Annotated in this window: 47 protein-coding genes and 1 pseudogene; 30 read left to right on the top strand and 18 right to left on the bottom strand. The window is 56.1% G+C overall.

The window, feature by feature from the left end; genetic code table 11:
- Positions 1-258: 258 nt before the first annotated feature.
- Together ENGE1_RS20765 and mdtD are read left to right on the top strand one after the other, a co-directional pair.
- Positions 259-963, top strand: coding sequence for a FadR/GntR family transcriptional regulator (locus ENGE1_RS20765; RefSeq protein WP_048253536.1), 705 nt, complete (start codon positions 259-261; stop codon positions 961-963).
- A complete protein-coding gene (mdtD, locus tag ENGE1_RS20760) occupies positions 964-2,361 on the top strand; it encodes a multidrug transporter subunit MdtD (protein WP_043081465.1) in 1,398 nt (465 codons plus the stop codon).
- Here the strand turns inward: mdtD and rbsR are convergent.
- The 7 genes from rbsR to kup form a co-directional block, all read right to left on the bottom strand.
- Entirely contained in the window at positions 2,358-3,341 is a 984-nt protein-coding gene (gene rbsR, locus ENGE1_RS20755; RefSeq protein WP_043081463.1) for a ribose operon transcriptional repressor RbsR, read from the bottom strand. The two genes, mdtD and rbsR, sit on opposite strands and share 4 nt — an antisense overlap.
- A gap of 12 nt (positions 3,342-3,353) precedes the next feature.
- Positions 3,354-4,283, bottom strand: a complete 930-nt coding sequence (rbsK, locus tag ENGE1_RS20750) for a ribokinase (RefSeq protein WP_045289092.1) — start codon at positions 4,281-4,283, stop codon at positions 3,354-3,356.
- A 106-nt stretch (positions 4,284-4,389) separates the two neighbouring features.
- On the bottom strand, positions 4,390-5,280 hold the full coding sequence (gene rbsB, locus ENGE1_RS20745; protein WP_043081460.1) for a ribose ABC transporter substrate-binding protein RbsB: 891 nt from the start codon (positions 5,278-5,280) through the stop codon (positions 4,390-4,392).
- 28 nt (positions 5,281-5,308) lie between these two features.
- Positions 5,309-6,274: a ribose ABC transporter permease gene (gene rbsC, locus ENGE1_RS20740; RefSeq protein ID WP_043081458.1), complete on the bottom strand. Its 966-nt coding sequence runs from the start codon at positions 6,272-6,274 to the stop codon at positions 5,309-5,311.
- Positions 6,275-6,279: 5 nt separating this feature from the next.
- Complete coding sequence (rbsA, locus tag ENGE1_RS20735) at positions 6,280-7,785, bottom strand: ribose ABC transporter ATP-binding protein RbsA (protein WP_045289093.1); 1,506 nt, start codon at positions 7,783-7,785, stop codon at positions 6,280-6,282.
- A 7-nt stretch (positions 7,786-7,792) separates the two neighbouring features.
- Positions 7,793-8,212 carry a D-ribose pyranase gene (gene rbsD, locus ENGE1_RS20730; RefSeq protein ID WP_043081455.1) on the bottom strand — a complete coding sequence of 140 codons (420 nt, stop codon included), beginning with the start codon at positions 8,210-8,212 and terminating at the stop codon, positions 7,793-7,795.
- 194 nt (positions 8,213-8,406) lie between these two features.
- Complete coding sequence (gene kup, locus ENGE1_RS20725; RefSeq protein WP_048253537.1) at positions 8,407-10,278, bottom strand: low affinity potassium transporter Kup; 1,872 nt, start codon at positions 10,276-10,278, stop codon at positions 8,407-8,409.
- 219 nt (positions 10,279-10,497) lie between these two features.
- Here kup and ravA point away from each other — a divergent pair, with 219 nt between their 5' ends.
- Positions 10,498-11,994 (top strand): ATPase RavA, encoded by a 1,497-nt coding sequence (gene ravA / locus ENGE1_RS20720; RefSeq protein WP_048253538.1) that lies wholly within the window; start codon positions 10,498-10,500, stop codon positions 11,992-11,994.
- Positions 11,994-13,445 carry an ATPase RavA stimulator ViaA gene (viaA, locus tag ENGE1_RS20715; RefSeq protein ID WP_048253539.1) on the top strand — a complete coding sequence of 484 codons (1,452 nt, stop codon included), beginning with the start codon at positions 11,994-11,996 and terminating at the stop codon, positions 13,443-13,445. Before ravA ends, viaA begins: the two co-directional genes overlap by 1 nt.
- Here viaA and asnA read toward each other — a convergent pair whose 3' ends face one another.
- A complete protein-coding gene (gene asnA / locus ENGE1_RS20710; protein ID WP_045289097.1) occupies positions 13,446-14,438 on the bottom strand; it encodes an aspartate--ammonia ligase in 993 nt (330 codons plus the stop codon).
- 149 nt (positions 14,439-14,587) lie between these two features.
- Between asnA and asnC the strand changes: the two genes are divergently transcribed.
- From asnC to glmS, 15 genes are all read left to right on the top strand, one after another.
- Positions 14,588-15,046, top strand: coding sequence for a transcriptional regulator AsnC (gene asnC, locus ENGE1_RS20705; RefSeq protein WP_013368348.1), 459 nt, complete (start codon positions 14,588-14,590; stop codon positions 15,044-15,046).
- Positions 15,047-15,136: 90 nt separating this feature from the next.
- Positions 15,137-15,577 carry an FMN-binding protein MioC gene (gene mioC, locus ENGE1_RS20700; protein ID WP_043081447.1) on the top strand — a complete coding sequence of 147 codons (441 nt, stop codon included), beginning with the start codon at positions 15,137-15,139 and terminating at the stop codon, positions 15,575-15,577.
- 383 nt (positions 15,578-15,960) lie between these two features.
- Positions 15,961-17,850 carry a tRNA uridine-5-carboxymethylaminomethyl(34) synthesis enzyme MnmG gene (mnmG, locus tag ENGE1_RS20695; RefSeq protein ID WP_043081445.1) on the top strand — a complete coding sequence of 630 codons (1,890 nt, stop codon included), beginning with the start codon at positions 15,961-15,963 and terminating at the stop codon, positions 17,848-17,850.
- 76 nt (positions 17,851-17,926) lie between these two features.
- Positions 17,927-18,550 (top strand): 16S rRNA (guanine(527)-N(7))-methyltransferase RsmG, encoded by a 624-nt coding sequence (rsmG, locus tag ENGE1_RS20690; protein ID WP_043081444.1) that lies wholly within the window; start codon positions 17,927-17,929, stop codon positions 18,548-18,550.
- A gap of 615 nt (positions 18,551-19,165) precedes the next feature.
- Complete coding sequence (gene atpI, locus ENGE1_RS20685; RefSeq protein WP_043081443.1) at positions 19,166-19,546, top strand: F0F1 ATP synthase subunit I; 381 nt, start codon at positions 19,166-19,168, stop codon at positions 19,544-19,546.
- A 7-nt stretch (positions 19,547-19,553) separates the two neighbouring features.
- Positions 19,554-20,372, top strand: a complete 819-nt coding sequence (atpB, locus tag ENGE1_RS20680) for a F0F1 ATP synthase subunit A (protein WP_043081442.1) — start codon at positions 19,554-19,556, stop codon at positions 20,370-20,372.
- 47 nt (positions 20,373-20,419) lie between these two features.
- The gene (atpE, locus tag ENGE1_RS20675) at positions 20,420-20,659 is read left to right on the top strand and encodes a F0F1 ATP synthase subunit C (protein ID WP_000429386.1); all 240 of its coding nucleotides are present in this window, start codon (positions 20,420-20,422) and stop codon (positions 20,657-20,659) included.
- 35 nt (positions 20,660-20,694) lie between these two features.
- Entirely contained in the window at positions 20,695-21,165 is a 471-nt protein-coding gene (gene atpF / locus ENGE1_RS20670) for a F0F1 ATP synthase subunit B (protein WP_043081440.1), read from the top strand.
- Positions 21,166-21,179: 14 nt separating this feature from the next.
- Positions 21,180-21,713 (top strand): F0F1 ATP synthase subunit delta, encoded by a 534-nt coding sequence (gene atpH, locus ENGE1_RS20665; RefSeq protein ID WP_043081438.1) that lies wholly within the window; start codon positions 21,180-21,182, stop codon positions 21,711-21,713.
- A 12-nt stretch (positions 21,714-21,725) separates the two neighbouring features.
- The gene (gene atpA, locus ENGE1_RS20660; protein ID WP_043081436.1) at positions 21,726-23,267 is read left to right on the top strand and encodes a F0F1 ATP synthase subunit alpha; all 1,542 of its coding nucleotides are present in this window, start codon (positions 21,726-21,728) and stop codon (positions 23,265-23,267) included.
- 50 nt (positions 23,268-23,317) lie between these two features.
- Positions 23,318-24,181 (top strand): F0F1 ATP synthase subunit gamma, encoded by an 864-nt coding sequence (gene atpG / locus ENGE1_RS20655; RefSeq protein ID WP_043081435.1) that lies wholly within the window; start codon positions 23,318-23,320, stop codon positions 24,179-24,181.
- Positions 24,182-24,212: 31 nt separating this feature from the next.
- Complete coding sequence (atpD, locus tag ENGE1_RS20650; protein ID WP_043081434.1) at positions 24,213-25,595, top strand: F0F1 ATP synthase subunit beta; 1,383 nt, start codon at positions 24,213-24,215, stop codon at positions 25,593-25,595.
- 20 nt (positions 25,596-25,615) lie between these two features.
- On the top strand, positions 25,616-26,035 hold the full coding sequence (locus tag ENGE1_RS20645; protein ID WP_043081433.1) for a F0F1 ATP synthase subunit epsilon: 420 nt from the start codon (positions 25,616-25,618) through the stop codon (positions 26,033-26,035).
- A 538-nt stretch (positions 26,036-26,573) separates the two neighbouring features.
- Positions 26,574-27,944 (top strand): bifunctional UDP-N-acetylglucosamine diphosphorylase/glucosamine-1-phosphate N-acetyltransferase GlmU, encoded by a 1,371-nt coding sequence (gene glmU, locus ENGE1_RS20640; RefSeq protein ID WP_048253541.1) that lies wholly within the window; start codon positions 26,574-26,576, stop codon positions 27,942-27,944.
- Positions 27,945-28,118: 174 nt separating this feature from the next.
- Complete coding sequence (glmS, locus tag ENGE1_RS20635; RefSeq protein ID WP_048253542.1) at positions 28,119-29,948, top strand: glutamine--fructose-6-phosphate transaminase (isomerizing); 1,830 nt, start codon at positions 28,119-28,121, stop codon at positions 29,946-29,948.
- Positions 29,949-30,444: 496 nt separating this feature from the next.
- On the opposite strand, the gene ENGE1_RS20630 is transcribed toward glmS, so the two are convergent.
- Entirely contained in the window at positions 30,445-31,608 is a 1,164-nt protein-coding gene (locus tag ENGE1_RS20630; RefSeq protein ID WP_048273163.1) for a YncE family protein, read from the bottom strand.
- A gap of 390 nt (positions 31,609-31,998) precedes the next feature.
- Here ENGE1_RS20630 and pstS point away from each other — a divergent pair, with 390 nt between their 5' ends.
- From pstS to phoU, 5 genes are all read left to right on the top strand, one after another.
- A complete protein-coding gene (gene pstS / locus ENGE1_RS20625; RefSeq protein ID WP_043081429.1) occupies positions 31,999-33,039 on the top strand; it encodes a phosphate ABC transporter substrate-binding protein PstS in 1,041 nt (346 codons plus the stop codon).
- A gap of 68 nt (positions 33,040-33,107) precedes the next feature.
- The gene (pstC, locus tag ENGE1_RS20620; RefSeq protein WP_043081428.1) at positions 33,108-34,067 is read left to right on the top strand and encodes a phosphate ABC transporter permease PstC; all 960 of its coding nucleotides are present in this window, start codon (positions 33,108-33,110) and stop codon (positions 34,065-34,067) included.
- Positions 34,067-34,957: a phosphate ABC transporter permease PstA gene (pstA, locus tag ENGE1_RS20615; RefSeq protein WP_043081427.1), complete on the top strand. Its 891-nt coding sequence runs from the start codon at positions 34,067-34,069 to the stop codon at positions 34,955-34,957. The genes pstC and pstA overlap by 1 nt, the downstream gene beginning before the upstream one ends.
- Positions 34,958-35,002: 45 nt before the next feature.
- Positions 35,003-35,776, top strand: a complete 774-nt coding sequence (gene pstB, locus ENGE1_RS20610) for a phosphate ABC transporter ATP-binding protein PstB (protein ID WP_043081426.1) — start codon at positions 35,003-35,005, stop codon at positions 35,774-35,776.
- Between the two features lie 12 nt (positions 35,777-35,788).
- Positions 35,789-36,514 (top strand): phosphate signaling complex protein PhoU, encoded by a 726-nt coding sequence (phoU, locus tag ENGE1_RS20605; protein ID WP_043081425.1) that lies wholly within the window; start codon positions 35,789-35,791, stop codon positions 36,512-36,514.
- A 46-nt stretch (positions 36,515-36,560) separates the two neighbouring features.
- On the opposite strand, the gene ENGE1_RS20600 is transcribed toward phoU, so the two are convergent.
- The 5 genes and pseudogenes from ENGE1_RS20600 to ecpA all read right to left on the bottom strand — a co-directional run bounded on the left by ENGE1_RS20600 (position 36,561) and on the right by ecpA (position 42,757).
- Complete coding sequence (locus ENGE1_RS20600; protein WP_048253545.1) at positions 36,561-37,265, bottom strand: fimbria/pilus periplasmic chaperone; 705 nt, start codon at positions 37,263-37,265, stop codon at positions 36,561-36,563.
- Positions 37,234-38,832 (bottom strand): annotated as a pseudogene (gene ecpD, locus ENGE1_RS20595) (fimbrial adhesin EcpD). The gene ENGE1_RS20600 and the pseudogene ecpD overlap by 32 nt, the downstream one beginning before the upstream one ends.
- A gap of 34 nt (positions 38,833-38,866) precedes the next feature.
- Positions 38,867-41,380, bottom strand: coding sequence for a CS1-pili formation C-terminal domain-containing protein (locus ENGE1_RS20590; protein WP_064360679.1), 2,514 nt, complete (start codon positions 41,378-41,380; stop codon positions 38,867-38,869).
- Between the two features lie 25 nt (positions 41,381-41,405).
- Positions 41,406-42,083: an EcpB family pilus assembly chaperone gene (locus ENGE1_RS20585; protein ID WP_048253548.1), complete on the bottom strand. Its 678-nt coding sequence runs from the start codon at positions 42,081-42,083 to the stop codon at positions 41,406-41,408.
- A 59-nt stretch (positions 42,084-42,142) separates the two neighbouring features.
- Positions 42,143-42,757: a common pilus major fimbrillin subunit EcpA gene (gene ecpA, locus ENGE1_RS20580; protein ID WP_048253549.1), complete on the bottom strand. Its 615-nt coding sequence runs from the start codon at positions 42,755-42,757 to the stop codon at positions 42,143-42,145.
- Between the two features lie 670 nt (positions 42,758-43,427).
- Here ecpA and ptsJ point away from each other — a divergent pair.
- The gene (ptsJ, locus tag ENGE1_RS20575) at positions 43,428-44,723 is read left to right on the top strand and encodes a MocR-like B6 salvage transcription factor PtsJ (protein WP_048253550.1); all 1,296 of its coding nucleotides are present in this window, start codon (positions 43,428-43,430) and stop codon (positions 44,721-44,723) included.
- A 53-nt stretch (positions 44,724-44,776) separates the two neighbouring features.
- On the opposite strand, the gene yieH is transcribed toward ptsJ, so the two are convergent.
- Complete coding sequence (gene yieH / locus ENGE1_RS20570; protein ID WP_048253551.1) at positions 44,777-45,442, bottom strand: 6-phosphogluconate phosphatase; 666 nt, start codon at positions 45,440-45,442, stop codon at positions 44,777-44,779.
- A gap of 170 nt (positions 45,443-45,612) precedes the next feature.
- On the opposite strand from yieH, the gene ENGE1_RS20565 reads away from it, so the two are divergent.
- Complete coding sequence (locus tag ENGE1_RS20565; RefSeq protein WP_043081423.1) at positions 45,613-46,947, top strand: NCS2 family permease; 1,335 nt, start codon at positions 45,613-45,615, stop codon at positions 46,945-46,947.
- 47 nt (positions 46,948-46,994) lie between these two features.
- Here the strand turns inward: ENGE1_RS20565 and ENGE1_RS20560 are convergent, their stop codons facing one another.
- Together ENGE1_RS20560 and ENGE1_RS20555 are read right to left on the bottom strand one after the other, a co-directional pair.
- On the bottom strand, positions 46,995-47,561 hold the full coding sequence (locus tag ENGE1_RS20560; protein ID WP_043081422.1) for an NADPH-dependent FMN reductase: 567 nt from the start codon (positions 47,559-47,561) through the stop codon (positions 46,995-46,997).
- 25 nt (positions 47,562-47,586) lie between these two features.
- Positions 47,587-48,330 carry a 4'-phosphopantetheinyl transferase family protein gene (locus tag ENGE1_RS20555; RefSeq protein ID WP_043081421.1) on the bottom strand — a complete coding sequence of 248 codons (744 nt, stop codon included), beginning with the start codon at positions 48,328-48,330 and terminating at the stop codon, positions 47,587-47,589.
- Between the two features lie 315 nt (positions 48,331-48,645).
- On the opposite strand from ENGE1_RS20555, the gene ENGE1_RS20550 reads away from it, so the two are divergent.
- The 4 genes from ENGE1_RS20550 to ENGE1_RS20535 are packed head-to-tail and all read left to right on the top strand — an operon-like array spanning position 48,646 to position 52,071.
- Positions 48,646-49,563 (top strand): metal ABC transporter substrate-binding protein, encoded by a 918-nt coding sequence (locus ENGE1_RS20550; RefSeq protein WP_043081420.1) that lies wholly within the window; start codon positions 48,646-48,648, stop codon positions 49,561-49,563.
- Complete coding sequence (locus tag ENGE1_RS20545; RefSeq protein ID WP_048253552.1) at positions 49,560-50,375, top strand: manganese/iron ABC transporter ATP-binding protein; 816 nt, start codon at positions 49,560-49,562, stop codon at positions 50,373-50,375. The genes ENGE1_RS20550 and ENGE1_RS20545 overlap by 4 nt, the downstream gene beginning before the upstream one ends.
- A complete protein-coding gene (gene sitC / locus ENGE1_RS20540) occupies positions 50,372-51,229 on the top strand; it encodes an iron/manganese ABC transporter permease subunit SitC (protein ID WP_048253553.1) in 858 nt (285 codons plus the stop codon). The genes ENGE1_RS20545 and sitC overlap by 4 nt, the downstream gene beginning before the upstream one ends.
- Positions 51,226-52,071 carry a metal ABC transporter permease gene (locus tag ENGE1_RS20535; protein ID WP_048253554.1) on the top strand — a complete coding sequence of 282 codons (846 nt, stop codon included), beginning with the start codon at positions 51,226-51,228 and terminating at the stop codon, positions 52,069-52,071. The genes sitC and ENGE1_RS20535 overlap by 4 nt, the downstream gene beginning before the upstream one ends.
- Before the next feature lie 27 nt (positions 52,072-52,098).
- Here the strand turns inward: ENGE1_RS20535 and ENGE1_RS20530 are convergent.
- The coding region (locus ENGE1_RS20530) for a Fic family protein (RefSeq protein ID WP_064360678.1) at positions 52,099-53,434 on the bottom strand (1,336 nt) is incomplete at its 5' end.

The raw sequence follows: 53,434 nt of genomic DNA, 5'->3' as shown, positions 1-53,434 counted from the left end.
TTTCAGAGTCAACCCTTTTTTCAGGGCTTTCTCTTTCAACCCGGCGGCTTGTTTGCCGTTGCTCCGTGTCGATGGAGGCGCATTATAGGGAGTTCTCCGGACCTGACAAGGGGAAATTTAAAATAATTTACTGTTCGCACTTTTTTTCACCAAAGCGGCTGTAAATGTGCCATTTATTGCGCTATCTGCCGTTTTAACCACCGGATCTTATCCCTGGATGGCATACTAGGCCGGTAAAGAGAAGACAGGAAATCGACTATGCCTTTAAGCGCACAACAGCTGGCCGCACAAAAGAATATCTCCTGGGTGCTTGCCGGGAAACTCGCGCAGAAAATTCTCGCGGGAGATTACCCGCCGGAAAGCATCCTTCCCGGTGAGATAGAGCTTGGCGAACAGTTCGGGGTGAGCCGCACCGCCGTTCGCGAAGCCGTAAAGACCCTCACAGCCAAAGGTATGGTACTGCCAAGGCCACGCATTGGTACCCGGGTCATGCCCAGAAGCAGCTGGAACTTTCTCGATAAGGAGCTCCTCGCCTGGTGGATGACGGAAAGTAACTTTAATGAGGTCGTCGATCACTTCCTTATTATGCGCAGCAGCCTAGAACCGCAGGCCTGCATGCTGGCGGCGGTAAACGGCAGCGTCGAACAGAAGACGCGCCTCAATACGCTCATGGAAGAGATGGTTCTGTTGAAGAGTGATTTCGATCGCCAGCGCTGGATTGAGGTCGACATGGCCTGGCATGAACACATCTATATCATGAGCGGCAATCCTTTTCTCAGCGCCTTCGCCGCCCTGTTTAACTCGGTCTATCAATCCTACTTTTCAGCAATCACCAATAATGAAGTGATAAAGCTGGATCTGCACCAGGCCATCGTGGATGCCATCCGGCAGGGTGACGGCGAGCAGGCCCGTCAGGCCAGCCGGACGTTGCTGGATGCGCCCAATGCCCAGGCGATGAAATAGATGAGTAAGAAAGCGCACAGTATGGCGGGCCTGCCGTGGATCGCCGCCATGGCCTTCTTTATGCAGGCGCTTGACGCCACCATCCTCAATACCGCGCTCCCGGCGATTGCCACCAGCCTTAACCGCTCGCCGCTGGCCATGCAGTCGGCGATTATCAGCTACACGCTAACGGTGGCGATGCTGATCCCGGTAAGCGGCTGGCTGGCGGACCGCTTCGGCACCCGTCGGGTGTTTATGACTGCCGTCAGCCTGTTTACCTTAGGCTCGCTGGCCTGCGCCCTCTCCACTTCGCTGCCGGAACTGGTGATATTCCGCATTATTCAGGGGATCGGCGGGGCAATGATGATGCCCGTCGCCCGCCTGGCGCTGCTGCGCGCCTATCCGCGCAGCGAACTGCTGCCGGTACTTAACTTCGTCACCATGCCCGGCCTGGTTGGCCCGATTCTGGGGCCGGTGCTCGGCGGGGTTCTGGTGACCTGGGCCAGCTGGCACTGGATTTTCCTGATTAATATTCCGATAGGCGTCGCCGGCCTGCTTTACGCCCGCAAATATATGCCCAACTTCACCACGCCACGGCGCGGCTTCGATATGACGGGATTTCTGCTGTTCGGCCTGAGTCTGGTGCTGTTCTCCAGCGGCATGGAGCTGTTTGGCGAGAAGATAGTCTCAACCTGGCTGGCGATAGGCATCATCGTCATCAGCCTGATCCTGCTGATGGCCTACATTCGCCACGCCCGCAGGCACCCCACGCCACTGATTGCCCTGCCGCTGTTTAAGACCCGCACCTTCTCCGTCGGCATCGCCGGCAACCTGGCGACGCGCCTCGGCACCGGCTGTGTGCCGTTTCTGATGCCGCTGATGCTGCAGGTAGGATTCGGCTATCCGGCGCTGATCGCCGGCTGCATGATGGCGCCGACGGCGGTGGGCTCGATTATTGCGAAATCGACGGTAACGCAGGTGCTGCGCTGGTTCGGCTACCGCCGGACGCTGGTCGGGGTCACAATCTTTATCGGTCTGATGATTGCCCAGTTTTCACTGCAGTCGCCGTCGATGCCGGTATGGATGCTGATCCTGCCCCTGTTTGTGCTGGGCATGGCGATGTCTACCCAGTTCACGGCAATGAACACCATAACGCTTGCCGACCTGACGGATGAAACCGCCAGCAGCGGCAACAGTATGCTGGCCGTTACCCAGCAGCTCTCCATCAGCTTAGGCGTCGCGGTCAGCGCTGCCGTCCTGCGCGTTTATGAGGGCATTGAGGGCAGCACTACCGTCGAACAGTTCCACTACACCTTTATTACGATGGGTGCGATAACCGTGGTGTCCGCGCTGATGTTTATGCTGCTCAGACATAAAGATGGCCGCAACCTGATCAAGGAGCGGCATAAGAAAGGTTAAGCGGAGCCGCGGATCACCAGCTCAGGCGTCAGTTGCACCCGCTGCTGAGCCTGCCCGGGCTGGGCCATACGGTGGATCAGCACATCGATGGCCAGCTCGCCCAGCTCGTCCTTCGGCTGATGCACGGTGGTCAGCGGCGGCGTCATATAGCGCGCCAGCTCAATATCGTCATAGCCAACCACCGCCACATCTTCGGGAATGCGTAATCCGGCCTGATAGAGCGCCTGATAGGCGCCGACCGCCATCGCGTCGTTGCCGATAAAAACCGCCTGCGGCCGCTCGGGATGCGCCAGCAGCGCCTGCATCGCCCGCAGCCCGCCGCCGAACTCAAAGTCGCTGATGACGGTATAGCCTTCATCCACAACAATCCCCGCCCGCGCCATTGCCCGCTGATAGCCTTCCAGACGCAGCCGGGCAGGTGTCTTATCCAGCGGTCCCGCGATACAGGCAATGCGGGTGTAGCCTTTATCAAGCAGGTACTGCGTCGCCATATCGCCCCCGAGCAGGGAGTTATCCTGGATAATGTCGCTGTCGCCGTCGAACGGCGCCCAGTCCATCATCACCGTCGGAATGGAGGGATAGCGCTGGACGATTTCCGCCGACGGCTGGTGCGTTTCGGTACACAGCAGCAGCAGGCCGTCGACGCGCTTTTGCATCAGGGTCTCAAGATTGCGATTCATCCGCTGCTCGTCGCCCTCGGTATTGCACAGCACCAGGCTATAGCCGCGCTCAAAGCAGCTGCGCTCGACGCCGCGCACCAGCTCCGAATAAAACGGGTTGGTACTGGCGGTGATCAGCATCCCGATGGTGCGGGTCTGATTGAGCTTGAGGCTGCGCGCCAGCGCGGAGGGCGCGTAGTTGAGGCTTTTTATCGCCGCATCCACCTTTTCGGTGATGGCTTCGCTGACGAACCGGTCTTTATTAATGACGTGTGAGACCGTTGAGGTGGAAACGCCCGCCAGGCGGGCAACATCCTTCATGGTAGCCAAGCATTACCCCTGCTGAGCGAGAAAATCGTCAATCTCGTTGCGCCACGGTACGGAAGGCTGGGCGCCCTTGCGGGTAACCGCAATGGCCGCCGCCGCGTGCGCGAAGCGAATAGCCTGCGCCAGCGGGTTACCTTCCAGCAGGGCGGTCATCAGCGCGCCGTTGAAGGTATCGCCGGCGGCAATGGTATCTACGGCCTGCACTTTAAAGCCGGGCACGCGCTGGCCTTTGCCCTGCTCGCTCGCCCAGACGCCGCGGCTGCCGAGGGTGACGATTACCGTAGCGATGCCCTTATCGTGCAGCGCCTGTGCCGCCTTCGCCGCATCCTCATCGCTCTCAATGTGGATCCCGGTCAGCTTTTCGGCCTCGGTTTCATTCGGCGTAATAATATCCACCAGCGACAGCAGTTCATCCGGAAGTTCGCGGGCCGGCGCCGGGTTCAGCGCAACCCGCGTATTATTGTCGTGGGCAATTTTTGCCGCCGCCAGCACGCTCTCCAGCGGCGATTCCAACTGCATCAGCAAAGCATCGGCATCGGCAATGCGCGCCGCCTGGTCATTGACCAGCGCGGTAGAGAGCGCCGCGTTTGCGCCAGCGTGAATACCGATAACATTCTCCCCTTCGCCGTTAACGAAGATCAGCGCCACGCCGGTCGACTCGCCGGCAATTTCGCTGACCGGCGCAATATCAATATTGTCGCTCGCCAGCTGCCTGCGCACCCGCTCGCCGGTATCGTCATCGCCGGTGCAGGCGATAAAAGCAATATTGGCTCCGCTGCGCCCGGCGGCCACCGCCTGATTCGCGCCTTTACCGCCAAAGGCCACCTGATACTGGCTGCCGGTAACGGTTTCGCCCGGACGCGGGAAATCTTCAAGGTTGAGAATGTGATCGGCATTGATGCTGCCAAGGACGACGAGTTTTTTTGTGCTTTTCATAACATGCCTATTCGGTAAAGAGCGCCACCGGGAACCCGGTGGCGCGTGCCACACTTTTCTTTTACGTTGTCCCCTCAGGCTCTTGCTGGCCTGAATCGGTGATGACTTATTGCTTGATGACCAGCTTCAGGTCAACGGGGTATTTGGCCTGAACCTTCTCACCTTTCAGCAGCTTATCGGCAACCTCAACGCCCTGGATGCCAATTTGTTCCGGCAGCTGTGCAACAGTCGCTGCCAGTTTGCCATCATTTACTGCCTTTTCGCCATCCGGCGTGCCGTCAAAACCAACCACCATCACGTCAGATTTGCCTGCGGTCTGCAGCGCGCGCAGGGCGCCGAGCGCCATTTCATCATTTTGTGCGAATACGGCCTGCACATCCGGATGGGCGGTCAGCAGGTTCTGCATGACGTTCAGGCCCTTGGTACGGTCAAAGTCGGCCGGCTGGCTGGCGAGGACGTTAAATTTATGCGCCGCCACGGCCTGCTGGAAGCCCTCGCCGCGCTCGCGGGCGGCGGAGGTACCGGCAATGCCCTGCAGCTCAATCACCTTCGCGCCTTCGCCGGCTTTCTTGGCGATGTAGTCGCCGGCGATTTTGCCGCCCAGCACGTTATCAGAGGCGATGTGGCTCACCACCTCGCCTTTAGAGGCCTGGCGGTCGAGGGTAATAACCGGGATTTTGGCCTGGTTAGCCATTTTCACCGCATTGCCCACCGCGTCGGAGTCGGTCGGGTTGATCAGCATCACCTTGGTGCCGCGCACGGTCAGATCCTGCACGTTCGCCAGCTCTTTCGCCGGGTTGTTCTGCGAGTCCAGCACCACCAGGTTGTAGCCCAGCTTATTGGCTTCTTTCTGCGCGCCGTCCTTCAGGGAAACGAAGAACGGGTTATTGAGGGTGGAGACGACCAGCGCAATGGTGTCTTTCGCCATCGCGTTTGCACTTACGGTGGCGCTCAGTGCCACGGCGGAAACCAGGGTAGCCAGTTTTTTCATGTTCATATCGGAGAGATCCTGTTTGTGTCAGTTATTACTGCTTTTTGTTGTCCACCAGCACCGCCAGCAATATCACCACCGCTTTAACGATCATCTGGTAGTAGGAAGAAACACCTAACAAATTCAAACCATTATTAAGGAATCCGAGAATTAATGCGCCGATCAGGGTCCCAACAATGCGACCTTTACCGCCCGCCAGGCTGGTGCCGCCGAGCACCACCGCCGCGATAGCGTCCAGCTCGTAGCCGGTACCGGCGGTCGGCTGGGCAGAAGAGAGGCGCGCCACTTCGATGATGCCCGCCAGCGCTGACAGCAGACCGCACAGAGAGTAGACGATGACTTTGACTTTATCGACGCTGATGCCGGAGAGGCGGGTCGCCGCTTCGTTACCGCCCAGGGCGTAGATGTAGCGGCCCAGGCGGGTGTGGTGCAGCATGTACCACGCTGCGAGGAAGACAATCGCCATCAGCCACACCGGCGTCGGAATACCCAGCGGGCGGCCGATGCCGAACCAGCCGAACAGATCGGCGTTGTCGGTAAAGCCGGTGCTCATCGGGCTGCCGTTGGTGTAGACCATGGTGACGCCGCGCAACAGCAGCATCATCACCAGGGTGGCGATAAAGGCCTGTACCCGGCCCTTAGCGACAATCACGCCGGTCACGGCACCAATGGCCGCACCTAAAGCAAGTGCGGCGGCGACGGCGACGAGGGCATTAACCTCAATGCCGACCAGCGACGCGGCGACCGCGCCGGTCAGGGCCAGCAGGGAACCGACGGACAGATCGATTCCCGAGGTCAGAATAACCAGCGTCATCCCCACCGCCATAATGGCGTTTACCGAGGTCTGCTGCAGGATGTTGAACAGGTTATTGACGGTAAAAAAGTTGGGGCTAAGGGTAGAGACGATGGCGATCAGCACCAGCAGCGCAATCAGCGATTTTTGCTCCATCAGCCACGCTTTGGTGAAGTAGCGGCGCCCGGAAACGGCCTGGGTAGTCATCTTTTTTACTCCTGATTCACGCGATTAAGCTTGCCTACGGCGGCAGCCATCAAGACTTCCTGAGTGGCCTGCTCGCGGGTGAACTCTCCGCCGAGATGCCCTTCGTGCATCACCATGATGCGATCGCTCATGCCCAGCACTTCCGGCATCTCAGAAGAGACGAGAATGATGCTCAGGCCGTCGGCTTTAAATTTGTTGATCAGCTGATAAATCTCTTTCTTGGCGCCCACGTCCACGCCGCGGGTCGGTTCATCGAGGATCAGCACTTTTGGCCGGGTCATCAGACCGCGGGCGATAGCCACCTTCTGCTGGTTACCGCCGGAGAGCAGGCCGATAGCCTGATCCATCGACGGCGTTTTGACATTGAACAGGCGAATAAAGTCGCCCACCGCCTCCTGCTCTTCGCCGTGCTTCACGCTGCCATCGGCGCGGCTGAAGTAGCGCAGCGCGGTCAGGGACATGTTTTCTTTCACCGACATGCCGAGCACCAGCCCGTCGCGCTTGCGGTCTTCCGAGATATAAACGATGCCGTTGGCCAGCCCGTCCTGCGGTGATTTAGCGACAACTTCGTGGCCGTCGAGGGTCACGTAACCGCTGCTGCGCGGCAGCGCGCCGTACAGCACCTTCATTAATTCAGTACGCCCGGCGCCCATCAGCCCGGCGACGCCGAGGATCTCGCCTTTGCGCAGGGTAAAGCTGATGTTTTCGACGCCGGAGCCGCAGAGGTTATCGACCTTCAGGCGGATCTCGCCCGGCGCTTTATCCAGGTGCGGGTACTGGTCTTCGAGCTTACGCCCGACCATCATCTCAATCAGCGAATCTTCGGTGAGGGTGGCGACTTCGCGCTCGGCGATAAACTGGCCGTCGCGAAAGACCGTAACGTCATCGCAGATCTCAAAAATCTCTTTCATGCGGTGGGAGATATAGACGATGCCGCGGCCCTGGGACTTCAGTTCGCGGATCACCCGGAACAGGGACTCGGTTTCGGTATCGGTCAGAGCGTCCGTCGGCTCATCCATAATGATGACCTTCGACTCAAAGCTCAGGACTTTGGCAATTTCCACCATTTGCTGATCGCCGATGGAGAGCTCGCCCACCAGCCGGTCGCTCTTAAAGCGCAGGTTCAGCTTCGCCAGCAGCCGGTCGGCCTCGGCGTACATGGTTTTCCAGTCGATTTTGCCAAAGCGGTTGACGAACTCGCGGCCGAGAAAGATGTTTTCGGCGATGGAGAGCTGCGGAATAAGGTTCAGCTCCTGGTGGATGATGCCGATGCCGGCCTCCTGGGAGGATTTGGGGCCGCTAAAGGCGGTCTCCTTGCCGAGCCACAGCAGAGAACCGGCGTCCTTACTGTAGATGCCGGTCAGCACTTTCATCATCGTCGATTTACCGGCGCCGTTCTCGCCGACCAGCGCCATTACGCGCCCGCCGTAGACGTTCAGCGACGCGCCGGAGAGGGCCTTTACGCCCGGGAACGATTTATCGATCCCCTTAAGTTGCAGTAGTGCGTCCATATCGGCCTCAGAAGGTCACGCCGGCGCAGAGGATAATGTTCGCATACGCAGAGCACTCTCCGCTGCGGATCACCGCCCGGCTGTCTGCGGTTTGCTGTTTGAACTGCTCGTGGGTGGTGTAATGGATCTCAATGGTGTTTCCCTGGCGCTGCTGCAATTGTTCAAGATGGGTAAGCAACGCGGCGTGAAGCTGCGGATTATGAATTTCGATTTCCGCGGCGAGAATAGCCGATTCAACCTGCATTTCCGCGGTGACCACCTCCAGCACCTGCATAAAGGAGGGCACTCCCTGGGTCAGCGCCATATCAATGCGCTGCGTGCTGTCAGGGATCGGCAGACCCGCATCACAGACCACCAGCGTATCGGTATGCCCGAGTCTGGAAATGACCGAGGAAATATCAGCGTTAAGAACCGTACCTTTCTTCATCTTCTGCTCCACTGGCGAAACGTTTCGCTTGCTGCAGATTATGGCGAATAGCGGCAAGAAAACCATCACGGCATTGCAGAATTGTGATCGCGGTAGAAACGTTTCGATATCAAGACAAAACGGTACCAAAAGTACCGTTTTTAGCCCCTGCGCCCTCTCCCTGTGGGAGAGGGCCGGGGTGAGGGCAGCAGACCTTAAATCTCGACCTGGGTCCCCAGCTCAATCACCCGGTTAGGCGGGATTTCAAACTGATCCGGGGCGCGCAGGGCGTTGCGCTGCAGCAGCAGAAAGAGCTTGCCGCGCAGGCGCAGATACCAGGGCCGCCCTTCGCCAATAATCAGCGACTCGTGGGACATGAAGAACGAAGTTTCCATCATCCGGCAGCTCAGGCCCTCAAGCCCGCAGCGGTGGAACACCTCTTCCACGTTCGGCGTTTCGCGCCAGCCGTAGCTGGCGACAACCCGCCAGAACGACGGCGACAGCTGCTCAATCTGCACCCGGCGGACGTTGTGCACATAGGGCGCGTCCTCGGTGCGCAGGGTCAGCAGAATAACGCGCTCGTGCAGCACCTTGTTGTGCTTGAGGTTATGCAGCATGGCAAACGGAATGACGTTCAGTGCCCGGGACATAAAGACCGCCGTACCCGGCACGCGCACCGGCGGCGACTTCTCCAGCGAAGCAATCATCGCCTCCAGCGAATTGCCGTGCTCGTGCATCCGGCGCAGCAGGCGGAAGCGCTCGCTCTTCCAGGTGGTCATGATCATAAACATCACGAACCCAAGGCTCAGCGGCAGCCAGCCGCCGGAGAGCAGCTTGTCGAGGTTAGCCGAAAACAGCGGCACGTCCACGCAGAGGAAGGCAATCAGCAGCAGGCCGACGACATACTTACTCCAGTGCCAGTTTTTGCGCGCCACGGTCGAGAACAGAATGGTGGTCAGCACCATGGTGCCGGTCACCGCAATACCGTAGGCCGCCGCCAGATTGCTGGAGTGTTCGAAGCTGACAATCACGATCACCACCGCCACGTACAGCAGCCAGTTAATGAACGGGATGTAGATCTGCCCGGACTCCATCTCCGAGGTGTGAATAATGCGCATCGGCGACAGATAGCCCAGGCGCACGGCCTGGCGGGTCAGCGAGAAGACGCCGGAGATAACCGCCTGCGAAGCGATAACCGTCGCCAGCGCGGCGAGGATCAGCAGCGGGATCAGCGCCCAGTCCGGCGCCAGCAGGAAGAACGGGTTCTTAATCGCCTCCGGATGCTTGAGCAGCAGCGCCCCCTGGCCGAAGTAGTTCAGCACCAGCGACGGCAGCACCACGAAGAACCACGCCACGCGAATCGGCAGCTTGCCGAAGTGGCCCATATCTGCATACAGCGCCTCAACGCCGGTGATGGAGAGCACGACGGCCCCCAGCGCCACGAAGGAGACGGCCTTATATTCGAGGAAGAAGTTCATCGCCCAGTACGGGTTAAGCGCCTGCAGCACTTCCGGGTTGGCGATAATGCTGCGCAGCCCAAGACCGGCCAGCAGCAGGAACCAGATGAGCATGATCGGCGCAAACAGTTTGCCGACCATTCCGGTGCCGTGCTTCTGGATCATAAACAGCAGGGTGAGGACGACGATGGATATCGGTACTATCCACGAATCGAGCTGGGGCGCGACTATTTCAAGTCCCTCAATGGCCGACATCACCGAAATGGCCGGCGTAATGACCACTTCGCCATAAAAGAAGCTGCCGCCTATCAGCCCGAGGATCACCAGCGTCGAGGTGACCCGCGCCGAGGTGTTGCGCCCGGCCAGCGACATCAGCGTCAAAATCCCGCCCTCGCCGGCGTTGTCCGCGCGCATCACGAAGGTGATGTACTTAAGAGAAACGGTAAATATCAGCAGCCACAGTATCAGCGACAGAAAGCCAAACACGGCATCTCTTTCCACGCCAAAGCCAAACTGTCCCGACAGACACTCGCGAAGCGTATAGAGGGGACTGGTCCCGATATCACCATACACCACGCCAATTGCCGCAAGGGTAACTGCCGGTAATGATTGCTTATTATCAGTGCTCATAGACTCGTCTTTCGTTTAATAAGACAAATGTGACCCTGATCCCTGGACCCACAAAAAGCGCACAGTATGCACGATTCATCACAAAATCGTACTCTAAAATGAAGAGGGATTAACCTTGCTCAAAGAAAGTAGTATCGCTTATCGCGCTGTTATCCTCTAATAGCAAACGGCTATAATCCGTTGAAAGCCGGACAGATAGCGAAAGGACACCCCTCAATTATGGCCCAATCACACTTATTAGCAGAAAGAATTTCCCGTCTGAGCGCCGCGCTGGAGAAGGGGCTTTTTGAGCGCAGCCACGCCATTCGCCTCTGCCTGCTGGCGGCGCTGAGCGGCGAGAGCGTGTTTCTGCTCGGCCCTCCGGGCATTGCTAAAAGCCTGATCGCCCGCCGCATCAAATTCGCCTTCCGCAGCGCCCGCGCCTTTGAGTACCTGATGACCCGTTTCTCAACGCCGGAAGAGGTGTTCGGTCCGCTCTCAATTCAGGCGCTCAAGGATGAAGGCCGCTACGAGCGCCTTACCGCCGGCTATCTGCCGGAAGCAGAAATCGTCTTTCTCGACGAGATCTGGAAAGCGGGGCCGGCCATTCTGAATACTCTGTTAACGGCCATTAACGAACGCAGCTTCCGCAACGGCGCAAGCGAAGAGAAAATCCCGATGCGCCTGCTGGTCACCGCCTCCAACGAACTGCCGGAAGCGGACAGCAGCCTGGAGGCGCTGTATGACCGGATGCTGATCCGCCTGTGGCTGGATAAAGTGCAGGAGAAGGGCAATTTTCGCTCCCTGCTGGTCAGCCAGCAGGACGAGAACGCCAACCCGGTGCAGGAAAGTCTGCAGGTCAGCGACGAAGAGTTTACCCAGTGGCAGACGGCGATTGGCGCCGTCACTCTATCGGACAGCGTCTTTGAGCTTATCTACCAGCTGCGCCAGCAGCTGGAAGCGCTGCCGGATGCGCCCTACGTATCGGACAGGCGCTGGAAAAAGGCCGTCCGCCTGCTGCAGGCCTGCGCCTTCTTCAGCGGTCGCGATGCGATCGCGCCCATCGATCTGATCCTGCTGAAAGACTGCCTGTGGCACGATGCTAAGAGCCTGAATCTGATGCACAACCAGCTCGAAATATTGATGACCGGTCACGCATGGCAGCAGCAGGCGATGTTAACCCGGCTTGGCAATATTACCCAGCACCGCCTGCAGCTTCAGCAGCAGCAAAGCGATAAAACCGCGCTGAAGGTCACCCGCCTCGGCGGCATGTTCAGCCGCCGCCCGCACTATCAGCTTCCGGAAGAGGTGCAGGAGCCGGTGCTGACGTTACTCTTGCAGCAGCCGCTGAAGCTCCACGATATGAACGTCGTTCACGTTGCGATTGAGCGCCCGGCGCTGGCGCAGTGGCTGGAGAAAGGCGGTGAAATACGCGGCAAGCTCAACGGCATCGGCTTTGCCCAGGTGCTGAATATGGAGGTCGATCAGGCCCAGCACCTGGTGGTGCGCGACGTCAGCCTGCAGGGATCCCGGCTGGCGCTGCCCGGCACCGAAGCGCCGGAAAATATGCCCGACGAAGTGAAGCAGCAGCTCGACGCCCTGCTGGAAGAGTGGCACCAGCAGCACAACCGCTTTAGCGAACAGCAGAAGTGCCTGTTTATTCACAGCGACTGGCTGGGGCGAATTGAAGCCAGCCTGCAGGACGTCGGCGCCCAGATCAAACAGGCGCGCCAGTAATGCTGACCCTCGACACGCTGAACGTGATGCTGGCCGTCAGCGAAGAGGGCCTGATCGAAGAGACGATCGTTACCCTGCTGGCTTCCCCCCAGCTGGTCGGCTTTTTTAAAAAATTCCCGCGGCTGAAAAACGCGCTGGCGGAAGATCTTCCCCGCTGGCGCAGCGCGCTGAAGGCCCGCTTCCGGGAAACCCACGTCCCGCAGGCGCTAAGCGATGAGGTTGCCTGCTACCAGAAGAACCTCACGCTCTCAACCTCGCAGTTTATTATTCAGCTGCCGCAGATCCTCGCCCAGCTTGACCGCGTCCGCTCGCCGTTTGCCGCGCAGGCGCAGCAGCTGGTCAGCAGCAATCCCCGCTTTACCGCCTCCCTGCACACGCTCTTTCTGCAGCGCTGGCGCCTGAGCCTGGTGGTGCAGGCCACCAGCCTCAACCAGCAGCTTCTGGACGACGAGCGCGAGCAGCTGCTGAGCGAAGTGCAGGAGCGCCTGACCCTCAGCGGCCACCTGGAGCCGCTGCTGGTGGAGAATGATACCGCCGCCGGACGGCTGTGGGACATGAGCGAGGGCCAGCTCAGGCGTGGCGACTGGCGGCTTATCGTTAAATACGGCGATTTTCTCAGCGATCAGCCGGAGCTTATCCAGCTGGCTGAGCAGCTTGGCCGATCCCGGGAGGCAAAGTCGGTGCCGAAAAAAGACATGCCGATGGAGACCTTCCGCGCGCTGGTGCGCGAGCCCTCCACCGTGCCGGAGCAGGTCGACGGCCTGCAGCAGAGCGATGATATTCTGCGCCTGCTGCCGGCGGAGCTGGCGACGCTCGGCATCAGCGAGCTGGAGTATGAGTTCTACCGCCGGCTTGTGGAGAAGCAGCTGCTGACCTACCGCCTGCACGGCGACGCCTGGCGGGAAAAAATCAGCGAGCGTCCGGTAGTGCATCAGGACGTCGATGAACAGCCGCGCGGGCCGTTCGTGGTCTGCGTGGATACCTCCGGTTCAATGGGCGGCTTTAACGAGCAGTGCGCCAAGGCCTTCTGCCTGGCGCTGATGCGGGTGGCGCTGGCGGACAACCGCCGCTGCTTTATTATGCTCTTCGCCAGCGAGGTGGTGAGCTATGAGCTGACCGGGGCGCAGGGGCTTGAGCAGGCGATCCGATTTCTCAGCCAGCGCTTTCGCGGCGGCACCGATATGGCGAAATGCCTGCGGGCGGTGCTCGAAAAGCTGCAGGAGCCGACGTGGGCCGATGCCGACGCGGTGGTGATCTCGGACTTTATCGCCCAGCGGCTGCCGGACGAGGTGGTCAGTAAAGTGGGAGAACTACAGCGCAGACACCAGCACCGCTTTCACGCCGTGGCGATGTCAAAGCACGGTAAGCCCGGGATCATGCGCATCTTCGATCATATCTGGCGCTTCGATACCGGGCTGCGCAGCAGACTGCTGCGCCGCTGGAAGCGCTAATTAAAGCAGGGCGCTGACGCTGTCGCGCACCTGCTGCGGCCACACGCCGCACTGCACCTGGCCGATATGCGGCAGCTGCAGCAGCAGCATAGTCAGGCGCGACTGGCCGATACCGCCGCCGATGGTCTGCGGCATTTCGCCGGCCAGCAGGGCCTGGTGCCACGTCAGCGCGAGGCGGTCTTCATCGCCGGTCAGCGCCAGCTGACGCTTCAGGGTTTCAGCATCCACGCGGATCCCCATCGAAGAGAGCTCGATGGCATCATCCAGCGTCGGGTTCCACACCAGAATATCGCCGTTCAGACCGGCCAGCCCGGCTTCGCCCTGCGAACTCCAGTCGTCGTAGTCCGGGGCGCGCACATCGTGGCGCTGGCCGTCGGAGAGTTTGCCGCCGATGCCGATCAGGAAGACGGCGCCGAGCGCTTTGGCAATCGCCCGCTCGCGACCTTTGGCATCCAGATCCGGATAGCGGCTCAGCAGCTCCTGGCTATGAATAAAGTGGATCTTCTCCGGCAGGAACGGCGTCAGGCCGAACTCCCGGCTGACCGCCGCCTCGGTGGCTTTGATCCCGGCGTAGATCGCCTCCACGGTGGCTTTCAGGGTGCCGGTATGGCGCTCGCCGTCGCCCATCACCCGCTCCCAGTCCCACTGATCGACGTAGACTGAATGGATCGGGGAAAGTCTGTCTTCATCGGGGCGAAGGGCCTTCATGTGCGTGTACAGCCCTTCGCCCGCGCTGAAGTCGTGCTGGCCCAGCGTCTGACGCTTCCACTTCGCGAGAGAGTGAACCACCTCGAAGCTGGCGTCAGGCAGGGTTTTCACTTTCACCTGCACCGCCTTCTCGCTGCCGGAAAGGTTATCCTGAGTACCGTCGCCCACGCGGCTTAAGATCGGCGCCTGGACTTCAATGAGTCCAAGTCTGTCTTCGAGCTCGCGGGAGAAATGGGACTTCACGAAACTGATCTGGCGTTGTTTTGCGATATAAGCGGTTTTCATGGTGTTACTCCTCTGTCCTGTGCCATTGATTAAGCAACAGAAGGGCAGTGAAATTCAATAATCAACAACTAAAAAGGCCTCTCTACTTTTAAATCATTAAAATAAGGCGCTAATATAGAGTGATTGTTCAAAAGACATAAGAAAAACCTATGGAAAATTATCAGATCGACAATCTGGACCGCGGCATCCTCGAGGCGCTAATGGCCAACGCGCGCACCGCCTACGCCGAACTGGCCAAACAGTTTGGCGTCAGCCCCGGCACGATCCACGTCCGGGTCGAGAAGATGAAGCAGGCCGGGATCATCACCGGCGCCCGCATCGACGTCAGCCCGAAGCAGCTCGGCTACGATGTCTGCTGCTTTATCGGCATCATTCTCAAGAGCGCCAAGGACTATCCCTCCGCGCTGGCGAAGCTGGAAAGCCTTGATGAGGTCACCGAGGCCTACTACACCACCGGCCACTACAGCATCTTTATTAAGGTGATGTGCCGTTCGATCGACGCCCTGCAGCAGGTACTTATCAACAAGATCCAAACAATCGATGAAATTCAGTCCACCGAGACGCTGATCTCCCTGCAGAATCCGATTATGCGCACCATCCGGCCATGATCCCTCTTTTTAATCCCACATCTTTCCACAGGTAGATCCCAGCTCGCGCACAGCGTACAATGCCACCCTCAGTAATAAAGGGTGGCAGTGATGGCAGACATTACACTTATCAGTGGCAGTACGCTTGGCGGCGCTGAGTATGTGGCGGAGCATCTGGCAGAGAAGCTGGAAGAGGCCGGTTTTTCAACCGATGTCCAGCACGGTCCGCTGCTGGAGGATCTGACCGCGTCCGGGATCTGGCTGCTGGTCAGCTCAACCCACGGTGCTGGCGATATTCCGGAAAACCTTCTTCCTTTATATGAAGCCCTGCAGGAACAGAAGCCGGATCTTTCCGCCGTGCGCTTTGGCTCTGTCGGCATCGGCAGCCGGGAATACGACACCTTCTGCGGCGCAATCGACAAAATCGATGCCGAACTGCTCGCCTGCGGCGCGAAGCAGGTTGGCGAGACGCTGAAGATCAACGTCCTCGAACATGACATTCCGGAAGATCCGGCCGAGATTTGGCTGGGATCCTGGAAAAATTTACTCTGAGAAGTGTAAAGATCGTGCGATCAACTGTGGATAACTCTGGTTAAAAGCTTGGATCAACCGGTAGTTATCCAAAGTATAAGGTTTGGCTAGTTTTCGTCCTGTGCATAACTCCGCATTCTGATCCCAGCTTATACGGTGCGGGATCACCGATCATTCACAGCATACGATCCTGGATAAGCATTTGATCCAAAACGCAGGATCCGGCTTATCCACAAGAGAAGGCGATCCTAATAAGAGATCACAGTAAAACAGATCTCTCTTTAAAAGATCTTCTTTTTAATACTCAGGATCGCAGGTGCTTTCTCCCTGGACTAAAGTTGAGTAGAATCCACGGCCCGGGCTTCACTCCATCATTCACACCGCTTTCATGCGAGGCAGAAACCATGTTTTATCAGGATCCTTTTGACGTCATCATCATTGGCGGGGGTCATGCAGGTACCGAGGCCGCGATGGCCGCGGCGCGCATGGGTCAACAGACCCTGCTGTTAACCCACAATATCGACACCCTGGGGCAGATGAGCTGCAACCCGGCGATCGGCGGTATCGGGAAGGGACACCTGGTAAAAGAAGTGGATGCGCTCGGCGGGCTGATGGCGACGGCAATTGACCAGGCCGGCATTCAGTTCAGGATACTAAACGCCAGCAAGGGGCCGGCGGTACGCGCCACTCGCGCTCAGGCAGATCGCGTGCTCTATCGCCAGGCGGTGCGCACCGCGCTGGAGAACCAGCCAAATTTAATGATCTTCCAGCAGGCGGTTGAGGATCTGATCGTCGAAAACGATCGGGTAGTCGGCGCCGTGACCCAGATGGGCCTGAAGTTCCGCGCTAAAGCCGTGGTGCTCACCGTCGGGACTTTCCTCGACGGCAAAATTCATATCGGGCTGGACAACTACAGCGGCGGCCGCGCCGGCGATCCGCCGTCGATCCCGCTCTCCCGCCGCCTGCGCGAACTGCCGCTGCGCGTCAGCCGTCTGAAAACCGGTACGCCGCCGCGCATCGACGCCCGCACCATCAATTTCAGCGTGCTTGCTCAGCAGCACGGCGACAATCCGATGCCGGTGTTCTCGTTCATGGGCAGCGCCAGCCAGCATCCGCAGCAGGTGCCGTGCTACATCACCCATACCAACGAGAAAACCCACGACGTTATTCGCAACAACCTCGATCGCAGCCCGATGTACGCCGGGGTGATTGAGGGTATCGGCCCGCGCTACTGCCCCTCTATCGAAGATAAGGTGATGCGCTTTGCCGACCGCAATCAGCACCAGATCTTCCTCGAACCCGAAGGGCTGACCTCCAACGAGATTTACCCCAACGGGATCTCCACCAGCCTGCCGTTCGACGTGCAGATGCAGATCGTCCGCTCGATGGAGGGGATGGAAAACGCGAAGATCGTCCGCCCGGGCTACGCTATCGAGTACGACTTCTTCGATCCGCGCGATCTGAAGCCGACGCTGGAGAGCAAATACATTCACGGCCTGTTCTTTGCCGGACAGATCAACGGCACCACCGGCTATGAAGAGGCCGCCGCCCAGGGGCTGCTGGCGGGGCTTAACGCCGCGCGCTTCTCTGCCGAAAAAGAGGGCTGGGCGCCGCGCCGCGATCAGGCCTACCTCGGCGTGCTGGTGGACGACCTCTGCACGCTCGGCACTAAAGAGCCGTACCGCATGTTTACCTCCCGGGCGGAGTACCGCCTGATGCTGCGCGAAGATAACGCCGATCTGCGCCTCACCGAGCAGGGCCGCGAGCTGGGCCTGGTGGACGACGCGCGCTGGGCGCGCTTCAACCAGAAGCTTGAGAGCATCGAACAGGAGCGCCAGCGCCTGAAAGCAAGCTGGGTTGCGCCGGCTCACGAGGCGGCTGCCGAAGTCAACGGCCATCTGACCGCGCCGCTCTCCCGCGAGGCGAGCGGTGAGGATCTGCTCCGCCGCCCGGAGATGACCTACGCGCAGCTGGTCCAGCTGTCGCCGTTCGCGCCGGGCCTTGACGATCCGCAGGCGGCCGAGCAGGTCGAGATCCAGGTGAAGTACGAAGGCTATATCGCACGCCAGCAGGACGAGATCGAGAAACAGCAGCGCAATGAGAATACGCTGCTGCCCGCCACCCTCGACTATCGCCAGGTGAGCGGCCTGTCCAACGAAGTGATTGCCAAGCTGAACGATCATAAGCCTTCGTCTATCGGCCAGGCCTCGCGCATCTCCGGCGTCACGCCGGCGGCCATCTCCATTCTGCTGGTGTGGCTGAAAAAACAGGGTATGCTGCGCCGCAGCGCCTGACGCTATGATTTTTCCCGGCGGCGCACAACGGCCGCCGGGCTAACCTCTTAATCTACGCATCTCTACAGGTAACAACGTGCTCAATAAACTCGCTCGCCTGCTCGCCGCAGCAGGCATTTCGTTGTCCGGGGAACAGCAGCAGCAGCTGGTGGCCTATGTCGAACTGCTCCACAAGTGGAACAAAGCCTATAACCTGACGTCGGTGCGCGACCCGAACGAGATGCTGGTGCGCCACATTCTCGACAGCATCGTGGTGGCGCCCTACCTTGCGGGCAGCCGCTTTATCGACGTCGGCACCGGCCCTGGCCTGCCGGGCATCCCGCTGGCGATTGTGCTGCCGCAGGCGCAGTTCACGCTGCTGGATAGCCTCGGCAAGCGCGTGCGCTTCCTGCGCCAGGTACAGCACGAGCTGAAGCTTGAGAACGTTACCCCGGTGCAGAGCAGGGTGGAGGCGTTCCCCGCCGAACCGCCGTTTGACGGCGTTATCAGCCGCGCTTTTGCCTCTCTGACCGATATGGTGAGCTGGTGCCATCATCTTCCGGGAGAAGAGGGACGCTTCTATGCGCTCAAGGGCGTTCTGCCTGAGGATGAAATTGCGCAATTGCCGGCAAATTTTTCCGTAGAAAACATCACGAAACTTCAGGTTCCGCAGCTGGAAGGTGAGCGTCATTTGGTCACGATTAAGCCAAATAAAATTTAATTTTTATCAAAAAATGTGAAGTTTAAATGTACAGCATTGTGTTAAAAATGAACGTCCGGCAGCAGGATACTTTCGGTTACATTTAACCCTATCGTTACTGATGATTTTCCTGCTGTTAACGTCGCTTTTTTTGCTTAACCATGAAAATAGTCAGGCATGAAAATATCAGCAGGCTATAACTTCTCTGGCTGAACCGCTGGCAGATGTTAAATGTTTGCTATGAATGTCAATTAAAGGTTTTTATCAAGTATAGGGACTTTTTAAAATTTATCTGATAATAATGTTAACTATTTCATGATGATACGTTAATAGAGATCCTTATGTGCGTAATTCGAGAAACGGCGAAAATGTTTTTTTTGTGATCGAATTCACGCTTTAAATGGCGGGTTTTCGCGCTATTTGCAGTTTTGCATGAAGGTTCACAGTTTCTCAAAAAGTAGAAAAACAGGGCCAACGAAAAATATTTAAACATTTATTCACCTTTTAGCTACTTATTGTTTGAAATCGCGGGGCGTGCCCGTATAATTTGTCCGCTTTTTGATGCTTGACTCCGGGCCTTAAAGAACGTTTTATACGACACGCGGCGTACCTCGAAGGGAGCAGGAGTAATACAAAATGACCGTGTCGCTCTTGAGTGGAAATGTAGCTCGCAAGCTTCTGTTCATTCAGCTCCTGGCGGTAATAGCAAGCGGACTGCTGTTTAGCCTCAAAGACCCCTTCTGGGGCATCTCCGCAGTATGCGGAGGCGTGGCGGTGATACTGCCGAATGCGTTGTTTATGATTTTTGCCTGGCGTCATCAGGCGCATACACCTGCTAAAGGCCGCGTGGCCTGGTCTTTCGCCCTTGGTGAAGTCGTTAAGGTGGTGCTGACCTTCACCCTACTGGTGATGGCGCTGGCGGTGTTTAAAGTGGTATTTCTGCCGCTGATAGTGACATGGGTTTTGGTGCTGGTGGTACACGTTCTGGCGCCAGCTGTAATCAACAAAAAAGGGTAAAGGCATCATGTCTGCAGGAGAAATCTCAACACCGCAGGATTACATAGGTCACCATCTGAATAACCTTCAGATTGACCTGCGTACATTCTCGCTGGTGGATCCGCATCATCCCCCGGCCACCTTCTGGACGCTCAACATCGACTCCATGTTCTTCTCGGTGGTACTGGGTCTGCTGTTTCTTGCCATGTTCCGCAGCGTTGCGAAGAAAGCGACCAGCGGCGTTCCTGGGAAATTCCAGACGGCGATTGAAATGGTCGTTGGTTTCGTCAATGGCAGCGTGAAGGAGATGTATCACGGCAAGAGCAAGCTGATTGCTCCGCTGGCGCTGACCGTCTTCGTCTGGGTATTCCTGATGAACCTGATGGACCTGCTGCCAATCGACCTGCTCCCATACATTGGTGAGCACTATCTGGGTCTGCCAGCACTGCGCGTAGTACCGTCTGCCGATGCCAGCGTGACCATGTCGATGGCGCTGGGCGTATTTATCCTGATTCTTTTCTACAGTATCAAAATGAAAGGCGTAGGCGGCTTTGTTAAAGAGCTCACCCTGCAGCCGTTCAATCACTGGGCGTTCATTCCAATCAACCTGATTCTGGAAGGCGTCAGCCTGCTGTCCAAACCGATCTCTCTCGGTCTGCGACTGTTCGGCAACATGTACGCAGGTGAGCTGATTTTCATTCTGATAGCGGGTCTTCTGCCGTGGTGGTCACAGTGGCTTCTGAATGTGCCTTGGGCCATTTTCCACATCCTGATTATCTCGCTGCAAGCCTTTATTTTCATGGTTCTGACGATCGTTTATCTGTCGATGGCGTCTGAAGAGCATTAATTTTTACCACACTACTACGTTTTAACTGAAACAAACTGGAGACTGTCATGGAAAACCTGAATATGGATCTGCTGTACATGGCTGCCGCTGTGATGATGGGTCTGGCGGCGATCGGTGCTGCGATCGGTATCGGCATCCTCGGGGGTAAATTCCTGGAAGGCGCAGCGCGTCAGCCGGATCTGATCCCTCTGCTGCGTACTCAGTTCTTTATCGTTATGGGTCTGGTGGATGCTATCCCGATGATCGCTGTAGGTCTGGGTCTGTACGTGATGTTCGCCGTCGCGTAGTAAGTTAGTCGTTAATTTTTAAGAGGTATTGTGCCGTGAATATGAACGCAACAATCCTCGGCCAGGCCATCGCGTTTGTCATTTTTGTTGTGTTTTGCATGAAGTACGTATGGCCGCCGTTAATCGCTGCCATCGAAAAGCGTCAGAAAGAAATTGCTGACGGTCTGGCTTCTGCAGAACGCGCTAAGAAAGATTTGGACCTTGCACAGGCCAACGCGACCGACCAGCTGAAAAAAGCCAAAGCGGAAGCCCAGGTGATCATCGAGCAGGCAAACAAACGCCGCTCGCAGATCATGGACGAAGCGAAGGTTGAAGCAGAACAGGAACGTAACAAAATCGTTGCCCAGGCGCAGGCTGAGATTGACGCCGAGCGTAAACGTGCTCGCGAAGAACTTCGCAAGCAGGTCGCGATTCTGGCTGTTGCTGGTGCCGAGAAGATCATCGAACGTTCCGTGGATGAAGCTGCTAACAGCGACATCGTGGATAAACTTGTCGCTGAACTGTAAGGAGGGAGGGGCTGATGTCTGAATTTGTAACGGTAGCTCGCCCCTACGCCAAAGCAGCTTTTGACTTTGCGGTCGAACACCAGAGCGTAGACAGCTGGCAGAACATGCTGGCGTTTGCCGCCGAGGTGACGAAGAACGAACAAGTGGCAGATATGCTCTCCGGTGCGCTGGCACCGGAAGCGCTCGCCGATGCGTTTATCGCCATCTGCGGTGAGCAACTCGACGCCAATGGTCAGAACCTGATTCGGGTAATGGCTGAAAATGGTCGTCTGGTCGCACTTCCGGATGTTCTTGAGCAGTTCGTGCACCTGCGCGCACTGAGCGAAGCAACGATTGAGGTTGATGTGACCTCCGCTGCGCCGCTGAGTGATGAACAGCTCGCGAAAATTTCCGCTGCGATGGAAAAACGTCTGTCACGCAAAGTGAAGCTGAATTGCAATATCGATAAGTCTGTAATGGCAGGCGTCATCATCCGAGCGGGTGATACGGTCATTGACGGTAGCGTACGCGGCCGTCTTGAGCGCCTTGCAGACGTCTTGCAGTCTTAAGGGGACTGGAGCATGCAACTGAATTCCACCGAAATCAGCGAACTGATCAAGCAGCGCATTGCTCAGTTCAATGTTGTGAGCGAGGCTCACAACGAAGGTACTATTGTTTCTGTAAGCGACGGTGTTATCCGCATTCACGGCCTTGCCGACTGTATGCAGGGTGAGATGATCTCCCTGCCGGGTAACCGTTACGCTATCGCCCTGAACCTGGAGCGCGACTCCGTAGGTGCGGTGGTGATGGGCCCGTACGCTGACCTCGCCGAAGGCATGAAGGTCAAGTGTACCGGTCGTATCCTGGAAGTGCCGGTAGGTAACGGCCTGCTGGGCCGCGTGGTGAACACCCTGGGTGCGCCAATCGACGGTAAAGGTCCGGTTGAACACGATGGCTTCTCGCCAATCGAAGTTATTGCCCCGGGCGTTATCGACCGTCAGTCCGTCGACCAGCCGGTGCAGACCGGTTATAAGTCAGTGGATGCCATGATCCCAATCGGCCGCGGTCAGCGTGAGCTGATCATCGGTGACCGTCAGACCGGTAAAACCGCGTTGGCAATCGATGCGATCATTAACCAGCGCGACTCCGGTATTAAGTGCGTATACGTCGCTATCGGCCAGAAAGCGTCCACCATCTCTAACGTGGTGCGTAAACTGGAAGAGCACGGCGCGCTGTCCAACACCATCGTTGTGGTGGCCACCGCCTCTGAATCCGCTGCGCTGCAGTACCTGGCGCCGTATGCCGGCTGCGCGATGGGCGAATATTTCCGCGACCGCGGTGAAGATGCGCTGATCATTTACGATGACCTGTCCAAGCAGGCTGTCGCTTATCGTCAGGTGTCGCTGCTGCTCCGTCGTCCGCCAGGACGTGAAGCTTTCCCGGGTGACGTATTCTATCTCCACTCCCGTCTGCTGGAGCGTGCTGCGCGTGTTAACGCCGAATACGTTGAAGCCTTCACCAAAGGTGCAGTGAAAGGCAAAACCGGTTCACTGACCGCGCTGCCGATTATCGAAACCCAGGCGGGTGACGTTTCCGCATTCGTTCCGACCAACGTTATCTCGATTACCGATGGTCAGATCTTCCTGGAAACCAACCTGTTCAACGCCGGTATTCGTCCTGCGGTTAACCCGGGGATCTCCGTATCCCGTGTTGGTGGTGCAGCCCAGACCAAGATCATGAAGAAACTGTCCGGTGGTATTCGTACCGCGCTGGCGCAGTATCGTGAACTGGCGGCGTTCTCCCAGTTTGCCTCTGACCTTGACGATGCAACCCGTAAACAGCTCGATCACGGTGTGAAAGTGACCGAACTGCTGAAACAGAAACAGTATGCGCCGATGTCCGTTGCGCAGCAGGCTCTGGTTCTTTATGCGGCAGAGCGCGGTTATCTGGCAGATGTTGAACTGGCGAAAATCGGTAGCTTCGAAGCCGCACTGCTGGCTTACGCTGACCGTGACCACGCTCCGCTGATGCAAGAGATCAACCAGTCCGGTGGCTATAACGACGAAATCGAAGGCAAGCTGAAAGGCGTCCTCGATTCCTTCAAAGCAACCCAGTCCTGGTAACGTCTGGCGGCCTGCCCTAGGGCAGGCTGCAAGGCATTGAGGAGAAGCTCATGGCCGGCGCAAAAGAGATACGTAGTAAGATCGCAAGCGTCCAGAACACGCAGAAGATCACCAAAGCGATGGAGATGGTCGCCGCTTCCAAAATGCGTAAATCGCAGGATCGCATGGCGGCCAGCCGTCCTTATGCAGATACCATGCGCAAAGTGATTGGTCACCTTGCCAGCGGTAATCTGGAATACAAACATCCGTACCTGGAAGAGCGTGAAGTCAAGCGCGTAGGTTACCTGGTCGTGTCCACTGACCGTGGTCTGTGCGGCGGTTTGAACATTAACCTGTTCAAAAAAGTGCTGGCGGATATGAAAGCGTGGTCCGATAAAGGCGTTCAGAGCGAACTCGCACTGATCGGCGCTAAGGGCGTCTCTTTCTTCAACACCGTCGGCGGTAACGTCGTCGCTCAGGTGACCGGCATGGGAGACAATCCTTCCCTGTCTGAACTGATCGGTGCGGTAAAAGTGATGTTGCAGGCTTACGATGAAGGCCGTCTCGACAGGCTATACGTCGTCAGCAATAAATTTGTTAACACCATGTCTCAGGTTCCGACCATCACTCAGCTGCTGCCGCTGCCGGCATCAGAAGATGAGGATCTGAAGCGTAAATCCTGGGATTACCTGTACGAACCGGATCCGAAAGCGCTGCTGGATACCCTGCTGCGTCGTTATGTGGAGTCCCAGGTTTATCAGGGCGTGGTAGAAAACCTGGCCAGCGAGCAGGCCGCGCGTATGGTGGCGATGAAAGCCGCGACCGATAATGGCGGAAACCTGATCAAAGAGCTGCAGTTGGTCTACAACAAGGCTCGTCAGGCCAGCATTACTCAGGAACTCACCGAGATCGTCTCGGGGGCCGCCGCGGTTTAACCAGGTTTACGAATTTCGTAGAGGATTCAAAATGGCTACTGGAAAGATTGTCCAGGTAATCGGCGCCGTGGTGGACGTCGAGTTCCCTCAGGACGCCGTACCGCGCGTTTACGACGCGCTTGAGGTACAGAATGGTAATGAGAGCCTGGTGCTGGAAGTTCAGCAGCAGCTCGGCGGCGGTATCGTGCGTACCATCGCAATGGGTTCTTCTGACGGTCTGCGTCGCGGTCTGGAAGTTAAAGATCTCGAACATCCGATCGAAGTCCCGGTAGGTAAAGCGACCCTCGGCCGTATTATGAACGTGCTGGGTCAGCCGGTTGATATGAAAGGCGATATCGGCGAAGAAGAGCGTTGGGCGATCCACCGCGCTGCGCCGTCCTATGAAGAGCTCTCCAGCTCTCAGGAACTGCTGGAAACCGGTATCAAGGTAATGGACCTGATTTGCCCGTTCGCGAAGGGCGGTAAAGTCGGTCTGTTCGGCGGTGCGGGCGTTGGTAAAACCGTAAACATGATGGAGCTGATCCGTAACATCGCGATCGAGCACTCCGGCTACTCCGTGTTTGCGGGCGTGGGTGAACGTACTCGTGAGGGTAACGACTTCTACCACGAAATGACCGACTCCAACGTTATCGACAAAGTATCCCTGGTGTACGGCCAGATGAACGAGCCGCCGGGAAACCGTCTGCGCGTGGCGCTGACCGGTCTGACCATGGCTGAGAAATTCCGTGACGAAGGTCGTGACGTTCTGCTGTTCGTCGATAACATCTACCGCTATACCCTCGCCGGTACTGAAGTATCCGCACTGCTGGGCCGTATGCCTTCTGCAGTAGGTTACCAGCCGACGCTGGCGGAAGAGATGGGTGTTCTGCAGGAACGTATCACCTCCACCAAAACCGGTTCTATCACCTCCGTACAGGCGGTATACGTACCTGCGGATGACCTTACTGACCCGTCTCCGGCAACCACCTTTGCGCACCTTGACGCGACCGTGGTACTGAGCCGTCAGATCGCCTCCCTGGGTATCTACCCGGCCGTTGACCCGCTGGACTCCACCAGCCGTCAGCTGGATCCGCTGGTTGTAGGTCAGGAGCACTATGATGTCGCTCGCGGCGTGCAGTCTATCCTGCAGCGCTATCAGGAGCTGAAAGACATCATCGCCATCCTGGGTATGGACGAACTGTCCGAAGACGATAAGCTGACGGTAGCCCGTGCGCGTAAAATTCAGCGCTTCCTGTCTCAGCCGTTCTTCGTTGCAGAAGTCTTCACCGGTTCTCCGGGCAAATTCGTATCTCTGAAAGAGACCATCCGCGGCTTTAAGGGCATTCTGGACGGCGAATACGATCATCTGCCGGAGCAGGCGTTCTACATGGTTGGCTCCATCGACGAAGCGGTCGAGAAAGCTAAAAAACTTTAACGCCTTAATCGGAGGGTGATATGGCAATGACTTACCACCTGGACGTCGTCAGCGCAGAGCAGGAGATGTTCTCCGGCCTGGTTGAGAAGATCCAGGTAACGGGTAGCGAAGGTGAACTGGGTATTTACCCGGGCCACGCTCCGCTGCTCACCGCCATTAAGCCTGGTATGATTCGCATCGTGAAGCAGCACGGGAAGGAAGAGTTTATCTACCTGTCCGGCGGCGTATTGGAAGTTCAGCCTGGCAACGTCACCGTGCTGGCTGACACCGCGATCCGCGGCCAGGAGCTCGACGAAGCGCGAGCCCTGGAGTCCAAGCGTAAAGCGGAAGAGCACATTAAGAGCTCTCACGGCGATGTGGATTACGCTCAGGCGTCCGCTGAGCTGGCCAAAGCGATCGCTAAACTGCGCGTTATCGAGTTGACCAAGAAAGCGATGTAACACCGGCTTGAAAGCACAAAAGCCAGTCCTGTTCCGGACTGGCTTTTTTATGTCTGTCGGGCTTTAGCATGATCTGGATCACAATAGTGATTGATCGGTTCAGAAAGCAGGCGTAGACTTACTTTTGTGACTTACATCACAAAATTAATTCGCTATGCAGGAATGAACCACAATGAAAAAACGTCTTCATAAAATCATCGCGCTGTTCAGCAATATGAGCTTCTGATTGCTTGTATAATGAACGACTATGCAAAGAGGCTGCCGACAGGCGGCTTTTTTTGTATCCGCCGTTTGCCTTTTCGCCTCTTTAATTCGCATCTGAAATTAATCACTAAATCAAAAAGATAAACTTGATACCTGACGTAATGGGCAGCATTACGGCGGCTTTCCTCTCTTTGATCCTGCTATTGCAGCGAGCGCAGGGTAGAATTGTGCTGGAATGCAGGCTTTTTCAGCTGTACGTTTTGTAGTGCAAAATATGTAGAATTTTCAACGCTAAATCGCTTTACTTCTCTCACTTAAAAGATTCAGGACGCGTATGTCAAACAGCATGATGAGCGTAGTGATCCTTGCCGCAGGCAAAGGCACGCGCATGTACTCCGACCTCCCCAAAGTGCTGCATACCCTTGCGGGCAAGCCGATGGTCCAGCACGTGATTGACGTGGCTGACGTCTCCGGCGCGCGGCAGGTTCATCTGGTCTACGGCCACGGCGGCGAGCTGCTGAAGCAGACCCTGAAGGCCGACAACCTGAACTGGGTACTGCAGGCCGAACAGCTGGGGACCGGCCATGCGATGCAGCAGGCCGCGCCGTTCTTCCGCGATGATGAAGACATCATGATGCTGTACGGCGACGTGCCGCTAATTTCCGCCGAAACGCTCGCGCGCCTGCGCGCGGCCAAGCCGCAGGGCGGCATCGGCCTGCTGACGGTCAGGCTTGAGGATCCCACCGGCTACGGCCGCATCACCCGCGAAAATGGCAAAGTGACCGGCATCGTCGAGCACAAAGATGCGACGGACGCCGAGCGGCAGATTCAGGAGATCAACACCGGTATTCTGATTGCCGGCGGCGCCGATCTTAAGCGCTGGCTGGGTAAGCTCAGCAACAACAATGCCCAGGGCGAATACTACATTACCGACATCATTGCGATGGCTTATCAGGAAGGGCGCGATATCGTCGCCGTTCATCCGGATCGCCTGAGCGAAGTGGAAGGGGTCAATAACCGCCTCCAGCTCTCGCGCCTTGAGCGCGTGTACCAGGCAGAGCAGGCTGAAAAGCTGCTGCTGGCGGGCGTCATGCTGCGCGATCCTTCGCGCTTCGACCTGCGGGGGAGCCTGCAGCACGGGCGCGACGTTGAGATTGATACTAACGTTATTCTTGAAGGCCGGGTGACCCTGGGCCACCGCGTTAAAATTGGCGCCGGCTGTGTGATAAAAAACAGCGTTATCGGCGACGACTGCGTTATCAGCCCCTATACCGTGGTGGAAGATGCCCGGCTGCACGCAGACTGTACCGTCGGGCCGTTCGCCCGCCTGCGTCCGGGCAGCGAGCTGCTGGAGGGCGCCCACGTCGGCAACTTCGTCGAAATGAAAAAGGCGCGGCTGGGTAAGGCATCAAAAGCCGGTCACCTTAGCTACCTCGGCGACGCCGAGATAGGCGATGATGTGAACATCGGCGCCGGGACGATCACCTGCAACTACGACGGCGCGAACAAGCACAAGACGATTATCGGCGATGACGTCTTTGTCGGATCCGATACCCAGCTGGTGGCGCCGGTGACCGTCGGACGCGGCGTGACGATTGCGGCCGGTACTACGGTGACCCGCGACGTGGCCGATAATGAGCTGGTGCTGAGCCGCGTACCGCAGGTGCACAAGCAGGGCTGGCAGCGTCCGGTGAAGAAAAAATAATTTCGCTTTTTTCCTTCGGGAAGAGGGCCGGGATGAGGGGATAACATAATCCTCCGCCCACCAGCAGTATCTATAAATATAACCCCACTCTCTACAAGGCTCGGGGCGCCCGGAAAACGGGCAACAGGTCGGCGACAACGTAGGCATTTATGCCTGAATTCGGAACTTAAAACTATGTGTGGAATTGTTGGCGCAGTCGCGCAGCGTGATATAGCTGAAATCCTTCTCGAAGGGCTTCGTCGTCTGGAATACCGTGGCTATGACTCTGCCGGTCTGGCCGTGGTCGATGCAGAGGGTCATATGACCCGCCTGCGCCGCCTCGGTAAAGTACAAAAGCTGGCCCAGGCAGCCGCAGAGCAGCCGCTGCACGGCGGCACCGGTATCGCCCACACCCGCTGGGCGACCCACGGCGAACCGTCGGAAGGCAATGCGCACCCGCATGTTTCAGACCACATTGTGGTGGTCCATAACGGGATTATCGAAAACCACGAGCCGCTGCGCGAAATGCTGCAGGCCCGCGGCTATGTCTTTGTCTCTGAAACCGATACCGAAGTGATTGCTCACCTGGTCCACTGGGAGCTTGAGCAGGGCGGTACGCTGCGCGAAGCTGTACTGCGCGCCATCCCGCAGCTGCGCGGCGCTTACGGTACGGTCATTATGGATACCCGCCACCCGGATACCCTGCTGGCCGCCCGCTCCGGCAGCCCGCTGGTGATTGGCCTCGGGGTTGGCGAAAACTTTATCGCCTCCGATCAGCTGGCGCTGCTGCCGGTGACCCGCCGCTTTATCTTCCTTGAAGAGGGCGATATTGCCGAGGTCACCCGCCACAGCATCGCTATTTTCGATAAAGCCGGCGAGCAGGTGCAGCGCCCGGACATCGAATCTAATCTGCAGTACGACGCCGGCGATAAAGGCATCTACCGCCACTACATGCAAAAAGAGATCTACGAGCAGCCAAACGCCATCAAGAACACGCTGACCGGACGAATCAGCCACGGCCAGGTCGATCTGAGCGAGCTGGGCGCTAACGCCAATGAGATGCTCTCTCAGGTTGAGCACATCCAGATCGTCGCCTGCGGCACCTCCTACAACTCGGGCATGGTATCCCGCTACTGGTTTGAGGCCCTGGCCGGCGTGCCGTGTGACGTTGAGATCGCCTCTGAGTTCCGCTACCGTAAATCGGCGGTGCGCCGCAACAGCCTGATGATCACCCTCTCCCAGTCGGGCGAAACGGCGGATACGCTTGCCGCGCTGCGCCTGTCGAAAGAGCTGGGCTATCTTGGCTCGCTGGCCATCTGCAACGTCCCTGGCTCCTCGCTGGTGCGCGAATCTGATCTGGCGCTGATGACTAAAGCGGGCACCGAGATTGGCGTAGCGTCGACCAAGGCCTTCACCACCCAGCTTACCGTTCTGCTGATGCTGGTGGCCAAGCTTGCGAACCTGAAGGGTCAGGACGCCGCCGTAGAGCATGATATTGTGCACGGCCTGCAGGCGCTGCCGAGCCGCATTGAGCAGATGCTGTCCCAGGACAAGCGTATCGAAGCGCTGGCGGAGGACTTCTCCGACAAGCATCACGCCCTGTTCCTCGGCCGCGGCGATCAGTATCCGATCGCCCTCGAAGGCGCGCTGAAGCTGAAAGAGATCTCCTATATTCACGCCGAAGCCTACGCGGCTGGCGAGCTGAAGCACGGCCCGCTGGCGCTGATTGATGCCGAGATGCCGGTGATCGTGGTGGCGCCGAATAACGAGCTTTTGGAGAAGCTGAAGTCCAATATCGAAGAAGTCCGCGCCCGCGGCGGCGTGCTGTACGTATTCGCCGACCAGGATGCCGGATTCAACAGCAGCGAAAATATGCACATCATCGAGATGCCGCACGTGGAAGAGGTAATTGCGCCTATTTTCTATACCGTACCACTGCAGTTGCTGGCCTATCACGTGGCGCTGATTAAAGGTACCGACGTCGATCAGCCGCGCAACCTGGCGAAATCGGTGACGGTGGAGTAGCGATTGTTTAGGACTTAAAGGTAAATAATCCGGTGGAAGATGGAATTTTCACCGGATTATTAATTGATGCACCATGCGTATTTTATTCAATGCATCTGCGATAGTAGAATGAAAATATTTTGGCGGAAAAACGCATTCTTTAGAATGGAAATAAATCTGACAGAATGATAAGCGCAGCGAAAATCGAATAATCACATCTAGATGTGATTGGTGTCTCAGATAAAAATTGCGCAAATAAACTAAAATTTTAATTTCTTTTTTATTGTAACTTATTGATTATGTTTGTCTTTATATTCATTTTCTTGCCACAGAAATTATGAGCGCCCCTGCATTTACCCGCTTTGTCATTTACCGAATAACTATGCGGCTTTCTGTTGCAGCACGTAAAATGAGGGCGCATTAACTCAGCGACAAAATTTAAGTCAAAACGTATAATATTAACCGCTGTGTCAACAGATGACGCAGCGGTTTTTTCACCGTTAAGAAGAGCGTGTTATTAAAAGCCGATTTTAGCAACCTTCTCTTTATCCGCTTTTTTATCCTCTTCGCCACGTTTGATGCTGACGAAAATGCTGCCCTGCTCAGGATTTATCGCAATACTGTTTGGCGCCGCCCCCAGCGTAACCTTATTCAGCAGGCGATAATCGCGGGTGCTGTAGACGCTGACCGTGCCGTCTCCGCGTCCGGTGACGTAAATACGTCCGGCTTTATCATCGACTTTTACCGCGATCGGATACTTACCGGTTGGAATCGTGCGGCGCGTTTTTCCGCTTTCGGGATCCAGAACTACCAGGGCACTGCCGGACGACGTCGGCTGATAGGTTTTGCCGCTCTCCTCCGCCTGTTGCTTCAGCATGCCGTAAATTTTTTCCATTCCCTCATCAACGGCCAGTACTTCCTTGCGCTCTGCATTCCAGGCAAGAAACAGCGGCTGATCGGTCGTAATCGCAAAACGCTTTTTGACGGTCAGCGTACGGCTGTCCACCACGATCATTTCATGCTGCCAGTTGGTCAGGAAGATATCTCCGCCGTTGGGCTCCTGGGCAATACCGGTTGGCATAGAGCCCATACCTTCAACCGTCTTAACCAGGCTGAACGTTTTGGTATCAATGACATATAGTACCGACCCTTTCCAGCTCAGACCGGGAATGTACAGACGCTGATTGCTGGTATCCAGCCACAGTTGGCGCAGGGAATGCGTTGGATAAGGTTTACCGCTTGCTTTATTTATCTCTTTACCCGGCCCCGCAAGCTTCACTTCGCCCTTCACTTTATGCGCTACCGTATCCCAGGCAATGACCGAAGCATCGCCGGTGCCGATATATAAGGTGTTGCTGCTGTCATCCAGTACGACGCCAAACCCGGGGGCCGGCAGGTCATAGGCGCCCTCAAGCGCAAGCGTATCGCCATTGAGAATAATAACCTGGGGCTTCTTCCCGCTTTTAAGATCGTTAAAACGAACGGGAGCGAGGACGAAGAGAGCGTTGTGGGTCGGGCTGTAGGCCAGTTCATAGACTGCGGAGGCTACTTCTTTCTGCATGACGTGAGCGGCTGCGCTCTGCTGTGCGGGGGGGATTTCGCCGGCGGCGGTTGCCGCGTGTGCAAGCGGCAGCGAGAGAGCGACGATAAACGCTGCCAGGGACTTTAGGGTAAGATTCATTCCTGTCTCCATTTTAATTTCCTTTGCCTGAGCCAGCGTGAGATAAACATCCGCCGTTTCGTGCAGTAACATCTGTTTACGTCTGATAGACGCATCTGACATTAGTTTAAATGAAAATGAGAATCAATACGTTTTGGTGTTATTTGAGTCCGTCATCACCGCGTTAACGCGCGCTTCCTTTGTAAAGATCCGGAAATTTCAGCGGGCTGAAACGTAGATAATGCCGGCTCCCGCCCGGGCGGGGAACGGTATGACTGGCGGGAGACATCTTAGCGTATATGTACTGTCATTAAACCGTCACATTTCCTGCATATAACTGTCATCCAGTTGTCCTATTTTGCTCAACGTGGCAAATCAAACAACGATTTACGGAATCCTGCAGGAGACACTATGAAAGCTATGCGTACCACTGTCGCAACGGTTGTCGCCGCGACCTTATCCATGAGCGCTTTCTCTGCCCTGGCGGCAGCAAGCCTGACGGGCGCGGGCGCAACCTTTCCCGCGCCGGTGTATGCCAAATGGGCGGATACCTACCAGAAAGAGACCGGCAATAAGGTCAACTACCAGGGTATCGGCTCCTCCGGCGGCGTAAAGCAGATTACGGCTAACACCGTTGATTTCGGCGCCTCTGACGCTCCGCTCTCCGACGAAAAACTGAATCAGGAAGGCCTGTTTCAGTTCCCGACCGTGATTGGCGGCGTGGTGCTGGCGGTTAACCTGCCGGGATTCAAGTCCGGCGATCTGGTGCTGGACGGCAAGACCCTGGGCGATATCTATCTGGGCAAAATCAAAAAATGGGACGATGAGGCGATTGCTAAGCTTAACCCGGGCAAAAAGCTGCCGTCGCAGAATATCGCCGTGGTGCGCCGCGCCGACGGCTCCGGCACCTCGTTTGTCTTTACCAGCTATCTGGCGAAAGTGAACGATGAGTGGAAATCGAAAATCGGCTCCGGCACTACCGTCAACTGGCCGACCGGCCTTGGCGGTAAAGGCAACGACGGCGTAGCCGCCTTTGTTCAGCGCCTGCCGGGCTCCATCGGCTACGTTGAGTATGCCTACGCTAAGCAGAACAACCTGACCTACACCAAACTGGTTTCAGCCGACGGTAAGCCGGTCAGCCCGACGGAAGAGAGCTTCGCCAACGCGGCAAAAGGCGCCGACTGGAGCAAATCCTTCGCCCAGGACCTGACCAATCAGAAGGGTGATGATGCCTGGCCGATTACCTCCACCACCTTTATCCTGGTGCACAAAGATCAGAAGCGTCCCCAGCAGGGTACCGAAGTGCTGAAATTCTTTGACTGGGCCTACAAGAACGGCGCCAAAGAAGCGAATGCGCTGGACTACGCTACCCTGCCGGAGAGTGTGGTTGAGCAGGTGCGCGCCGCCTGGAAAACCAGCGTGAAAGACAGCAGCGGTAAAGCTTTATATTAAGCCTCGCTTTTCCCTCTCCCATCTGGGGGAGGGGAAACACGCAAGATAACGTTAACGAAGAGTAACCTATGGCTGCAACCAAGCCTGCCTTTAACCCACCGGGTAAAAAGGGCGACATCATATTCAGCGCGCTGGTTAAGCTGGCGGCGCTGATTGTGCTATTGATGCTGGGCGGCATTATCGTCTCGCTGATATTCTCCTCCTGGCCGAGCATTCAGAAGTTTGGCTTCTCTTTCTTGTGGACTAAAGAGTGGGATGCGCCGAACGATATCTACGGTGCGCTGGTGCCTATCTACGGCACGCTGGTCACCTCTTTTATCGCCCTGCTGATCGCCGTCCCGGTGAGCTTCGGTATCGCCCTGTTCCTGACCGAGCTGGCGCCAGGCTGGCTGAAGCGTCCGCTGGGCATCGCCATTGAGCTGCTGGCGGCGATCCCGAGTATTGTTTACGGCATGTGGGGACTGTTTATTTTCGCCCCGCTGTTTGCCACCTATTTTCAGCAGCCTGTCGGTGATGTGCTGTCGGCGATCCCCTTCGTCGGCGCGCTGTTCGCTGGTCCGGCGTTCGGCATCGGGCTGCTGGCCGCAGGCGTCATTCTGGCTATCATGATCATCCCCTACATTGCGGCCGTTATGCGCGATGTGTTCGAGCAGACGCCGGTGATGATGAAAGAATCCGCCTACGGCATCGGCTGTACCACCTGGGAAGTTATCTGGCGCATCGTGCTGCCGTTCACCAAAAATGGCGTGATCGGCGGGGTGATGCTTGGCCTCGGTCGCGCGCTGGGCGAAACGATGGCGGTAACCTTTATTATCGGCAACACCTACCAGCTGGACAGCGCCTCGCTCTATATGCCCGGCAACAGCATCACCTCGGCGCTGGCAAATGAATTTGCCGAGGCAGAGTCCGGACTGCACGTCGCCGCGCTGATGGAGCTGGGACTGATTCTGTTTGTGATCACCTTTATCGTGCTGGCTATCTCCAGGCTGATGGTGCGTCGGCTGGCTAAAAGTGAGGGGGCGCGCTGATGGCGACGATTGAAATGCAGACCGGCGAGGCGCTGAATACGTCGCGCCGCAAGATGCAGGCCCGCCGGCGGATGAAAAACCGTATCGCCCTGACCCTGTCGATGGCGACCATGGCCTTTGGTCTGTTCTGGCTGGTGTGGATCCTGTTCTCCACGGTGACCCGCGGCATCGACGGCATGTCGCTGGCGCTGTTCACTGAAATGACGCCGCCGCCGAATACCGCCGGCGGCGGCCTGGCGAATGCGCTGGCCGGCAGCGGCCTGCTGATCCTCTGGGCCACGGTGTTCGGCACGCCGCTGGGCATTATGGCCGGGATCTACCTGGCCGAGTACGGCCGCAAGTCGTGGCTTGCCGAGGTGATCCGCTTTATTAACGACATTCTGCTCTCCGCGCCCTCTATTGTGGTCGGCCTGTTCGTCTACACGCTGGTGGTAGCGCAGATGCAGCACTTTTCCGGCTGGGCGGGCGTTATTGCCCTGGCGCTTCTGCAGGTGCCCATCGTTATCCGCACCACCGAGAATATGCTCAAGCTGGTGCCGGACAGCCTGCGCGAGGCCGCCTACGCCCTCGGTACGCCAAAGTGGAAGATGATCTCGGCGATTACGCTAAAGGCTTCCGTCTCCGGGATCATGACCGGCGTACTGCTGGCGGTAGCGCGCATTGCCGGCGAAACGGCGCCGCTGCTGTTTACCGCGCTCTCTAACCAGTTCTGGAGCACCGACATGATGCAGCCCATCGCCAATCTGCCGGTGACCATCTTTAAGTTTGCCATGAGCCCGTTTGCCGAATGGCAGCAGCTGGCCTGGGCCGGGGTGCTGATCATCACCCTGTGCGTACTTCTGTTGAACGTTCTGGCGCGCGTGATTTTCGCGAAGCAGAAACACGGTTAATTTTTACGGCGCGGCAGACGCGGCGCCGGATAAGGAAAGAGTAAAATGAGTATGGCTAACGGCAATCCGGGTAAGATTTCAGTTCGCGATCTGAACTTCTACTACGGCAAATTCCATGCCCTGAAGAACATCAATCTTGATATTGCCAAAAACCAGGTAACGGCCTTTATCGGTCCGTCCGGCTGCGGTAAATCGACCCTGCTGCGCACCTTTAACAAGATGTTTGCGCTCTATCCTGAGCAGCGCGCGGAAGGCGAGATCCTGCTTGATGGCGACAATATTCTCACCAATACCCAGGATATCGCCCTGCTGCGCGCCCGTGTCGGCATGGTCTTCCAGAAGCCGACGCCGTTCCCGATGTCGATTTACGACAATATCGCTTTCGGCGTGCGCCTGTTCGAGAAGCTCTCCCGCGCCGATATGGACGCGCGCGTGCAGTGGGCGCTCACTAAGGCGGCGCTGTGGAACGAAACCAAAGACAAGCTGCACCAGAGCGGCTACTCGCTCTCCGGCGGCCAGCAGCAGCGCCTGTGCATCGCCCGCGGCATCGCCATTCGTCCGGAAGTGCTGCTGCTTGATGAACCCTGTTCGGCGCTCGACCCTATTTCGACCGGCCGCATCGAAGAGCTGATCACCGAGCTCAAGCAGGACTATACGGTGGTTATCGTGACCCACAACATGCAGCAGGCCGCCCGCTGCTCGGATCACACGGCGTTTATGTATCTCGGGGAGCTGATCGAATTCAGCAACACCGACGATCTGTTCACCAAGCCGGCGCAAAAACAAACCGAAGACTACATTACCGGCCGCTACGGCTGATCGGGAGACAACATGGATAATCTGAACCTCAACAAGCACATTTCCGGTCAGTTCAACGCCGAGCTGGAGCATATCCGCACCCAGGTGATGACCATGGGCGGGCTGGTGGAGAAGCAGCTGTCGGACGCCATTACCGCCATGCACAACCAGGATAGCGAGCTGGCGAAGCGGGTGATTGATGGCGACCAGCAGGTCAACATGATGGAGGTGGCGATCGATGAAGCCTGCGTGCGCATCATCGCCAAGCGTCAGCCTACCGCCAGCGATCTGCGGCTGGTAATGGCGATCATTAAAACCATCGCCGAACTGGAGCGCATCGGCGACGTGGCGGATAAAATTTGCCGCACCGCGCTGGAGAAGTTCTCTAAGCAGCACCAGCCGCTGCTGGTCAGCCTCGAGTCCCTGGGCCGCCACACCGTGCAGATGCTGCACGACGTGCTGGACGCCTTTGCGCGCATGGATCTTAACGAGGCGATACGCATCTACCGTGAGGATAAGAAGGTCGATCAGGAGTATGAGGGCATTGTCCGCCAGCTGATGACCTATATGATGGAGGATAGCCGTACGATCCCCAGCGTGCTGACCGCGCTGTTCTGCGCCCGCTCTATCGAGCGCATCGGCGACCGCTGCCAGAATATCTGCGAGTACATTTTTTACTTCGTGAAGGGGCAGGATTTCCGCCACGTCGGCGGCGACGAGCTGGACAAACTGCTGGCGGGAAAAGATCCGAAGGAGTAAATGTCAGCGCATCTGCCGCGGTTCACTGCGGCAGGTGCGTGGGCGCTTAATCGCGCTGGCAGTCGTCTGAGATCTTAATAAACTTGTCGTTAAAAACGATATAGTGGTTTCCCGCCTCCCGCAGCCCCTGGTTTTGAACGACATCCCCGGCACGTAAATAGCGCGCGTCACCCTCTTCTTCCGTGGTGCTGCAGCCGGGCTTAATCAGCAGCTTAAACCAGGTGTTGCCGGTATTCCTGACGGTTCCGGTGGCGCGATCGTAGGTCCATTTAAAATCGATATGGCGAGGACGAACCACCAGGATGGTATCGATAATCACCACGGGATCGATGCTGATCTGCGAATTTGCCGAATTGCGCATCACGTGATTGCTGGTAGGCACTTCCCGGAAGGAGACGCGATAGTAGCGCTCGCGGTCATCCTTAGGGCCGTTATAGTAGAACTTGAAATACTCGCCAAGGCCAGGCTGAAGCGTCATCTGCTTAGGAGAGAACAGCAGCTCACCGTCGGCGGGCCGGGTCTGGATCTCTTTCTCGCTGGGGCTGTCGATACCGACCACCGAGACTTCGTACAGCCGTGCGCTCTGGTTATTATTCAGCACCCGCTTGGCGACGAAGCTGTCATCGGGCGACATGGAAAAGGTCAGATTACCGACCGAAATCGCCAGCGCCGCCGGGGGCGCCGCGAGGATAAGCAGGCACAGCAGCGCCTGCCGGGCTTTAGTTAATATGACGCCACGTTGCCTTAACATGAATCTCTCCTGAAGCGCTGACTTCACCAAACCATTCATTATTTTCCACGGTTTTCTGCGAGATCTTATCATCCATCTGGATCGAAAACTTGACGTTGGCCTTGTCGAATTCACCCTTCGCGCCGGAGCTGTCGTTCCAGGGGGAGCTGGTCCACATGGCATCTGTCATGTCGTGCCATTTATCGTCGCAGCCCGTGTCGTAGCTTTTACTATCACCGCTCATCGTAAAGAAGGAGAGGGTGGCCGGAAAGGGGACTTTCTCTTTATTGTCTGGCGAGCTGAAAATACAGTATGAGCGCCCGCCGATGTCCTTCGCCGGGCCGGTGACCTTAACGAGAACCTCATCTGCTTTCGTTTTACCGCTGGTAGTCACAATATAGCCGAAATCCAGTGATGGATTACCCTCGCCAACATTACCTTCATGGTGGGGATTGCTAGTATACTCATCGGAAATGATGCTGACGCTGAAGTCTCGTGGTTTTATATCAATAGAGCTTGAGGTAGAAAACTCGTACCAACCTGATTCTGGCGAGGTAGTGTTCTGAAATCGGAAGTTGAACAGGTTCTTGGTGTTTATATCACTTAAACCGAGCCCTACCAGCTGTTTAAAGAAATTGCTTGAGAAGAAAAGGTAAACAGCACTGCTACTCTTCATTTCGTTAAAGGTATAATATTGTGATATACCGTTAACCTTTTTCCATGAGTTGCCATCAAGGCTGAATTGCATATCACCAGAAGAGATCTTTGATGCAAGATTACTATTGTTAATTGAAGGGAAAATATGAATTGATGAGTTGCTCAAGCCATTGACTTGTAAATTATAGCTGATCATTTTACAGCTAACGCCATTGAGGCCATTGATGGTTTGAATTTTACAATCAATATTACCTTCGCCAAGCGTCGGAACGCCATCGCTATTGACATAGATATCGGATAGGGCACCCGTGTTTAATAGCTTGAGATGGGCGCCTTTTGTATGCGTAACCCGGCGCGCATGCCACTCGCCGGAGGCCTGGTCTATACAGCGAGCCCCGCTGCTGGCATCTTAATCAGCAGAGGTCTGACAGGTGTTTATAATCATGCTGAAGCTACCGCCAACAGGGATTTGTTGAAGGTATTGATAAAGCGATCCCGATATCATTCCGTGCATCCACATTGCTCCGCCGGAGGGTACGGTAACGCCATAAAATCCATTATTATCAGTAGCTTTTGGTTGAATCAGGCTGGTTGCCATATCGCAACCTTTATACCAGTTTATACAACGTAAACCTAATAAAGGATTTGATGCTGGGGAGTTTTCAATCCACATATCAAATTTATTATTTGCAGTAAGTGGCCTGTTAAAACCATCATTGATATATCCAAGGCTTTGTTGATAATTAAAACCTGTACCATCTGCTTTCAAACCGGTCCAGTCACTGGCTCCTGTCATTCGTGGGTCTAATACACCACCAGGCGTAACGAAATAGTTATCATCATTATCATTTTCGACAAAAACAAATTTTACTGGCGTTGCATCACCATCAACTTTTTTATTTAGTTGGGCATGAGCATAGCTATTAAACATCAAAAGGCTTAATAGGATCAAAGATCCCAGCCACTTAGCTTTCATTACCTTCTCCTGCTGATTGTACGCTGGCGTAGTCTTTCAGTCCGCTGCAGATCACGTCGCCTACCCAGACAGCGCCGCGAGCCTTACTCAACTCCAGATCGACTTCGCAGCTCTGATTTTTACCGTAGTTAAAGTCAATGGTCGGATGCTTCTTATCGATATCCATAACGAACTCACCATTGCTATCCGTACGGGTGCGACCAATGTGGTTATTAATATGTGCGTTGGACAGCAGCGAGCCATCCTCGGCATGAATACGCCCGGATACGGTCACCATCTGCTTCACCTCCGGCTCGATCACGGCAACGTTGCCCGGATAGAGCGTCAGGTGGGTTTTGCGCCCGCTGACGATATCGTAGCTGTCCATTGAGTTTTTGCTGTTTTCCAGCTCTACGTCATATTTCGAGTATGACGGCAGCGGCAGATAGTTGCGCTTACCGCTCAGCTGCATCACCCGGCCATTAATCTTGGCGCTCAGCTTGCCGTCATTCTCCAGGCCAGTATTAAAGATCACCCCGGCATTACCGTCGGTGCGGCCGCTGGCGGCGATATTTTTGCCCTGCCAGCCGACGGTACGGTGCGCCGTCAGGTTGGTATTCACGTAGCCGTCGGTGCTGCTGTTCACGTTGAAGGTCCCGCTGGTATAGCGCGTCTCAAACTGTGCGTAGCCGCCGCCGCTCATGGTCCTATCTCCGCCGGTGTTGCCGGAGAGCGATCGGGACACGTTCGCGCCAATGGTGCGGATCGCGCTGTCTTCGGCAAACTGTTTGCGCGCCGACAGGTTGAGCATGGAGTAGCCGTTCTGATGGGTAACGCCGGCGCTGAACCAGTTGCCCATAGGCAGAGAGAGATCCAGCGCAATATATTTTTCGGTACCCGAAGTGCTGCCGTTGTAGTTGTTGCGCTGAAGCCCCAGGCGCAGCCCGAGCGAGCCGTGGGAACCGCTGTACACAGACTGGTAGTAGTCGGCGGTGTAATAGCGGCTGTCATATTCACGATCGTCATTATAGCTGACGCTAAAGGTCCCCAGCCGCGACCACAGAGGGCTTAAATTCAGCGTACCGCCGATTGCGCGGTTATCCGAGTCGCTGCGGCGAATGCGATCCCCGGTGCTGACTTTTTCCTGGTTCAGCCAGATAGAGCTAAAGCCGCCGGGCAGACTCGCGCTGATGCTGCCGATCTCGCCCCGGGAGCCGTCGCTGGCCAGCATCGTCTGGAGGTTAACGTTGAGGGCGCTGGTAACCGGCATCGTCAGGCGGGTTTCACCGACCATCGTATTATCAAAGCTGTAGCCGGTTGCGGCCCAGGTAAGAACGTTAACCGAACCTGAGGCGGAAGCACCGAGCAGCCAGCTATCTTTTGCCGGCAGCGTTTTTTTGCCGCTTTCCGACCAGCGGTCCATGTGGAAATTACCGCCCCAGAACTGCCAGGCCAGCGGCGCACCGGCTCCGCGGCCGCGGGTAAAGAGCTTATTGACCCGCTGGGTGCGCTTGGTGACGACTTTGCCGTTGACCACGACCTCGACGTCGACATCGTAAATACCGTAAGGCAGCCCGCGGGTATCCACCTCGTGGTTACCCATGGTGAAGTTTTGCACGCTGACCAGACGCCCGTCGCGCTTGATATGAACTTCGCCCGCAGAAGGCAGAAAGGCCACTACGGGCGTGGCGGATTGCGTATTATCGAACACCGTTGAGCTGGCCTGGTTACCCCAGGATGCACCGTAAATCTTACCCGCAGAGAGTGCGGTCATCGGACCGAGGGACTGCAGGTTCCACGTATCGAGCATACCCCCGGCAAAACGATGTCCGGCGAAGTCACGCTCATACATCGCCTTATACAATTCTTTTTGCTGATCGCCGCTGCCCATCCCGTACAGGGAACCGTTCAGCTCAATGTGGTGCTCGCGCAGGGCGCTGATGCTATTTAATGAAAGATAGCTTGAGGTGTTGCTGCCCGCGTTGCGCATCTGGTTGTTGTAGATACCCAAATCATAGTTCAGGGTACTGCTTATCTTATCGACGCTTGACTGGCCAATATCAGCACTTCGTTCGCGCAGCACGGTTCCCAGAGCCTCCCGGCTAACAACAAGCTGCAGCAGCAGCTGTCGAAGGCTGAGTTCCAGGTGGGCATTTGGGGAAAGATCCACGCGTAGTTTGTCATCGAACGAGCTGTTTGACATACTTAAAAGCGTTTTACGGGTCTCTTCACTGACGGTAGTATTGCTGTCGTTTTCTTCAAGCTGAATTTTGCGGATCCGCAGGACGCCATTATCAAGCCAGATAAACGCCTCTCCAAGCCTCTGATCGTCTTTGATATCTGAGCTTCCTTCCAGGTGGATATACAGCGGTATACTCATCCCGTCCTGCAGAGCCTGACTAAATGCCTGAGGAATGATTACACCGCCAATTTGCTGGATTTGTCCCGGGGCGGCTGAGACGCTAAGAGGTAAAAATACACAGAGCGCACCAGAGGTAAGGAGCGACTTCAGCTCAATCGACATACAATAATTCCGTGTATACGAGAATCTATTTTACGGGTACGAATTGCTCACCCTGCCAGAGGGCTACCCGACCTTTTTGATCGTTGGTGTTGACGTGAGTGAAATGTCGCGATTTACCCGGCATCAGATAATAGTTTTCTTTACAGCCTTTACCTTCTTTATCTTCTGAAGGTTTGAGGCACGGGCCGTATGCCAGAATATGCATAGTGGCATTACCAGTATTAATAAGAGTGCCGCTGTTGTATTTGTAACTGAAATTCACCTTACGCGGGGCGATAACCAGAATAGTGCCAATGCGAGCAGACTCTGTGGCCACGGCACTACGTTTTGAACTGTTCTTATCGGCATCGCTTAATGCCTGATCGAACCAGACAATACGATAATAACGCTCTTTATCATCCTCCGGCCCCTTGTAGAAAAAGCGGACGACGTCGCTGGCTTTTGCCGGCATTAAAAGACTACCCGGAGTAAATAAAACCTCATCCTTCCTGTCCATAGGAATAACGTGTCCATTCTCCAGCGGAGATGATAATCGCTCTAGGTGAATGTTAATTAAACGTCCGCTGTCAGTTGTGTTTTTTATCTCTTTGCTTAAAACATTGCTATCGCTATTCATAAACGAAGAGATATCCCCCACATCCAGCGCTAATGCTGAAGTGGTGGTAAAAAATAACATGCTGGTGGCCAGGATATACTTTTTCATAGGTATTCACTTGCTTAAGAAAAAGCAGGGAATAAATCCCTGCTTTGGTATGGCAGAAATCAGCTGGTCCAGGTTGCGTCGAACTGAACGCTAACGTCACCGCTCCAGATACCTTCCGGCAGAGTGCTGAAGTCAGTGGCGGCGGTAGTACCGTCAGTGGTCGCGCTGATGATGGAGAAAGTGAAGCCGTCCTGCGCAGTTGTACGTCCAGCCTGGTTGTAGCCGTTAGACAGCGCGCTCAGATTGCCACCCAGAACGCCCGCAGCGGTATCAATCATCGGGGTATCGCCATCTTTGTTGACTTCAGTTCCGTTGTAGTCAACGCCGACGCTCAGGGTTGAACCGGAGTTATCCAGCTGCGTCAAAGTATTGCTAACCAGCTTAGAGGTCAGTTTAAAAGACTGTGCGGTAGTGTCGCCTTCGATAGCGACGTCAAAAAGACCTTTCTGAGTGTTGAAGCCCTTAACGCCTTCAGCGTACTGGAAGCTCAGGCTGCCCAGCGGCGTAACAACCAGCTTGCTGGTAGTATCTTTTTTTGCCGTGGCCGACCAGGTTGCTACGGCCTGCGCCGTTACGCTACCTGGCGTGTTTCCACCGCCATCTTCGCCTTCTGCATGTGCTGCGTTAATTCCAAAAGCTGCTACTAGGGCCACTGCTAATACTTTGAATTTCATTTTTTTTACCATATTTAAATAAACAACAACGAGATGACTATTTGTTTTAAATGCCATCCTTCTTTATTTCAAGTAACAATCCAGGAATGGTTGTTAAATTGATGTAAATTAACAATCATGGTCTTTATGTAAATAATGGCTATCGCTATTTGCTGCCATTGTTAGAAATGGTAGTGAATATAACGTAGTTATTATTTATATGAATAAGCACTTCACTCTATATAATAATGAAAGTGAAGGTTTTGTTTATAATAGTCACTGACGTTATTTATTAATGACAGTGAGTTCGTTACGTTTTTTATGATAATATGATATCCGCTGTGATGAGATTTATTGTTCTACTATTTTTGTATTATCTTTTAAGACATAACCGTTTTGTTACCCTCTATAGCTCGGCATTCATTTTCTCGGCTCAATAGAGAAAGTAACTCTGTGCTTTAAGATCTATGTCCTATCTTTAAGTCTCCTGGTGATAGTCATTTCATAGTGAAGCACATGCTTCTCAATAATATTGCCAGCCGTACTAGCCGGGCATCACTGTCTTTCCGACCAAACAGTTATGAGCGCTTTTAAAGTGATAACTAACTACTACTTATACGTTACAATGTTCAAGAAGCTCTATCCTTTGTCGGGAGAGATCCTATCAACGCTTTTGTCATAGGTCAATACAATGTTGAAGTCAGCCAATGAGATTTTTGAATACATACGTCAGCAGGTAAGGAAGGGTAACTACAAGCCCAATGACTCTTTGCCCCCGATTCGGGACCTTGCCGAGATGCTTGGTGTTAATCGCAATACGGTTTCTTCCGCTTATCAGAAACTGGTAGTAGCGGGTATTGCCACTACCCGAGGAAGGAATGGAACCGTTATAAATCAAGTGACTGGAGATGCAGACCGTGAAGGGTTTGTCTCGGATATGGCATTAATCGATGTTGCTGGCGGTAACCCTGGCCCGGAGTTTCTACCGGACCCAATACTGCTGGCCCGCTCAATCGACAGTACTCCTAAATTGTATGGTGAAGCCAGTGTCTCTTCTGGATTAAGAAAAATCGGAAAAAAATGGCTCGATGATGGTGTCCCTGAAGAGCATGAGCTATCAGTCACTCATGGTGCCGTGGATGCTGTTGAGCGTCTTCTTAGAGCCTATCTCATTGCTGGCGATCGCGTAGTGGTTGAGGAACCCTGTTTTCTTTCCAGCATCAGTACCATTAAAACGAATGGCTACAAAGCGGTAGGTGTGCCTGTTGACGAAGAGGGTATGAATACAGCGCTACTTTCAAAAGCCTTATCCAGGGGAGCCCAAGCGGTCATCATCACACCCAGGGCTCAGAACCCGACAGGCTGGGCTCTCTCTAAAGAGCGTGCTGGAGAGATACGCGATCTCCTGGCCAAATATCCACAGGTGCTGATAGTGGTAGACGACCATTTCTCACTTCTTTCCAGTAGTGATTATCATTCAATTATTCCCGCAGATGCGCGCCACTGGGCATTAGTACGCACCGTATCCAAATTTTTTGGACCGGATCTCAGAGTCGCTCTGATGGCAAGCGATCCTGAGACAGCATTACGCCTTCAGCAGCGCCTGTCTCCTGGTATTGGCTGGGTTAGCCACATTCTTCAGGATATGGTTCAGGGGGGATTATCGTCGCCGGAGGTCATGGAAAAAATTGAGTATGCTAAAAATGAATACTGGCGCCGTAGAGAGAAATTTACTGCTGAATTAAAGCGGCACGGTATCAATATCTCCGACAAGCATGGTGGCCTCAATGTCTGGATCCCGCTAAAAAATGGCAGCGAGCAGATAGTGACCGAGGCAATGAAGAAAGGGTGGCTGCTTCGCTCTGCGGAAGGATTCAACGTTAACAAATCAGCACAAGGTCTGAGAATTACTATTTCAGCATTGAGTGATGGGCAAATTGAATCTCTGGCTGAGATTGTAGCCACACTGGTTAAAAAGTTTGGCTGAACATACTCCAGCCTGGTACGGTGAAGTGCCGCACCAGGTACTTTGCTGTAATTTTAACGCGTAATGTCCCAGCCGCGCGCTTTCCACAGCGCGGGCAGCTCATTCAGATGCCTGAATATCGTTACTTTGGGATGTTTAATCGGTTTATTGTGTGGGTCTGCGCAGAAGTAGAACACCTCCATCCCTGCGTCGATCCCCGACTGCGCGCCGGCGGCTGAATCATCGACCAGAATGCAGTTTTCAACATTAACGTCCATCGCCATGGCAGCGTGGAACATCAGCGCCGGGTCCGGCTTCCAGCGCTGGATATCGTAGCCGCTGAAGAGCTTCTCCGGGAAGTGGTGCAGCATGCCGGTGTTGCCCAGCGAATGCTGCATTTTGCTGACCGGACCGTTTGAGACGACGCACATTGGCAGTTTAATGGTATCCAGTAATGCCTCAGCGCCGGGAATGACTTCCAGTTCGCTGTCAAACAGGCGCGCCACTTCGGCGCGGTAAACCGGTTCCAGATCGGATTTGTTCAGGTGAGTGCCGTGCTCATCGTTAACGATGTCGATAATTTCGTACAGCTTGACGCCCTTAAAGCGCTTGAAGACCTCCTCGAGCTCGAGGGTAATGCCGAACGTTTGAAACATGTGTACATAGGCGCGGGAACAGATCACTTCACTGTCCACCAGCGTGCCGTCACAGTCAAAAAATACCGCCTCAATACCGGACATGCTCTTTCCTGTTATCTCAAGTTTAACGTTTTCGTAATAAAATTAGCCCGACGCAATCGTTGCCGTATAAGCAAAATCAATGAAAAAAAGTGGACCGCAGGTGCCCTTATTGTCGCATTTTGGTATAGGATAGCGACGAAATTTTTCCCTCCTTTGTCTGGAACCAGAAGATGAGCCAACAAAATACAACCCAGGCTTCGGGCCAGGGGCTGCTTGAGCGCGTGTTTAAACTCCGCGCTCACGGAACCACGGCGCGCACCGAAGTCATCGCGGGTTTCACCACCTTCCTGACGATGGTCTATATCGTTTTTGTGAATCCGCAGATTCTGGGCGTGGCTGGCATGGACACCAGCGCCGTCTTTGTGACCACCTGCCTGATTGCCGCCTTTGGCAGCATTCTGATGGGGCTGTTTGCTAACCTGCCGGTGGCGCTGGCGCCGGCGATGGGGCTGAACGCCTTCTTTGCCTTCGTGGTGGTCAAGGCGATGGGCCTGCCGTGGCAGGTCGGTATGGGCGCGATTTTCTGGGGCGCCGTGGGGCTGCTGCTGCTGACCATTTTCCGCGTACGCTACTGGATGATTGCCAACATTCCGGTCAGCCTTCGGGTGGGGATCACCAGCGGTATCGGTCTGTTTATCGGCATGATGGGCCTGAAAAATGCGGGCGTGATCATCTCCAACGCCGACACGCTGGTGAGCATTGGCAAGCTGACCTCCCACAGCGTGCTGCTGGGCGTGCTGGGCTTCTTCATTATCGCTATCCTGGCGTCGCGCAATATCCATGCGGCGGTGCTGATCTCCATCATTGTCACGACCCTGCTGGGCCTGATGCTCGGCGATGTTCACTACGGCGGCATCATTTCCACACCGCCGAGCGTGACCTCTGTGATTGGCCACGTTGACCTCGCCGGTTCGCTGAACGTCGGACTCGCCGGGGTGATTTTCTCTTTTATGCTGGTTAATCTGTTCGACTCTTCCGGTACCCTGATGGGCGTCACCGATAAAGCCGGTCTGACCGATGAAAAGGGCAAGTTCCCGCGCATGAAGCAGGCGCTGTATGTGGACAGCATCTCGTCGGTCACCGGCTCCTTCCTCGGCACCTCATCGGTTACTGCTTATATTGAATCCACCTCCGGCGTCTCCGTCGGCGGTCGCACCGGCCTGACCGCGGTGGTGGTGGGGATCCTGTTCCTGCTGGTGATTTTTCTCTCGCCGCTGGCGGGCATGGTGCCGCCTTATGCCGCGGCGGGCGCCCTGATTTACGTCGGCGTGCTGATGACCTCCAGCCTGGCGCGCGTGAAGTGGGACGATCTCACCGAGGCGGTGCCGGCGTTTATCACGGCGGTGATGATGCCGTTCAGCTTCTCCATCACCGAGGGCATTGCGCTGGGCTTTATCTCCTACTGCGTGATGAAAATCGGTACTGGCCGCTTCCGCGACCTCAGCCCGTGCGTACTTATCGTCGCCCTGCTGTTCGTGCTGAAGATTGTTTTTATCGACGCCTGATAGCATCAGAAAAGAAAAAACCGCAGACTTGTCGTCTGCGGTTTTTTTTACGCCTTAACGCGCTGGATATACTGCGCGAAGGCGCTCAGCTGGCCGGTAAGATGTTCAATCGTCGCCTGATCCACCACCTCATCGGTCTGAGGGTCGACCTTATTCTGGATAACCCCGCCCATAAATTCGGGCTTGTTCATCACCATTGCATCAAGGAAAACGAGGATCTGGCGCAGATGATACTGGCAGCGGGCGCCGCCGATGGCGCCCATCGAGTTGGTCTGGATCAGCACCGGCTTGCCTGCCAGCGGCTGTGCCGGCAGCCGGGATAGCCAGTCGATAGCGTTTTTTAGCCCGCCGGGCACCGAGTAGTTGTACTCCGGGGTGACGATCACCACGCCGTCCGCTTCGCGGATCAGGGCGGCAATCTCTTCGACCCGCTGCGGGAATCCTTCTTCTTCCTGGATATCGGCATCGTACAGCGGGATAGCGTCGATAGACGGCAGTGCGCTGATATTCATGCCCTCGGGGGCAATTTTTGGCAGCGTGCGGGCGACGATGCCGTTAAAAGAGCCTTTGCGCAGGCTTCCCAGTAGCGTAACAATCTTCAATGCCTCTGACATGACTACTCCTTTTCATCATGGTGTATTAACTGAGTATAGGTGTTCTCTCTCCCGGCAGGCTGGTGAAGCGCATTAGCCGGGCAGAGGGTTCACTGGCCCGGAGCTGCATATCGGGTAATCCGCGCCAGCCGGTATGGCTGTCAAATTCCCAGACCTTCAGGCGCTCAATCACGGGCGTGACGGCAACAGACCACACCAGCACATCCTCAGCATCGCAAATCGCCTCAACCGGCTGCATATTTGTCGCCCGCAGTCGGCCAGAGCCCGGCAGCAGCTGCAGCCGTTCATGGTTATGAATATCGCCGTTCAGCTTTAGCACACTCTGGCGCAGGGTCAGTATCTGCGCTTTTGCTTCTCTGGGATCGTTTTGGTTTCTGATCCACAGCTGCTCATTGCTGCTGAACTCCGCGATTTCAGCGCTGCCGGCAGGGTAAACGCTGCGCGTCGCGCGCTGAAGTTCCATGCCAAGGCCACATTCGCTGCCGGTGGTCAGCGCCACGCCCACGATATTGCCGGCATAGGCGATGGAAAAGCGCGGATGGCTGCTCTCCATAAACTCCGGCTTGCCATCGGGTCGGGTGATGATAGTGGGAAGCTCATTAATACCGTAGAGCATGAACATCAGCTCGGCCAGCAGAGAGCGGGACGCGAGAAAGCGCGTTCGCCGGTGTGCGGGCAGCTGTCTGGCCCGGCTGTGGCAGGCGGGCGTAAGCCGCGCAGGCAGAAGGTGCCCGTAGTTCAAAATCCCTCTTGCGAAGTGCGTTGCCATTATGTCGCTCCGTGATTAATGGTCAGTGAAGGGTAAATGATAGATCTATTATTGCTCAAACTAATGAGGTTTAAATGTGGAATAACAGGGCTGAATAGGTTTCTGCCAGAAGATTTACATTTCCTTATTAAAACCAGTTTGTTCGTTCACGAATTTTTGATGAAACGGTCGCCGCACGATTACCTGAACTTCATTCCCTTAACGATTTTAACGCATATCAAATGATAATTGTTTTCATTTAAAAATAGCCTGTGCTATAAAAAATAGCACAGGCTATAAATGCGCTTTATTTAACCATGCTATGGAGGCGTCACCATGTTCCCGATTGTCAGCATCAGGGCTTTGCTTCTTGGAGCCACTCTTACTTCGCTCTGCGCCGCTCCGGCATGGGCGCAGGCGAAGTTTAAGGTCATCACTACCTTCACGGTGATTGCGGATATGGCCAAAAACGTCGCCGGCGACGCCGCCGAGGTGAGTTCCATTACTAAACCGGGTGCTGAAATTCATGAATACCAGCCTACGCCTGGCGACATTAAACGCGCCCAGGGCGCCCAGCTGATCCTGGCGAACGGCATGAACCTGGAGCGCTGGTTCGAACGTTTCTATCAGCACCTCAGCGGCGTACCGGAAGTGATTGTTACCGCCGGCGTTACGCCGATGGGCATCAGCGAAGGGCCCTATAACGGCAAGCCGAACCCCCACGCGTGGATGTCCGCCGACAATGCGCTTATCTACGTCAACAACATCCGCGACGCGCTGGTGAAGTACGATCCGGCGAATGCCGACACCTATAAGCGCAATGCACAAGCCTACAAAGAGCAGATAACCCAAATGGTCACGCCGCTGCGCCAGCAGGTGGACACTATCCCCGAAGGGCAGCGCTGGCTGGTCTCCAGCGAAGGGGCATTCTCCTATCTGGCCCGCGATCTGGGGCTGAAGGAGCTTTACCTGTGGCCAATTAATGCCGATCGGCAGGGGACGCCGCAGCAGGTGCGCAAGGTCGTGGACCTGGTGAAGAAAAATCACATCCCGGCGGTATTTAGCGAAAGCACCGTCTCCGATAAACCCGCGCGCCAGGTTGCCCGCGAAACCGGCGCCCACTACGGCGGCGTACTCTACGTTGACTCCCTGAGTCCCGCAGACGGCCCTGTACCGACCTATCTCGATCTGCTCAGGGTCACGACCGGTACGCTGGTCCAGGGTCTGAAAGACGGCATGAAGGATAAGTCATGAATTCGTCGTCAGGCATTACCGTCTCCGGCGTCACCGTGACCTATCGCAACGGCCACACGGCGCTGCACGACGCCAGCTTTTGCCTTCCCGGCGGCTCAATTGCCGCGCTGGTCGGCGTCAACGGATCCGGCAAGTCCACGCTGTTTAAGGCCATTATGGGCTTTGTCCGCCTGGCGAGCGGCAGTATCTCCATTCTTGGGCTGCCTACCCGCCAGGCCCTGCGCAAGAACCTGGTGGCCTATGTGCCGCAGTCGGAAGAGGTGGACTGGTCCTTTCCGGTGCTGGTGGAGGACGTGGTGATGATGGGCCGCTACGGCCACATGGGCCTGCTGCGTATTGCCAGCGCTGAGGACAAGCGCATCGTCAGCGAGGCGCTGGAGCGCGTCGATATGGCGGCGTTTCGCCACCGGCAGATAGGCGAGCTCTCCGGCGGGCAAAAAAAGCGCGTCTTTCTGGCCCGCGCCATCGCCCAGCGGGGCGAGGCTATTCTGCTCGACGAGCCGTTTACCGGCGTGGACGTGCAAACCGAGGCCAAAATTATCAGCCTGCTGAGGGAGCTGCGCGATGAGGGCAAAACCATGCTGGTGTCGACCCACAACCTCGGCTCGGTAACGGCGTTTTGCGACTACACGGTGATGGTGAAGGGCACCGTGCTGGCCAGCGGCCCGACGGAGACCACCTTTACCGCCGACAACCTTGAGCGCGCCTTCAGCGGCGTGCTGCGCCACGCGGTGCTGAGCGGTTGCGAAGAGCGGATCGCTACCGACGATGAGTGCCCCTTTATTGCCCACCGAACGCAGGGGAACTCATGAGCGCGCTGCTGGAGCCGTTTGGCTATGAATATATGCTCAACGCCATGTGGGTATCGGCAATGGTCGGGGCGCTGTGCGCCTTTCTCTCCTGCTACCTGATGCTCAAGGGCTGGTCGCTGATCGGCGATGCGCTGTCGCACGCCATCGTGCCCGGCGTGGCCGGGGCTTATATGATCGGTCTTCCGTTCTCGCTGGGAGCCTTTTTCTCCGGCGGCCTGGCGGCGGCCAGTATGCTGTTTCTCAATCAGCGCACCCGGCTGAAGGAGGATGCGATCATTGGCCTGATCTTCTCCTCTTTCTTTGGTCTCGGCCTGTTTATGGTGTCGCTTAACCCGACGTCGGTGAATATTCAGACTATCGTGCTGGGCAATATTCTGGCCATTGCGCCGGAGGATATCCGCCAGCTGGCGATAATCGGCGCGGTATCGACAATCGTGCTGTTTTTTAAGTGGAAAGATCTGCTGGTGACCTTTTTTGATGAAAATCACGCCCGCGCCATCGGCCTGCATCCGGGGCGGCTGAAGGTGCTGTTCTTTACCCTGCTGGCGGTTTCGACCGTCGCCGCCCTGCAGACTGTGGGCGCCTTCCTGGTGATAAGCCTGGTGGTGGCCCCCGGCGCCACGGCGTGGCTGCTGACCGACCGCTTCCCGCGGCTGCTGCTGATTGCCGTCGCCATCGGCAGCATTACCAGCTTTCTCGGGGCGTGGGCCAGCTACTACCTCGACGGCGCCACCGGCGCCATTATCGTGGTGGCGCAGACGCTGCTGTTCCTGCTGGCCTTCATCTTCGCGCCGCAGCACGGCCTGCTGGCCGGCCGCCGCCGCGCCCGCCGGGCGCTGGAGGTGCAGCCATGATGAACATGCTGTTGGAGCCGCTGCAGTTTGCCTTTATGCGCAGCGCGCTGCTCATTGCCCTGGCGGTGGCCGTGCCCTGCGCGCTGCTGTCGGTATTCCTGGTGCTGAAGGGCTGGGCGCTGATGGGCGACGCCATGAGCCACGCGGTCTTTCCCGGCGTGGTGCTGGCGTGGCTGTTCGGTCTGCCGCTCGGCGCCGGGGCGTTTGCCGCCGGGCTGCTCTGCGCCCTGGCCACCGGCTACCTGAAGGACAACAGCCGCATCAAGCAGGATACGGTGATGGGCATCGTCTTTTCCGGCATGTTCGCCAGCGGGCTGATCCTCTACATCGCCCTGCGCCCGGAGGTCCACCTCGACCATATCCTGTTCGGCGATATGCTGGGGGTTAACGGCGACGATATGATGCAGACCGCCGCAATCGCAGGGTTTATCGTGCTGGTATTTGCGGTAAAGTGGCGCGATTTCCTGCTGTTCTGCTTCGATCCGCTGCAGGCTCAGGTCAGCGGCCTGCCCACCCGCTGGCTGCACTACGGCCTGCTGTGCATGGTCTCCCTGACCATCGTGGCGACGCTGAAGGCGGTGGGGATTATTCTCTCGATTTCGCTGCTGATTGCGCCGGGCGCGATTGCGGTCCTGCTGACCCAGCGCTTTCATATAGCGCTGCTGCTGGCGGTGGTGATTTCGCTGCTGGTGTCGCTGTGCGGCGTCTACCTGTCGTTCTTCCTCGACAGCGCCCCCGCGCCGACCATCGTGGTGCTCTTTGCGCTGGTGTTTGTGGTCACTTACATTGGCTCCAGCCGCCGGGTGCGGCGGCTGGAGAGGAGGCGGGTAGTGGGGAATTAAGACCGTGAACCAATGTGGCTCATAGAACTATTCGGCATCCTGCTGTTTTAACAATCTATCACCTTGTGACGTAAGGCGATACATCTGTCGGCTGCTTCTGGGTTTATCCGGGATCGTCATTTCTATTAGTTTGCTCGCCAGTGCCGGGAGAAGATAGGTATTGCGGAAATGATCTTCATGCTTCAACCCCAGAGCAGCCTGGATGTCAGAGCGCTTCATTTCTCCTCGGATTACCCTCAGTAATCGCAACACTTCCCCGGTGACTTCCCCGGTGACTTCCCCGGTGACTTCCCCGGTGACTTCCCCGGTGACTTCCCCGGTGACTTCCCCGGTGACTTCCCCGGTGACTTCCCCGGTGACTTCCCCGGTGACTTCCCCGGTGTCAGATTCTGTTCGTTGTCGTCTGATAACCACCCGGAACTGGTTAGCGGTTACATCGTCGATAAGCTCAATCGCTGGCCAATCCTTTAATGCGCGGAGAATACCGGTACCTAAGCCGCGGTAGGGAAGGATATGTACCGCATGTTCGGTGAGCGTAGGATTCCGTCGGTTGGTGGCACCGCGACGAATAGCCTCAGTGCTCAGGCTATCTGGCAGGTGGCCGGGACTGATAATTTCAACCCGATCGGCGAATATCATCAGACGAATCGATGCGCTGGTGAAGTAGTCCCGATGAATTAATGCATTCACCAACAGCTCTTCAAGTGCCTGTTCAGGGATTTCCAGTTGCCCTAATGTATTAAAGCCCCGACCGGCTTGAACATGACGAAGGTTGCGACGAATAAAGGCAAAACTGCGCTGATATTGCTCCAGTAATGTGCCACCGATATCTTCGCTGTCCAGGTAGCGGGTATCATGCAGTGCTGTACCGGGGAAAGCGACGGCTTTGACTTCGAAGGCGGGTCGCCAGCGCTGCGGTTGGTGACCAAATAACAACAATCCACTTAGATTTATCTCGCGGCCATCGCCCAGGCTGATATTTTGCAACAGTTGTTCAAAGGGCTGACCGGCAAACTCTGCATTCTGACCGTAGCGGCGATTGAAATAGTTATGGAACACCTGGCTGTTGATATCTGCAGATGATGTTCCTGCGATTGGCACCACATCTGCATACACCAGGCCAGCAAGTTGGAACATGCGCTGCATCTCTTCGCGGGATGTCACATGGCGCTTGTCTGCTCCCTGTTTGACCCAAATACGGCCTTGATGATCTACATAGGGTTTGGCAAGGCCATCGGGTACGCTGACCACAATGACGATGCCGTTGTCCGTCTGCACATTTTCAGTCAGAGGGTGCACTGGCGGACGTGTATGCTGAGAAGCCGCATTGCTGAGCAACTGATTCAGACGCCTCACTGCGCGA

It is taken from the genome of Pluralibacter gergoviae ATCC 33028 = NBRC 105706, assembly GCF_001598855.1.
Taxonomy (GTDB): Bacteria; Pseudomonadota; Gammaproteobacteria; order Enterobacterales; family Enterobacteriaceae; genus Pluralibacter; species Pluralibacter gergoviae.
The sequence above is the reverse complement of the archived record's forward strand: the minus strand, read 5'-3'. Positions and strand labels throughout refer to the sequence as shown.

Bases quoted from the DNA above. Each gene is read 5' to 3' on its own strand.
- ENGE1_RS20765 (WP_048253536.1), top strand. From the start codon at position 259: ATGCCTTTAAGCGCACAACAGCTGGCCGCACAAAAGAATATCTCCTGG.
- mdtD (WP_043081465.1), top strand. From the start codon at position 964: ATGAGTAAGAAAGCGCACAGTATGGCGGGCCTGCCGTGGATCGCCGCC.
- rbsR (WP_043081463.1), bottom strand. From the start codon at position 3,341: ATGAAGGATGTTGCCCGCCTGGCGGGCGTTTCCACCTCAACGGTCTCA.
- rbsK (WP_045289092.1), bottom strand. From the start codon at position 4,283: ATGAAAAGCACAAAAAAACTCGTCGTCCTTGGCAGCATCAATGCCGAT.
- rbsB (WP_043081460.1), bottom strand. From the start codon at position 5,280: ATGAACATGAAAAAACTGGCTACCCTGGTTTCCGCCGTGGCACTGAGC.
- rbsC (WP_043081458.1), bottom strand. From the start codon at position 6,274: ATGACTACCCAGGCCGTTTCCGGGCGCCGCTACTTCACCAAAGCGTGG.
- rbsA (WP_045289093.1), bottom strand. From the start codon at position 7,785: ATGGACGCACTACTGCAACTTAAGGGGATCGATAAATCGTTCCCGGGC.
- rbsD (WP_043081455.1), bottom strand. From the start codon at position 8,212: ATGAAGAAAGGTACGGTTCTTAACGCTGATATTTCCTCGGTCATTTCC.
- kup (WP_048253537.1), bottom strand. From the start codon at position 10,278: ATGAGCACTGATAATAAGCAATCATTACCGGCAGTTACCCTTGCGGCA.
- ravA (WP_048253538.1), top strand. From the start codon at position 10,498: ATGGCCCAATCACACTTATTAGCAGAAAGAATTTCCCGTCTGAGCGCC.
- viaA (WP_048253539.1), top strand. From the start codon at position 11,994: ATGCTGACCCTCGACACGCTGAACGTGATGCTGGCCGTCAGCGAAGAG.
- asnA (WP_045289097.1), bottom strand. From the start codon at position 14,438: ATGAAAACCGCTTATATCGCAAAACAACGCCAGATCAGTTTCGTGAAG.
- asnC (WP_013368348.1), top strand. From the start codon at position 14,588: ATGGAAAATTATCAGATCGACAATCTGGACCGCGGCATCCTCGAGGCG.
- mioC (WP_043081447.1), top strand. From the start codon at position 15,137: ATGGCAGACATTACACTTATCAGTGGCAGTACGCTTGGCGGCGCTGAG.
- mnmG (WP_043081445.1), top strand. From the start codon at position 15,961: ATGTTTTATCAGGATCCTTTTGACGTCATCATCATTGGCGGGGGTCAT.
- atpI (WP_043081443.1), top strand. From the start codon at position 19,166: ATGACCGTGTCGCTCTTGAGTGGAAATGTAGCTCGCAAGCTTCTGTTC.
- atpB (WP_043081442.1), top strand. From the start codon at position 19,554: ATGTCTGCAGGAGAAATCTCAACACCGCAGGATTACATAGGTCACCAT.
- atpE (WP_000429386.1), top strand. From the start codon at position 20,420: ATGGAAAACCTGAATATGGATCTGCTGTACATGGCTGCCGCTGTGATG.
- atpH (WP_043081438.1), top strand. From the start codon at position 21,180: ATGTCTGAATTTGTAACGGTAGCTCGCCCCTACGCCAAAGCAGCTTTT.
- atpA (WP_043081436.1), top strand. From the start codon at position 21,726: ATGCAACTGAATTCCACCGAAATCAGCGAACTGATCAAGCAGCGCATT.
- atpG (WP_043081435.1), top strand. From the start codon at position 23,318: ATGGCCGGCGCAAAAGAGATACGTAGTAAGATCGCAAGCGTCCAGAAC.
- atpD (WP_043081434.1), top strand. From the start codon at position 24,213: ATGGCTACTGGAAAGATTGTCCAGGTAATCGGCGCCGTGGTGGACGTC.
- ENGE1_RS20645 (WP_043081433.1), top strand. From the start codon at position 25,616: ATGGCAATGACTTACCACCTGGACGTCGTCAGCGCAGAGCAGGAGATG.
- glmU (WP_048253541.1), top strand. From the start codon at position 26,574: ATGTCAAACAGCATGATGAGCGTAGTGATCCTTGCCGCAGGCAAAGGC.
- glmS (WP_048253542.1), top strand. From the start codon at position 28,119: ATGTGTGGAATTGTTGGCGCAGTCGCGCAGCGTGATATAGCTGAAATC.
- ENGE1_RS20630 (WP_048273163.1), bottom strand. From the start codon at position 31,608: ATGAATCTTACCCTAAAGTCCCTGGCAGCGTTTATCGTCGCTCTCTCG.
- pstS (WP_043081429.1), top strand. From the start codon at position 31,999: ATGAAAGCTATGCGTACCACTGTCGCAACGGTTGTCGCCGCGACCTTA.
- pstC (WP_043081428.1), top strand. From the start codon at position 33,108: ATGGCTGCAACCAAGCCTGCCTTTAACCCACCGGGTAAAAAGGGCGAC.
- pstA (WP_043081427.1), top strand. From the start codon at position 34,067: ATGGCGACGATTGAAATGCAGACCGGCGAGGCGCTGAATACGTCGCGC.
- pstB (WP_043081426.1), top strand. From the start codon at position 35,003: ATGAGTATGGCTAACGGCAATCCGGGTAAGATTTCAGTTCGCGATCTG.
- phoU (WP_043081425.1), top strand. From the start codon at position 35,789: ATGGATAATCTGAACCTCAACAAGCACATTTCCGGTCAGTTCAACGCC.
- ENGE1_RS20600 (WP_048253545.1), bottom strand. From the start codon at position 37,265: ATGTTAAGGCAACGTGGCGTCATATTAACTAAAGCCCGGCAGGCGCTG.
- ENGE1_RS20590 (WP_064360679.1), bottom strand. From the start codon at position 41,380: ATGTCGATTGAGCTGAAGTCGCTCCTTACCTCTGGTGCGCTCTGTGTA.
- ENGE1_RS20585 (WP_048253548.1), bottom strand. From the start codon at position 42,083: ATGAAAAAGTATATCCTGGCCACCAGCATGTTATTTTTTACCACCACT.
- ecpA (WP_048253549.1), bottom strand. From the start codon at position 42,757: ATGAAATTCAAAGTATTAGCAGTGGCCCTAGTAGCAGCTTTTGGAATT.
- ptsJ (WP_048253550.1), top strand. From the start codon at position 43,428: ATGTTGAAGTCAGCCAATGAGATTTTTGAATACATACGTCAGCAGGTA.
- yieH (WP_048253551.1), bottom strand. From the start codon at position 45,442: ATGTCCGGTATTGAGGCGGTATTTTTTGACTGTGACGGCACGCTGGTG.
- ENGE1_RS20565 (WP_043081423.1), top strand. From the start codon at position 45,613: ATGAGCCAACAAAATACAACCCAGGCTTCGGGCCAGGGGCTGCTTGAG.
- ENGE1_RS20560 (WP_043081422.1), bottom strand. From the start codon at position 47,561: ATGTCAGAGGCATTGAAGATTGTTACGCTACTGGGAAGCCTGCGCAAA.
- ENGE1_RS20555 (WP_043081421.1), bottom strand. From the start codon at position 48,330: ATGGCAACGCACTTCGCAAGAGGGATTTTGAACTACGGGCACCTTCTG.
- ENGE1_RS20550 (WP_043081420.1), top strand. From the start codon at position 48,646: ATGTTCCCGATTGTCAGCATCAGGGCTTTGCTTCTTGGAGCCACTCTT.
- ENGE1_RS20545 (WP_048253552.1), top strand. From the start codon at position 49,560: ATGAATTCGTCGTCAGGCATTACCGTCTCCGGCGTCACCGTGACCTAT.
- sitC (WP_048253553.1), top strand. From the start codon at position 50,372: ATGAGCGCGCTGCTGGAGCCGTTTGGCTATGAATATATGCTCAACGCC.
- ENGE1_RS20535 (WP_048253554.1), top strand. From the start codon at position 51,226: ATGATGAACATGCTGTTGGAGCCGCTGCAGTTTGCCTTTATGCGCAGC.